Source organism: Pirellulales bacterium, assembly GCA_019694435.1.
Taxonomy (GTDB): Bacteria; Planctomycetota; Planctomycetia; order Pirellulales; family JAEUIK01; genus JAIBBZ01.
This window is the reverse complement of sequence record JAIBBZ010000022.1, coordinates 57,672-99,871: the sequence shown is the minus strand read 5'-3', so window position 1 is coordinate 99,871 and position 42,200 is coordinate 57,672. Positions and strand designations below refer to the sequence as shown.

Annotated in this window: 36 protein-coding genes (1 of these 36 only partly in view); 17 read left to right on the top strand and 19 right to left on the bottom strand. The window is 65.3% G+C overall.

What is annotated here, in order from left to right:
- Positions 1 to 817, top strand: an 817-nt coding sequence (locus K1X74_16125) for a sensor histidine kinase (GenBank protein MBX7167861.1), incomplete at its 5' end; no start/stop codon positions are given.
- 146 nt (positions 818 to 963) lie between these two features.
- Positions 964 to 2,055, top strand: coding sequence for a DUF1559 domain-containing protein (locus K1X74_16120; protein MBX7167860.1), 1,092 nt, complete (start codon positions 964 to 966; stop codon positions 2,053 to 2,055).
- A 6-nt stretch (positions 2,056 to 2,061) separates the two neighbouring features.
- Here K1X74_16120 and K1X74_16115 read toward each other — a convergent pair whose 3' ends face one another.
- The 4 genes from K1X74_16115 to K1X74_16100 form a co-directional block, all read right to left on the bottom strand.
- On the bottom strand, positions 2,062 to 2,796 hold the full coding sequence (locus tag K1X74_16115) for a PEP-CTERM sorting domain-containing protein (GenBank protein ID MBX7167859.1): 735 nt from the start codon (positions 2,794 to 2,796) through the stop codon (positions 2,062 to 2,064).
- Positions 2,797 to 2,835: 39 nt separating this feature from the next.
- The gene (locus tag K1X74_16110) at positions 2,836 to 3,831 is read right to left on the bottom strand and encodes an SMP-30/gluconolactonase/LRE family protein (GenBank protein MBX7167858.1); all 996 of its coding nucleotides are present in this window, start codon (positions 3,829 to 3,831) and stop codon (positions 2,836 to 2,838) included.
- Between the two features lie 436 nt (positions 3,832 to 4,267).
- Positions 4,268 to 5,134 carry a zinc metallopeptidase gene (locus tag K1X74_16105; GenBank protein MBX7167857.1) on the bottom strand — a complete coding sequence of 289 codons (867 nt, stop codon included), beginning with the start codon at positions 5,132 to 5,134 and terminating at the stop codon, positions 4,268 to 4,270.
- Between the two features lie 152 nt (positions 5,135 to 5,286).
- Positions 5,287 to 5,970 (bottom strand): MBL fold metallo-hydrolase, encoded by a 684-nt coding sequence (locus K1X74_16100; protein MBX7167856.1) that lies wholly within the window; start codon positions 5,968 to 5,970, stop codon positions 5,287 to 5,289.
- 423 nt (positions 5,971 to 6,393) lie between these two features.
- Here K1X74_16100 and K1X74_16095 point away from each other — a divergent pair, with 423 nt between their 5' ends.
- Both K1X74_16095 and K1X74_16090 read left to right on the top strand, forming a co-directional pair.
- Positions 6,394 to 7,326 (top strand): DUF1571 domain-containing protein, encoded by a 933-nt coding sequence (locus tag K1X74_16095; protein ID MBX7167855.1) that lies wholly within the window; start codon positions 6,394 to 6,396, stop codon positions 7,324 to 7,326.
- 204 nt (positions 7,327 to 7,530) lie between these two features.
- Positions 7,531 to 8,793 (top strand): dipeptidase, encoded by a 1,263-nt coding sequence (locus K1X74_16090; GenBank protein ID MBX7167854.1) that lies wholly within the window; start codon positions 7,531 to 7,533, stop codon positions 8,791 to 8,793.
- Between the two features lie 7 nt (positions 8,794 to 8,800).
- Here K1X74_16090 and K1X74_16085 read toward each other — a convergent pair whose 3' ends face one another.
- The 4 genes from K1X74_16085 to K1X74_16070 all read right to left on the bottom strand — a co-directional run bounded on the left by K1X74_16085 (position 8,801) and on the right by K1X74_16070 (position 13,468).
- Entirely contained in the window at positions 8,801 to 10,408 is a 1,608-nt protein-coding gene (locus K1X74_16085; protein ID MBX7167853.1) for a LysM peptidoglycan-binding domain-containing protein, read from the bottom strand.
- 60 nt (positions 10,409 to 10,468) lie between these two features.
- Positions 10,469 to 11,326: a 16S rRNA (cytosine(1402)-N(4))-methyltransferase RsmH gene (rsmH, locus tag K1X74_16080; GenBank protein ID MBX7167852.1), complete on the bottom strand. Its 858-nt coding sequence runs from the start codon at positions 11,324 to 11,326 to the stop codon at positions 10,469 to 10,471.
- 336 nt (positions 11,327 to 11,662) lie between these two features.
- Entirely contained in the window at positions 11,663 to 12,148 is a 486-nt protein-coding gene (locus K1X74_16075; protein MBX7167851.1) for a division/cell wall cluster transcriptional repressor MraZ, read from the bottom strand.
- A 153-nt stretch (positions 12,149 to 12,301) separates the two neighbouring features.
- Positions 12,302 to 13,468 (bottom strand): glycosyltransferase, encoded by a 1,167-nt coding sequence (locus tag K1X74_16070; GenBank protein MBX7167850.1) that lies wholly within the window; start codon positions 13,466 to 13,468, stop codon positions 12,302 to 12,304.
- 109 nt (positions 13,469 to 13,577) lie between these two features.
- Here K1X74_16070 and queA point away from each other — a divergent pair, with 109 nt between their 5' ends.
- From queA to K1X74_16050, 4 genes are all read left to right on the top strand, one after another.
- Positions 13,578 to 14,624 (top strand): tRNA preQ1(34) S-adenosylmethionine ribosyltransferase-isomerase QueA, encoded by a 1,047-nt coding sequence (gene queA, locus K1X74_16065; GenBank protein MBX7167849.1) that lies wholly within the window; start codon positions 13,578 to 13,580, stop codon positions 14,622 to 14,624.
- Between the two features lie 86 nt (positions 14,625 to 14,710).
- The gene (locus tag K1X74_16060) at positions 14,711 to 15,340 is read left to right on the top strand and encodes a phosphoesterase (protein MBX7167848.1); all 630 of its coding nucleotides are present in this window, start codon (positions 14,711 to 14,713) and stop codon (positions 15,338 to 15,340) included.
- Positions 15,341 to 15,402: 62 nt separating this feature from the next.
- Positions 15,403 to 16,596, top strand: a complete 1,194-nt coding sequence (locus K1X74_16055; protein ID MBX7167847.1) for an aminotransferase class V-fold PLP-dependent enzyme — start codon at positions 15,403 to 15,405, stop codon at positions 16,594 to 16,596.
- A gap of 130 nt (positions 16,597 to 16,726) precedes the next feature.
- Positions 16,727 to 17,059 carry an iron-sulfur cluster assembly accessory protein gene (locus K1X74_16050; GenBank protein MBX7167846.1) on the top strand — a complete coding sequence of 111 codons (333 nt, stop codon included), beginning with the start codon at positions 16,727 to 16,729 and terminating at the stop codon, positions 17,057 to 17,059.
- A gap of 117 nt (positions 17,060 to 17,176) precedes the next feature.
- Here K1X74_16050 and K1X74_16045 read toward each other — a convergent pair whose 3' ends face one another.
- Positions 17,177 to 18,160, bottom strand: a complete 984-nt coding sequence (locus K1X74_16045; GenBank protein ID MBX7167845.1) for a phosphoglycerate dehydrogenase — start codon at positions 18,158 to 18,160, stop codon at positions 17,177 to 17,179.
- A 173-nt stretch (positions 18,161 to 18,333) separates the two neighbouring features.
- Here K1X74_16045 and cbiE point away from each other — a divergent pair, with 173 nt between their 5' ends.
- Together cbiE and K1X74_16035 are read left to right on the top strand one after the other, a co-directional pair.
- Positions 18,334 to 19,593 carry a precorrin-6y C5,15-methyltransferase (decarboxylating) subunit CbiE gene (gene cbiE / locus K1X74_16040; protein MBX7167844.1) on the top strand — a complete coding sequence of 420 codons (1,260 nt, stop codon included), beginning with the start codon at positions 18,334 to 18,336 and terminating at the stop codon, positions 19,591 to 19,593.
- Positions 19,594 to 19,629: 36 nt separating this feature from the next.
- Complete coding sequence (locus K1X74_16035; GenBank protein MBX7167843.1) at positions 19,630 to 20,394, top strand: PIG-L family deacetylase; 765 nt, start codon at positions 19,630 to 19,632, stop codon at positions 20,392 to 20,394.
- A gap of 6 nt (positions 20,395 to 20,400) precedes the next feature.
- On the opposite strand, the gene K1X74_16030 is transcribed toward K1X74_16035, so the two are convergent.
- Genes K1X74_16030 through K1X74_16020 form a run of 3 tightly spaced genes read right to left on the bottom strand, consistent with a single transcriptional unit; the run spans position 20,401 to position 23,148 of the window.
- A complete protein-coding gene (locus K1X74_16030) occupies positions 20,401 to 21,261 on the bottom strand; it encodes a fumarylacetoacetate hydrolase family protein (protein ID MBX7167842.1) in 861 nt (286 codons plus the stop codon).
- Positions 21,262 to 21,306: 45 nt separating this feature from the next.
- Positions 21,307 to 22,296: an RluA family pseudouridine synthase gene (locus tag K1X74_16025; GenBank protein ID MBX7167841.1), complete on the bottom strand. Its 990-nt coding sequence runs from the start codon at positions 22,294 to 22,296 to the stop codon at positions 21,307 to 21,309.
- Between the two features lie 21 nt (positions 22,297 to 22,317).
- Positions 22,318 to 23,148, bottom strand: a complete 831-nt coding sequence (locus K1X74_16020) for a hypothetical protein (GenBank protein ID MBX7167840.1) — start codon at positions 23,146 to 23,148, stop codon at positions 22,318 to 22,320.
- A gap of 243 nt (positions 23,149 to 23,391) precedes the next feature.
- Here K1X74_16020 and K1X74_16015 point away from each other — a divergent pair, with 243 nt between their 5' ends.
- The 3 genes from K1X74_16015 to K1X74_16005 all read left to right on the top strand — a co-directional run bounded on the left by K1X74_16015 (position 23,392) and on the right by K1X74_16005 (position 30,686).
- Entirely contained in the window at positions 23,392 to 25,473 is a 2,082-nt protein-coding gene (locus tag K1X74_16015) for a UvrD-helicase domain-containing protein (GenBank protein ID MBX7167839.1), read from the top strand.
- Between the two features lie 156 nt (positions 25,474 to 25,629).
- A complete protein-coding gene (locus K1X74_16010) occupies positions 25,630 to 26,856 on the top strand; it encodes a DNA repair exonuclease (protein MBX7167838.1) in 1,227 nt (408 codons plus the stop codon).
- Entirely contained in the window at positions 26,853 to 30,686 is a 3,834-nt protein-coding gene (locus tag K1X74_16005) for an AAA family ATPase (protein MBX7167837.1), read from the top strand. Before K1X74_16010 ends, K1X74_16005 begins: the two co-directional genes overlap by 4 nt.
- Before the next feature lie 47 nt (positions 30,687 to 30,733).
- Here K1X74_16005 and K1X74_16000 read toward each other — a convergent pair whose 3' ends face one another.
- Positions 30,734 to 31,681 carry a hypothetical protein gene (locus tag K1X74_16000; GenBank protein ID MBX7167836.1) on the bottom strand — a complete coding sequence of 316 codons (948 nt, stop codon included), beginning with the start codon at positions 31,679 to 31,681 and terminating at the stop codon, positions 30,734 to 30,736.
- A 105-nt stretch (positions 31,682 to 31,786) separates the two neighbouring features.
- A complete protein-coding gene (locus K1X74_15995) occupies positions 31,787 to 33,214 on the bottom strand; it encodes an AI-2E family transporter (GenBank protein ID MBX7167835.1) in 1,428 nt (475 codons plus the stop codon).
- Positions 33,215 to 33,395: 181 nt separating this feature from the next.
- Here K1X74_15995 and K1X74_15990 point away from each other — a divergent pair, with 181 nt between their 5' ends.
- From K1X74_15990 to K1X74_15975, 4 genes are all read left to right on the top strand, one after another.
- On the top strand, positions 33,396 to 34,358 hold the full coding sequence (locus K1X74_15990; GenBank protein ID MBX7167834.1) for a lysylphosphatidylglycerol synthase domain-containing protein: 963 nt from the start codon (positions 33,396 to 33,398) through the stop codon (positions 34,356 to 34,358).
- A 4-nt stretch (positions 34,359 to 34,362) separates the two neighbouring features.
- Positions 34,363 to 35,343 carry a glycosyltransferase family 2 protein gene (locus K1X74_15985; GenBank protein MBX7167833.1) on the top strand — a complete coding sequence of 327 codons (981 nt, stop codon included), beginning with the start codon at positions 34,363 to 34,365 and terminating at the stop codon, positions 35,341 to 35,343.
- Positions 35,340 to 36,716, top strand: a complete 1,377-nt coding sequence (locus tag K1X74_15980; protein ID MBX7167832.1) for a hypothetical protein — start codon at positions 35,340 to 35,342, stop codon at positions 36,714 to 36,716. The genes K1X74_15985 and K1X74_15980 overlap by 4 nt, the downstream gene beginning before the upstream one ends.
- A gap of 93 nt (positions 36,717 to 36,809) precedes the next feature.
- Positions 36,810 to 37,379 (top strand): DUF2147 domain-containing protein, encoded by a 570-nt coding sequence (locus K1X74_15975; GenBank protein ID MBX7167831.1) that lies wholly within the window; start codon positions 36,810 to 36,812, stop codon positions 37,377 to 37,379.
- Positions 37,380 to 37,408: 29 nt separating this feature from the next.
- Here K1X74_15975 and K1X74_15970 read toward each other — a convergent pair whose 3' ends face one another.
- From K1X74_15970 to hflX, 5 genes are all read right to left on the bottom strand, one after another.
- Complete coding sequence (locus tag K1X74_15970; protein ID MBX7167830.1) at positions 37,409 to 38,113, bottom strand: RNA pseudouridine synthase; 705 nt, start codon at positions 38,111 to 38,113, stop codon at positions 37,409 to 37,411.
- A 93-nt stretch (positions 38,114 to 38,206) separates the two neighbouring features.
- Entirely contained in the window at positions 38,207 to 39,655 is a 1,449-nt protein-coding gene (locus K1X74_15965) for a Gfo/Idh/MocA family oxidoreductase (protein MBX7167829.1), read from the bottom strand.
- A 193-nt stretch (positions 39,656 to 39,848) separates the two neighbouring features.
- On the bottom strand, positions 39,849 to 41,237 hold the full coding sequence (locus K1X74_15960) for a PQQ-like beta-propeller repeat protein (GenBank protein MBX7167828.1): 1,389 nt from the start codon (positions 41,235 to 41,237) through the stop codon (positions 39,849 to 39,851).
- Positions 41,238 to 41,332: 95 nt separating this feature from the next.
- Positions 41,333 to 42,118 carry an SDR family NAD(P)-dependent oxidoreductase gene (locus K1X74_15955; protein ID MBX7167827.1) on the bottom strand — a complete coding sequence of 262 codons (786 nt, stop codon included), beginning with the start codon at positions 42,116 to 42,118 and terminating at the stop codon, positions 41,333 to 41,335.
- A 79-nt stretch (positions 42,119 to 42,197) separates the two neighbouring features.
- Positions 42,198 to 42,200, bottom strand: partial view of a GTPase HflX gene (gene hflX / locus K1X74_15950; protein ID MBX7167826.1) — the 3' end only. It continues 1,452 nt past the right edge of the window; only the last 3 of its 1,455 coding nucleotides appear in the window; its start codon lies off the right edge, out of view; its stop codon occupies positions 42,198 to 42,200.

Here is a 42,200-nt window from a genome sequence, read left to right as displayed (position 1 = left end):
CAGCGGGAACAAATTCACCGATGAACACCTGAAGTTGATGATCGCCATCGCCCATCAGGCGGCCCTGGCGGTCGAGGACACGCGCTATTACTCGGCCATGGTGCAGGCCGAGCGACTGGCGGCCGTCGGCCAGACCATTGCGACCTTGTCGCACCACATCAAGAACATCCTGCAGGGCATCCGCGGTGGCAGCTATTTGATCGAGCACGGGCTCTCGCACCACGACGAGGCCGTAATCCGCAAGGGCTGGGACATCGTCGAGAAGAATCAGAACAAGATTTCGACGCTCGTGCTCGACATGCTCACCTTCAGCAAAGAGCGCGAGCCGGAGCTCGCGCCAGCCGATATCAACGAAGTCGTGACCGACGTCGTCGAGCTGATGACGACGCGGGCGGGCGAGTTGGACGTCGATTTGACGTGCGCGCCGCAGGCCGACATTCCCCGGTTGTCCTTCGATGCCGACGGGCTGCACCGCGCCGTCTTGAACCTGGTGACCAATGCCCTCGACGCGGCCGGCGAATGCGACGATCGCCGGGGACAAGTGCACGTGACCACCGATTACCAGCCAGGTACGGGATTGGTGCGCGTGGTGGTCGAGGACAACGGCGGCGGCATTCCCCCCGAGGATCGCGAGGCCATTTTCAGCTTGTTCGTGTCGCGCAAAGGGGGCCGTGGCACAGGGCTCGGGCTGCCCGTCACGGCCAAAATCGTCCGCGAACACGGCGGCCGGGTGCTGGTGGACAGCGAAGTCGGGCGGGGCAGCCGGTTCACCATCGAAATGCCTGCCGTGTTGGCGACCTCTGCGACCGCACATTAATCCTCGCCCGTTTTCGAGCACCGCGAGGCGGGGCGCACCGGGCCAGCTTGCCTGGAGGCGCCCAGCGGTTAAAAATGGCGTGGCACGAATCCCTCCCGGCGACTGCGAGCGTCGCCACGCCCTCCCGCCCCGGCGACCGGTTGCCCATGATGCCTCTGTCCAGCGGTCGCCCTGACGATTCGCCGACGAGGCGCGGCGGGTTCACGCTGATCGAATTGTTGGTCGTGATCGCGATCATCGGAATCCTGCTGGCGTTGCTGCTGCCGGCGGTGCAATTTGCCCGCGAGGCGGCCCGCCAGACGCAATGCCTGAACAACATCCGACAGATCGGGCTCGGGTGCACGCAGTACGAAAACTCGTGGAAGAGTTTTCCTGCGGCCGCCATCTCCCATCGTTATGACCCCGTCCCCACCCATCCGCACAGCTTCTACCGCTGGTCGGCGCTGGCCCAGGTGCTGCCGTATCTCGAACAGCAGAACCTGCTGAATCTGATCGACACCAACCTGCCGCTGTACATGCCCGGCCCCGGCTATCCGATTGCCGACCGCAATCGCGAGGGAGTCGAAATGATGGTGCCGCTGTTTCTCTGCCCCAGCGACCAGGCGCGGGCGGTCAAGATCGGCATGGGGCCGACGAATTACGTTGCCTGCTCGGGCTCGGGCGCCGGCGGGGGTACGCCGTTCAAGACCGACGGCATCTTCTTCGTCAACTCGGCCACAACCTACGCACACCTCACCGACGGTTCGTCGAACACGATGCTGTTCTCCGAAAGCTTGCTAGGGGCCGATACTCAGCGCGACCAGACGGGAGCCTTCATCGGCTTCTCGCCGGAGCGCAGCTACAAGTTCGTGCTGAGCTTTTTCGGCTCGCCCGACCTGACTGACGCGAAGTGCAACGCGGCGCGCAGCTTCAATTCCGCGTCCGGCACGGGAAACGATCCGCGCGGCTTCGCCTGGTGCAGCGGCGAATACCGCTGTGCCACGTTCAATGCCTACTATGGCCCGAACGCCCAGGAGTACGACTGCGTCACGTCGGTAACCGTCGACCCGACGCCCGGCCCTGACAAGCCGCTGCTCTACTCAGCTTATGGTTGGCGTGCCGCGCGCAGCCTGCACCCTGGCGGGGTCAATGTCGTGTTTGCCGACGGCAGTGCCCGGCTGCTCAGAAATCAGATCGACCTGCTCACGTGGCGCGCCTATTCGACCCGCGACGCCAGCGACATCATCTCGACGCAGTAGCCCACATCAGGCGCATCGTCGCCGGTGAATCAGGGCGAGCGTCGCCAGCCCCGTGCCCAGCAGTACCCACGTGCTCGGCTCGGGCACGGCGCGCACCTGGCCGACCAGAATGTTGTCGAGCAGGATGCCATCGTTGTCGTTCGACTCGATCATCGTCACGCGATTGAACGGATCGGTGTCGGTGACGCCGAAGTAGAACACATTGGTAAACGGCCAATGGTCGCCAATCGGTTGCATGACGTCTTTGCTGGTCCCCAAGAGCGTGTTTTCGAGGCGGAAGGTGAGCGTGTTTGCATTTCCGTCGCCGCCCTGCACGAAATAGCTGCCCCAGGCCGTCACCGGCTCGCTGAACGTCATCACGTCGGAAAACGGCGTTCCACGGTCGTCGGGTCCCTTGTCGAGCAAGGCATTTGCGCCGCTCACCGCAAACGTGGCAAATGTCACCACAAAGTCGAAGTCGCTGGTGCCCGTGATCCCCGTGCCGGGGAACGCCAAGGGTGGATCGACGACGCCGTTGAGCGCCGGATCGTCGAGCGTTTCGACGCCGTAGCTGCTAAGCGTGGCCACGAGGCTGTCGCGCGCGGCGTTCGAATTGGTCAGCGCGGCTTTCGAGTTGTCGAAGCCATTGAAGAACACCGTCGGCGCGGCATCGGCCGTCGAAGCGGCAAACGTCAGCAGCATCAGCGTCAGCGCGCCCTTGCGCCAGGCCGTCGTGGTCAGAACATGCATCGGAAGTCGCATAGGAAGAAGCCTTGGGTGTTAGCTCAGAGTTGCGTCAATTCAGGATCGGCGGCGACGCATCGCAGCCATGGCCAGGGCCGCTACGGCGCTTCCCGCCAGGACAATCGACGAGGGCTCGGGCACGACCAGCAACCCGGTCGGTTCGGTGAAGCCCAACGCCGGGTTGGCTTGGGCCGCCTTGAACAGGCCCAGCGCCGTGCCGTCGAAGCCGAAGCGCGAGATATTGCCGCCGCCGGCCGCGAAGCCCAGGCTGCCCACCAACAGGCCGTTCCCATCGGGGGCCAATGTGATGCTGGCAGGAAACCCCAGGCCCGAAGGCGCCGTGAAGCCGCCGGCCACGGCGCCCGTCGTGGCGTCGTACTTCTTCACCAGGCCGGCGAACCCGGCCGTCACGTACAAGTCATTGCCGTCGACGAGCAGATTCCCGACGCCCCAAAGATTTGCGGCCGGAGCGATGAAATCCGTAAGCGAGCTGAGGCCGGCATTGCTGCGCTCGACACCGCCCAACACGCCCGTCGCGTCGTCGGCAAACGCACCGACGAGCAGTTGCCCGCTGGGTGCGAAAGCCAGGCCCGAGAGCTGGCTCGACGAACCGCCGACCAGCGCGCTTCCGGCGCTGGTGCCGTTGGAGTTGAACTGCGCGACGCCGCCGCCACCGAGTTGCGAGACATAGACCTTGCTGCCATCCGGGCTGAAGATGACCGAATTCGGAAACACTAAACCCGACGCGAACACCTGCGGGTTCGTGGCGGTGGTGCCGTTGTAGTCGTAGGAGATCACCTTGCCGTTCTGCGAGCTGGCAACGTACAGCTTGGTCTTATCGGGCGACAACTGAATGCCGCTGGGTTGATTCAGATTCACGTTGTCTTGCAGCAAGACGCCGAGAAAATCGCCTGCCGCCGAGTAGCGGTAGACCGAATTGCTCAGCCGGTCGGCCACCAACAACTCGGCGGCGCGCGCCGGCGCGATCGCTGCGAACAGCGTGCATGCGGCCGCCAGCAGCAGCCAGGTGCGACGTAAGATCGGGAACGACATAGGGTGAAACTCCGGATGGATGCGGGTGTGGCGTATGGGGCAGGTAAGCACCGCGAAGGCACGTTGGCCTGGCTGTTCTCGTCGAGCGCAAAAGCACGCCGGAACTACCGGTCAAGACGATGCAATTCGTGGCCGCGGCGCGTGGTCGGTTAGCGGCAAGCGCGAAGCACAGCAATCGGGTTGCTGGAATCGCCCGCGGAAGGTCTGACAAGAAGGTCGGCCATTGGCCGAGGTCAGACGCGAGAGAGCTGCATTAGCAAGGCAAAGCAGGGTCGATGAACTTGATCGGTCAGGCGATCGATCGAAGTGATAATAGCTGCTGCGCGGCGGGAGTCAAGCGCGCCCGAACGGGCAAAATGGGCGATTTTCGCCCCGATTTGTCCGGAAAACCCCGCAGAGCCTGGGGCCAGACCGTCAGGCGAGCGAGTCTTGCGCGTTACAGGTCGTCGGCATTGAACGTATCACCCTGCGATAAATCGCCCGTTTGCAGGCCCTTGCGGAACCAGCGGATGCGCTGTTCCGAGCTGCCGTGGGTGAAGGAATCGGGCACGACGTATCCCTGGGTCATTTTCTGGATTTTGTCGTCGCCGATGGCACTGGCAGCCCGGAGCCCCTCCTCGATGTCGCCGGCCTCGAGCAGGCCTTTCATGCGTTGAGCGTGGTGGGCCCAGACACCCGCGTAGAAGTCGGCCTGCAATTCGAGGCGGACCGACATCTGGTTGAACTCGGTCTCGCTCACGCGGCCGCGGAGACGATGAACCTGCTCCATTGTGCCCAAGAGATTCTGGACGTGATGCCCGATCTCGTGGGCGATTACATAGGCCTGCGCAAAATCGCCCGGTGCACGAAAACGGTTCTGCAGTTCTTCGAAGAAGGCCAGGTCGAGGTAGAGCTTTTCGTCGGCCGGGCAGTAGAAGGGCCCGACAGCAGCGCTGGCCAATCCGCAGGCCGATTCCACCTGACCGCGGAACAATACCAACGTAGGTTCGCGATATTGCCGGCCGCCCGCTTGAAACAGCGCCTTCCAAACGTCCTCCGTGTCGGCCAGCACCGTGGCGACAAAATCCTTGAGCTGCTCTTCTTCCGGAGAAGATTCGATGGGGCCCGCTTCGCCATCGGCCTCGGCGCCCGCCTGCGGCTGTTGCGCTTGTTGCATCAGCGGACGCGGATCGACGCCAAACAACATCGCCAGCACGATGATGATGAGCATGATCAAGCCGCCGCCACCGGCCGCGACCGTGCGGGGCCGCATGCCCCGGCGATCCTCGATGTTCTCGCTACGGCGTCCTTCTTGCCAACGCATGGTCAGATGATCCTGTCGGTAAGCGTGACGGCAGGCGTTCTCGGCCGGAGTAAACAGCCGGTTGCCCGCTATCTTCTCCGCGGGCCGCACCGGCGGCAAGCAGGTTGCACGATTCGGCCCCGGCAGAGTTGTACCTGTGCGGGCCGGAGGTCCTAGATATCGTCGATCCCGTAGATCCCCGCGGCTTCGCCGACGAACGGATTGGTGCGCTTCTCGCGGCCGGTGGTCGTGGCAGGTCCATGGCCCGGCCAGACCACCGTGTCGTCGGGCAGGGTGAACAGCCTGTGGTGAATTCCCGCGGCCAGTTGTTCGAAGCTGCCGCCGGGAAAATCGGTCCGGCCAATGCTGCCGGCGAACAACACGTCGCCGCCAAAGACCTGGTAGGGCGAAGCTCCCCGCCACACGAACACGATGTGACCTCGCGAGTGCCCGGGAATCTCGTACACCTGTAGTTCGAACCCGGCCGCCGAAAACGATTCGCCGTCGGCCAACAGGATGTCGGCCGGCGGACTCGTGACGGGTACGCCGAACACCGCCGACATGTTGAGGCGGGCATCAACCAGCATCTGTGCTTCGTTCTTGCCGGTGACGATCGGCACCTCGGGCCAGATCCGCTTGAGGTACTCGTTGCCGCCGATGTGATCAGCGTGCCCATGCGTGCAAAGCAGTGCCGCGGGTCTCAACTTTCGCGCTTCGACGGCGTGCACGATCTTGCGCGGCTCCAGGCCGGCATCGACGATCAGGCAGTCGTCGCGCCCCTCGAGCCAGGCGACGTAGGTGTTTTCTCCGAACGGCAGTGATTCGATGGTCAGGACTTCGATGCGGGGCGAACTCAAAGTGTTTGTGCTCCGGGCAGGCAGCGCCGCGCAGGCGAACTGTGCTGGCAACGACAGGCGCGCGACGCAATCAACTTAAACGACTGGGTAAGACAACGGCTGCCAGCGGAGCATTGTAAAAAGTCGCTTTCAACCGCGACGATAGATACCACCGCGAGCCCCTGCCAGCATCGCGTCCTGCACGTCGGCACGTTCGATAAGGCCAACGCAATCATAAGGTTGCGACAAGCCCCTTGAGCCGGCGGGCAGAAACCGCACCTCTCGGCACACGACTTGCAATTTCGGTTCGGCGCGCGTGGACCGCCCGGACCGTCGCCGGACCCCCCTGTCCCTGACATTACGGCCGTGCCTGCACGAGCGGCGAACCCCGGAGAGTGTGCAATGAGGTTTTTCTCAACGATAGGTCGAAAGGGAATCGCGGCCTTGTTCGCCGCCGGGACCCTGGCTCAAACGGCCGCGGCGCAGCAGCCGCAACCCACGTTGTATCCCCAACCGCAGCAGCCAAGCGTCTACTCGGCGAACGGCGCCGGCCTGCTCTCGCCCCGGTTGGCTCAAAAGCCCGAGCAGCCGCCGCTGCAAGTGGCCACGCCGAACCCGCTGGTTGCAAATCGTCTGAGCCTGCGGAGCGTGATCGAAGCGGGGCCCGCGGCCCCCGGCGAGCATCCGCTGATGCCGGCGTTGCGCTGGGCCGAGTCGAACGTCGAACACATTCGGGCGATCGAAGACTATCAGTGCGAATTCGTGAAGCGCGAGCGGATCGACGGCGAGCTGAAGGACTATCAATACCTGTTCATCAAAGTGCGGCACCGGCCGTTCAGCGTCTACACGTATTTCCGTGCGCCTTCGGCGCTCAAGGGGCAGGAAGCGATCTTCGTGACCGGCCGCAACGAGAACAAGCTCGTGGCCCACGGCACCGGCTACAAGAATCGCGTCCTGGGCACCTTGGAGCTGGACCCCAACGGCTGGGTCGCGATGCGCGACAACCGCTACCCGGTGACCGAGATCGGCATGCTCAACCTGACCGAGAAGCTGATCGCGATCGGCCGGGCCGACACGCAATACGGCGAGTGCGAAGTGGTCTTCCGCCCGAACACGAAAATCAACGGCCGGAGTTGCACGTGCATCGAGGTCAAGCATCCCGTGCCACGTCGCAACTTCCGTTTCCACCTGGCGCAGATCTTCGTCGATGACGAGTTGGTGGTGCCGGTGCGCTATGCGGCCTATGAATGGCCCAAAACGCCCGGCGGCAAGCCGGAGCTGGTCGAGGAATACACCTACCTCAACCTGAAGCTCAACAACGGCTTCACCGACTCGGATTTCGATCCGGCCAACGGCTCCTACGGCTATCCGCAATAAGCTACCGCTCGCGCCCTGCCAGGGGCGCGCGTTCACCCGTTCGGCGTCTACCCCCGCGGCCCGGTCAGGTCTCACGACCTCTCCGGGCCGCGTGCGTTGAACGGCGGCAATGGCTCCTCGGTGACACGTCGGTTACGCTGGGTGCTGCGCGTGGGAACTCCACCTGCCGCTTGGGATGCACTCACCCTGCCGTAGCCCCCTGCCATGCCTTGCTCATCGATTCGGTGTTGGTTTCTGCTGCTCTCCTGCTACTGCACCGCGGCCGCGCCGATCACTGCCGCCGAGCCCGCGCAGCCGGCGACCACGGCGCCCGTGGTCATGACCGACGAAGGCCGGGCAGTGCACGCGGCGGGTTTTGTGTTCGACGGACATAACGATCTGCTGTGGATGATTCGCACCGAAGGCGGCTCGTCCTTCGACAAGCTCGACATCGCCGTCCACCAGCAAAAACTGAATACCGACATTCCCCGGCTCCGCGCCGGCAACGTCGGTGCCCAGTTCTGGTCCGTGTATGTGCCGGCCGAAACGGCCCGGCAAGGTACGGCCCTGCTGCAGACGCTCGAGCAAATCGCCCTGGCGAAGGAGATGATCCGCCGATATCCCGACGTGTTCGAACTCGCCTCGACCGCGGCCGACGTCGAACGGATTCAGGCCGCGGGAAAAATCGCGTCGATGCTGGGCGTCGAGGGCGGGCACTCGATCGAGAACTCGTTGGGCGTGCTGCGGCAGCTCTACGAGCAGGGTGCCCGTTACATGACGCTGACCCATGCCGACACACTCGCCTGGGCCGACGCCGCGACCGACGAACCCCAGCACGATGGGCTCACGGCCTTTGGCGAGGCCGTCGTGGAAGAGATGAACCGCCTGGGCATGCTCGTCGACCTGTCGCACGTGTCCGAGGCGACCATGCGTGACGCCCTACGCGCGAGCCGCGCCCCGGTCATCTTCTCCCACTCTTCGGCGCGGGCCATTGCCGACCATCCGCGCAATGTGCCCGACGACCTGCTGCGCGAAACGGCCGCCCAAGGAGGCATCGTGATGGTCAATTATTACTCCGGCTTCGTCGTACCCGCCTCGGCACGGTTACGCGCGCAGATGTTCGCGGTGGGGCGCGAACTGCGACAAAAATTTCCCGAGCAGGCAGATTTCGACCGCGCGATCGACGCCTGGCGCAAGGCGAATCCGATCGAGCCGGGTACGATTCACGACGTCGTCGCGCACATCGATCACATCGCGCGTGTGGCCGGCGTCGAACACGTCGGCCTCGGTTCCGACTACGACGGCGTCGAAATGCTGCCCAAGCAACTCGAAGACGTTGCAACCTATCCGCTGATCACGCAGGCGCTCTTGGACCGCGGCTATGGTGCCGAGGACATTCACAAGATTCTCAGCGGCAACATCCTGCGCGTGCTCCGCGCGGCCGAGCAGGTCGCCGCGCAGATGCAAACCGGCGAGCCAGCGCCCTGACGAGCAGCTAGCGCAGCCGCCGGCTGGTTCGATTCGTCACGGTCGAGCCTTCGCTGCCCGGGAGCGTCAATTGAGTGCCGGGCTGCAGGCGATCCACGTTGTTGCCCAGCGTCTGACGGTTGAGCTCATAAATCTCGGACCAGCGCCGAGCATCTCCCAACTCATTGCGAGCGATGTCGAACAACGTGTCGCCCTCGGCGACGACATAGGGGCGCGGCCCTGTAGGTGCCACGGCGACGGGCGCACCGCGAATGTCGCGGCTGGCGGCGGCCGGCCGGAGTTCACGCGGCATCAACTGCGGGTAGGTCGCGGCGAGCGTCTCGGCCGGCGGGGTCGAGATGACGTCGCCGACGCGCAGCCGGTTGGCGCGCGGATAGCGGTCGCGATTGTGCTCGAACAAGGCCTTGAAGTAGGCGCCGTTGCCGTAGATTTTTTGCGAGATCACCCAATAGTTGTCCTGCGGCTCGACCGTGTAAGTACCCGCGGTCGCCGAGCGAGTCACGGAGGGCTCGACGTCGGCCGACATGGTCTGGGGAGTCCGCTGATGCGGCCGGGCAAAATCGCCGGCCGGCGGGGTGCGCGGTTCGAGATCGGCGGTCGGTTCGGAGAACTGGCCCGTGTCGGAAGTCATCGCCTCCGGCTCGGCCAGCGGAGCGGCAGCGACCGACGCGCGGCGACGGCTGGAGCGTGGCGCCGGGGCCAATTCGCCCGCATCGGCCGTCGGCGGCGACATCTCGGCAGCAGGCGTCGTCGCGAACGGCGACGCGCTGGGCTCGGGCGGCGCGGTGAATCCTTCGGTCGCCGGGGCTGCTTGGCCACTGTCGGCAAAGGCCGAAGGCTGCTCGGCTTCCGTCGGAAACGCCGACGCGGCAGGGGGCGACTCGGCCGCAGGATGATCGTGGGCTGTTGCCGGCATCTGGCCGGAGGGCTCCACTCCATAGGGCGCGCCGGCCATCTGGGAGGGCTCGGCCGCCGGGAACGACTCCTGGGGAGGCAGCGATTGCGAAGCGTCGAAAGGCGGTTCGTGGGCATTGGTGCGCGACCCGATGCTGGCGCGAGGCGCAAGCGCACTGTCGGCGGCCTGGACCGCCTGCTGGCCGTATTGCGAGGCATCCTGTGCCAGCTGGTCGGCGGCCTGACCGGCGTCCTGGGCGAACTGGTCCACGGCCTGCTGCGCCGGCTGAGTGAAGTCGCCGACCGCCTGTTCGGCCGATTGCTGCACTTGGGCAGCCGCGTTGTCGAACGCCTGGTTGGCATTCTCTGCGAATTGCCCGACTGCCTGCTGGGGATCTTGCAGGACCTCTTGGACCGAGGGCGCTCCCGCGGCCAGTTTTTGCGCCCCCTGCTCGACGGCCGTCTGCGCTTCCTTCAAGTGCTGGAGCGGATTGTCGGACTTGCTGCCCTGGGTGTAGTAGTAGTAACCACCGCCGCCGGCACTGCCACCGATCAAGGTCAACGCTCCGACGGCCGCGCGAAGATAGCGCTTCCACGAGCCTGTGGCTCCCTCGACCGGCACGCGACGCTTCTTCTTTTTCGGTGACGCTTGTTCGTTGTCGTCCTGCTCGTCGGCATAGTCGCGCTCGTCGTCCTGATCCTGATCGTTACGATTCTTCATCGAAGGATGTCCTTCCGTGGACTGCAATGTTTGATCGGGGGGGAGCCGGGCCACCGGGTTTCAGACGGCAGTACGGCGCCGGGCGACGCGCAACCGCGCGCTGCGCGCACGAGGATTCGCCGTCGCTTCCTCGTCCGTGGCGCGGTCCGGTCGCTTCGTGATCACTTCCAGACGCGGGTCGTTGCGGAACGCCTCTTTCACGCGCCGATCCTCGAGCGAATGAAAGCTGATGATCGCCAGCCGTCCGCCGGGTCGCAGGCAGTCGGGCAACCGCCGCAGCGCGATGTCCAGACCGCGCAACTCGTCGTTCACCGCGATCCGCAGTGCTTGAAAGGTCCGCGTGGCCGGGTCGATTTTCTCGCGGCCGCGCGGCACGGCGGCTCGCACCAGGGTGGCCAGCTTCTCGGACGTGTCGATCGGATCGCGGCGGCGCGACTCGACGATGCGCCGCGCGATCCGCCGGCTGTGGCGCTCTTCGCCGTAGGCGTAAATCAGGTCAGCCAGCGTCTTCTCGCTCAAACGCGAGAGCAGACGCCAGGCCGGTTCGCCCTGGGTTGGATCGAAGCGCATGTCGAGCGGCCCGCCGGTCTGAAAGCTGAATCCGCGCTGCGGATCGGCCAATTGATCGCTGGAGAGTCCCAAATCCAGGAGGATGGCGTCAACGGCAGTCAGGCCTTCGGCTGCCAAGATCTCGGGCAAGTCGACATAGCTGCCCACGACCGGCTTCAGGTTGGCCGGTAACTCGCTTGCCAGCAGCGCCGCGATAGCAGCCGGGTCGCGATCGAGCGCCAAGACCTGGCCCGTAGGGGTAACCCGGTCGGCCAGGGCCCGGGCGTGCCCCCCACCGCCTGCCGTCCCATCGACGATCGTCTGGCCAGGCTGCGGTTCCAGGCCGGCAAGGACCTCTGCCAACAGCACGGGTACATGGACCGAGGTCGTCACAGGCCAGTGACTCGTTCGAGAAAAAGCAGGGAAGCGGCAGCGCACCCATGGCACGCGCCCGACATGCTTGAGGTTACCTCCCCGGGGCACATCCGTGCACCCACGCTGGGGCGGCTACCTGCGGAAGGCATGGCGGCAAGGAGGATCACATGCTCCGCTCGAAGCGGCCGAGAGCATCCTGTTCTCCCGACCCATCAACCGCCGTCGGCCCTCTCAGGGCTGAGCCGACTTGCACCGCGCGGACGGTGGCCTCTGTCCTGCGCGGCGTCATGCGGTCGATGTCCAACTTTTCCAGCCTAATCGGCCTGCTGTTCAGTCTTCTCCTGGTGGCGTGATCGGGTTCGAGTGCAAGTTACCTGCGGGTTTGAAGGCCGCCTCGGCGATCTGGTCGTACAACGGACTCTTCTCGGCTAGATAGGATTCCCAGCGAGTCCGGTCCCAAAGCTCCAGATGATCGTTGACGCCCAGCAAGACGACCTCGCGCGATAGCCCGGCCCCGGTCGCGAGGTCGGTGGGCAGGCGAATTCGGCCCTGACCGTCGATGTCCAATCGCTGGGCTCGGGCGTAAAACATGCGACCAAAATCGCGCACGTCTTTGGCCGTTGGCGAGGCCCCCGTGAGTCGGGCCGCCAGCCGCGTGAAGGCATCCTCGCCGTACAGGGCCAGCGATCCGTCGGTGCCAGGAGCCGCGTAGAGAACCTCCTGTTGGGCAGCCTTGAGATCGTCACGCAGGGGCTTCGGGATGGCCAGCCGCAGCTTGTCGTCCAGCGACCGCGAATAGGTGCCGGTCCAAGCCATCGACTCACCATTTTCTCCCACTCAGTCCCACTTCGGCCCAAAGATAGCCATTCGACACAAAGCGTCAAGCAAGTTCTCGAGCGCCTCGAAAAGCCGCTTAAATGGAATTCGCTAAAGCGTGTGGCCGAAGCCACTTAGCGTGGAGACACCAACTCACGTGTGCCGCGGTGCGAGGAGCGCGAAATAGAGATTCAAATACTCGCCAACGATCCGCTCGAACGAAAACTCTTCGCGAGCGTGGCGCTGATTCTCGGCGCCCAATTGGGCCGCGAGTTGGCGATCTTGCGCCAAGGCAACCACCGCGTGGATGAACGATTCTTCATCTTTGCGCGGTACCAACTGGTGCGCCTCGAAGGGTCGCAAGAGTTCGCGCACGCCTTCCACGTCATGCGCCACGACGGGCCGCGCGAGCGCCATGGCTTCGAGCACGACGTTGGGCAATCCCTCCCAGGCCGATGGCAACAGCAGGACCTCAGACAGTGCCAGATAGTCGCTGGCGTTGCTGCGCCAACCCAGGAGATGAATCCGCTCGTGAGCACTGCTGGATTGCACCTTCGCTTCGATCCACGCGCGCAGTGGTCCGTCGCCCACGACGCACAAATCATGCTCGGGCAACGCGGCAAGCAGGCGCGGGGCCAGGTGGATGAGCCAGTCGATGCCCTTCTGGTAGTCGAGCCGGCCAACGAACGCGAGAAACCGCCGGCCGTGCGGCAAACCAAGCTCCTCGGCCGAGCGCGCTGGCAGTGCGGCCAGGCGTGCCACATCGACGCCGTTGGGAATGACCACGAGCTTTTCGGCGGGCAGCCCGGTGATGGTTGCCGAAAACTCGGCGACCGACTCACTCACGCAGGCGAACGCGTCGACGCGACTCTGCGTGACCCGGTCCAACCAGCGATGCCAGGCTACTCCATGTTCGGCGACGCGAATGCCGCAGACAACGTGTGGCACACCGGCCCGGCGCGCCGCAAACCGCGCGCTGAGATTGGCATGGAACAAGAAACTGTGCACGATGTCGGGCCGAGCCTCGCGCCAAGCGCGAGCCAGCCAGCGCAGCGTGGGGACGAGGTGCCCCGCGTGACGGGCGTTGCCGAAATGCACCTCGATGCCGCAATCGATCAGCCGCTGCACCAGTAGATCTCGCGGCGGCGGCGGCCGTCCGGCCAACACGTAGACCGCCGCGCGCACCTGTTCGGGCGCCAGGCGCGTTGCCAACTCGACCAACGAGCGTTCGGCTCCGCCGGGCTCGAGCTCGGTGATGCAGAGCGCCAACCGCAGCGGCCGTCCGAGCAAAGTCGAGATGGTTTCGGGAGCGCTGACCAAGTCCGCCTCGATGAGGTTGCGGCGCGAGAGCGCGCCGAGGCCCGCTGATTGCGTATGATTGCGTAGCTCCAGCTTGCACTGGATGGCCTGGAGGCGCCTAGAGCGGTCTATGTCGGAACTCGATCAATACGACTACGAACTTCCCGAGGCTTTGATTGCCCAGCACCCGCTGGCCAATCGCGCCGACAGCCGGTTGATGGTGGTCGACCGCCGGCGAGGCCGCTGGAGTCATCGGCACATTCGCGACCTGCCCGAGCTGCTCGCGCCCGGCGACACGCTCGTCGTCAACGACACCAAAGTAGTGCCGGCGCGGCTGCTGGGGCGCCGGATGCCCACGGCAGGACGTTGGGAAGGCCTGTTCCTGTCCGTCGACGCGGCAGGCTTTTGGCGCGTTATCGGCAAGTGCCGGGGAAAACTGCGGCCGGGCGAACGGATTCAACTGATCGACCGCCGCGGAGGCGACGACATCGGCCTGTTCTTGGTCGAGCGGCACGACGGCGGCGTCTGGACGGCGCGCCCCGATTCGCATGAAGACGCTTGGACCATTCTGGGCCGTCTGGGGCGCGTGCCGCTGCCCTGCTATATCCGCGGCGGGGAAATGATCGACGCCGACCTGGATCGCTATCAGACGGTCTATGCGGCAACCCCCGGTTCGGCCGCCGCGCCGACCGCCGGACTGCACTTCACGCCGGCCCTGCTCAGCATGCTCGAGGACATCGGCGTCGAGCGCTGTCGCGTGACGCTGCACGTGGGCCTCGATACGTTTCGGCCAATTCAGGTCGACTCGCTCGCCGAACACATGATGCACACCGAATGGGGACACCTCGACGCGGAGGCCACCGAACGCATTCGCCGGCGCCGGCAAGACGGCGGGCGCGTCGTGGCCGTGGGCACGACGACCGTTCGCGTGCTCGAAACGGCCGCGGCCAGCGGCGAGCTGCGCCCCTGGACCGGGCAGACGAACCTGTTCATTCGCCCCGGTTTTCGCTTCCACGTAGTCGACGCGCTGCTGACCAACTTCCACCTGCCGCGATCCACCTTGCTGGTGCTGGTGCGGGCCTTTGGCGGCGACGAACTGATGCGGGACGCCTATCGCGAGGCGGTGCGCGAACAATATCGCTTCTACAGCTACGGCGACGCGATGCTGATCGTCTGACGCCGCGAAGTTGCCGCCAACCGGCTCTGGGGTATGATGCCTCTTTCGCGCGCAGCAAACATCCCGCGCCCAAGAAGGGAGTCGTCATGTCGCTGGTCGATGTCGAGCATGTCCTCGTGGTTCCCACCGAGGTGTTTCACGGCCTGGGCCACTTCCAGGGGTTTCATCGCGACGTCGATCGCTACGTGACGGGGTTGTTGCGCCACGAGCATTTTCGCTTCGTCCCACGGCCCGCCGCCGAGGCCGATCCGAGTTTGAAGCAACTGATTCCCTACGTGATCTTTCGCTATGAAGATCCGGACCGCGGACCCTGCTTGTTCCACTACACCCGGGGATCGGGCCAGGGCGAGCAACGGCTGCACGCCAAGCGGAGCATCGGCGTCGGCGGCCATATCTCGGCCGAGGATCGGACGACGGCAACCGGCGAACTGCCCGACAATCTCTACGACGCGGCGATGCGCCGCGAACTCGCGGAAGAGGTCTATCTCGACGGGCCGCACCGCGCGGCATGTGTCGGTTTGATCAACGACGACCAGACCGAAGTGGGCCGCGTCCACCTGGGCATCGTGCATCTGTTCGATTTGACGGGGCCCCATGTGCGTCCGCGCGAAGCGGACCTGTGCGACGCCGGTTTTGCTCCGGTCGATGCTTTGCTGGCCGATTGCGACCGCTTTGAAACCTGGTCGCAGTACTGCCTGCGGGCATTGTTCGATTGAATGGCCGTAGCGGGCCTATAATTCACCTGGATTCGCTCGCGCCCGCCCGAAGTGCACGCGCCATGGTCAAGCTGCCGATTTACATGGACAACCATGCCACGACTCGGGTCGATCCCCGGGTACTCGAGGCGATGTTGTCCTGGTTCGGTGAAAAGTACGGCAATGCCGGCAGCATCAATCACAGCTTTGGCGACGAGGCGCGGCAGGCGGTCGATGCGGCCCGCGAAAGCGTAGCGGCCGCGCTGGGCACCGGCGCCCGGCAGATCGTCTTCACCAGCGGCGCCACCGAGAGCAACAATCTGGCGATCCGCGGCGTTTGCGAACGCGCCAGGCGGCGCGGCAACCACGTGGTGAGCGTGTCGACCGAGCACAAGTCGGTGCTTGAGCCGTTAGCGCGTCTGGGGCGGCGCGATTTTGAAATCACGCTGCTGAGTCCGGAACAGGTCGGCTCGACCTGCCCGGGGCGGCTTGATCCGCAGCAAGTGGCCGATGCCCTGCGCGACGACACGCTGCTCGTGTCGGTCATGTGGGCCAACAACGAGATCGGCGTCATCCAAGCCATCGCCGAGATCGCCGCGCTCTGCCGGCAGCGGGGCGTGATCGTGCATTGCGACGCGACGCAGGCCGTGGGCAAAGTGCCCGTCAACGTCGAAGCCCTGGACGTCGACCTGCTCAGCTTTTCGGGGCACAAGATCTACGGCCCCAAGGGAGTCGGCGGGCTCTACGTGCGGCGGCGCGCGCCGAGCGTACGGCTGGAACCCCAGATCGAAGGCGGCGGGCAGGAGCACGGTTTGCGCAGCGGCACGTTGAACGTGCCGGGCATCGTAGGCCTTGCGCGTGCGCTGGAGCTCTGCGTCGCCGAGTTGCCGGACGAGACGCAGCGAATTGCGGCCATGCGCGATCGATTGTACCGGGGACTGACCACCGAACTGGACGAGGTGCTGCTGAATGGCCCACCGCTGGAGATGGCTGGCGCGCGGCTGCCGGGCAATCTGAATCTCAGCTTCGCCTATGTCGACGGCGAGGCGCTGATGATGAGTCTGCGCGACCTGGCCGTCAGTTCGGGGGCCGCCTGCACGTCGGCCAATCCCGAGCCGAGCCACGTGCTGCGAGCCCTGGGGATCAGCGACGACCTGACGCGGGCCAGTCTGCGGTTCGGGCTGGGCCGTTTCAACTCGCCGGACGAGGTTGAGTTTGCGATCTCGGCAGTGGCCGAGACGGTCCGCCGGCTCCGGCGGATGAGTAGCATGGCGTAAAAAATGCCGAAGAATCCGGCCGCGCAAGCGATTCCCGCGACCGGTTCGGGCTTTTCTCTGGCCGCGAGATGGTATAATTTAGCCATCTGAATTTGGCAAAAACACCGAGTGCACGGGAGTACCTGCGAAAATGGCAGTCACCCTGACCGAAAAAGCAGCGGCCGAAGTCAAAAAGATCATTCAGGAGCAGAACCTGGGCGCTGAGACTTTGCTGCGCGTGGGCGTTGCGGGCGGCGGCTGCAGCGGCTTCCAATACAGCCTGGGCTTCGACACCCAGTACGACGAAAAGACCGATAGCAAGTTCGATTGCTTCGGCGTGCCGGTCGTCGTCGACAAGAAGAGTGCACTGTACCTCGATGGTACCAAAGTCGACTTCTACGACGGGCTGGAAAAGCGCGGGTTCACGTTCGAAAATCCGAACGCAACCCGTAGCTGCGGTTGCGGCAGCTCGTTCTCGGCCTAAGCCGTAGCTCGCGGCCGGATACGGACGCTCAAAAGAAAACGATCCGCGCCTCGTGCAATGCCTCGGGTGTTGCGCGGGGCGTTTTTCTTTGATCGCCGACGCAGCGACGGCGACCGGCTACCAATGCCAGCCTTCGCGCAGCGAGTGATTGACGACGCAGCCGTCGGGCCAGCGCTTTTGGAACAGCTCGCCGATACACCAGGCCGCCTTGTGACTCATGGCGACGACCGACTCATGATCGAGGCCGCCCATATGCGGGCTGAGCAGAACATTGTCGAGCTTGGTCAACGGGTGGTCAGCCGGCAACGGCTCGACGCGAAACACGTCGAGGCCCGCCCCCAGCAGATGGCGGCTCCGCAGGGCGTCGACCAGGGCCATTTCGTCGACCACTTCGCCGCGTGCGGTGTTGATCAACACGCTGCCGGACTTCATCCGTGCCAGGGCCGCGGCGTTGATCAGATTCTCGGTTTCGGGGGTGCGTGGGCAGTGCAGGCTCACGATGTCGGCCTCGGCCAGCAACTCATCGAGCGAGCAGAGCCGCACCTGGTGCGCCGCGGCAAATGCCGCATCGGCCATCGGATCGCAGGCCATGATCTTCAGGCCCAGTCCCAGGGCCCGCGGTACGAGCGCGCGACCAATTCGTCCGAGGCCGATCAAACCGAGCGTTTTGCCGGCCAGCCGCGGCAGCGTCTGCCGCTTCCAATGGCCGCTACGAGCCTCGTGATCGCGTCCTGGAAAGCCGCGATAGATACCCAGGATCAGCGCCAGCGTCTGTTCGGCAACCGAGGGCTCGTTTGTCCCGGGAGTGATGGTGATCAGGGTCCCGCCCCGAGTTGCCGCGGCGACGTCGATGGCGTCGTAGCCCACGCCCATCCGTGCAATCACGCGCAGCTTCGACGCCGCCAGGACGTCGCGATTGAAGGGCTCCATGCCGGCCAGGACCGCATCGACCCCCCGCAGATCTTCGGTCAGCAACTGGGGATCCATCAACGAGCGGCCACCTGTCGGGTACACCGCTTCGAGCCCCGCACTGGACAGCGCGTCGAGATAGGGGCCAGGCTGGTGATGGAGCATGAACGGGGTGACGAGCACACGGGGCATGTTTCAAGCCGCTTCTAGGAATGCCGGTTTCAGGTTGCAAAGCGTTCGCCCGGGGTTCTAACGCACGCCACGGCGCCCGATCAAGTGGGCAAAGGTTGCATGCCGCGAACCCGGTGGCCTAGAATCCCCGGCGGGACGAGTCGTGGACGCTCGTGAGGAACCTTTCGCCGGGAATGGCGCGAACCTTGGCTGCCGCGGAAAAGATTCACATCATCGGGATTGGCGACGATGGCCTGGAAGGCCTGACCGCCGCGGCGCGCGACCTGCTCGACCGCGCCGAATTGCTCATTGGCACCGACGAACTGCTCCGCCTGGTGCCCACCAGCAAGGCGGAAAAATGGGCCGTCGGGGGCGATATGGACGAGGCGACCAGCCGCCTCAACGCGGCCGGAAAAAAAAGGGCCGTGATCCTAGCTTCGGGCGACCCGCTGTTCTATGGCGTGGCCCGGTATCTCTGCGGCCGGCTGGGCAAGGACCGGTTCGAGATCGTCCCGCACGTGAGCAGCATGCAACTGGCCTTTGCCCGCGTGAAGGAAAGCTGGGAAGAGGCCTACCTGACCAACTTGGCGTCGCGCCCCCTGGAGGCCGTTGTCGAGCGCATCCGTACGGCTGAAAAGGTCGGGCTGTTCACGACCGAGCAGTATCCGCCGAGCGCCGTGGCGCAGGCGATGCTCGAGAATCGCCTCGATTACTTCTACGGTTATGTCTGCGAGAACCTCGGCTCGCCCGACGAACGCGTGACCGTGGGCGAAATGTCCGAATTGGCCCAGCAGGATTTCGCCGCGCCGAACGTCATGGTTCTGGTGCGCAAGCCCGAGCGGCCCGATCGCCCGAGCGAACAACTAGGACGGCGATTGTTCGGCAATCCTGACGAGGCATTCCAGCAATCGAAGCCCAAGCACGGTCTGCTGACGCCGGCCGAGTTGCGGGCCGTCGCCCTGGCCGAACTCGACCTGGGGCCGACGAGCGTCGTCTGGGACATCGGCGCCGGCAGCGGTTCGGTCGCCATCGAAGCCGCACAAATCGCGGCCAGCGGCAAGGTGTATGCCGTCGAGATGGACGCCGACGACCATGCGTTGATGGTCTCGAATGCCGAGCGGTTTGGCGTCAAGAATCTCGTCGCCGTGCATGGCCGCGCTCCGGACGCGTGGGCCGGTCTGCCGGTGCCCGACGCGATCTTTGTCGGCGGCAGCGGGCGCGGCATCAGCCGCGTGGTCGATGCCGCTTACGACCGCTTGCGGCCGGGCGGACGGCTCGTGGCGACCGTCGGTAGCATCGAAAACCTGTCCGAAGTGCATGGCACGCTCCACGCCCGCGGACCCGACGTGAAAGTCTGGCTGTTCAACATCGCCCGGGGCATCTACCAGCTCGAACGCGTCCGGTTCGAAGCGTTGAACCCAAGCTTTCTCATGTCGGTCCGCAAGCCGGACTGAACCCCAGGCGTCGGCGGCGTTCCCCGAGGGTCCCACGTGAGCACAGCGCCTGCCGAGTATCCGAGGCTCGACGTCATCGCCGTCGGAGCCCACCCCGACGACGTCGAGATCGCCTGTGGCGGCACGCTCGCCAAGCTCGTCAAGCAGGGCTACCAGGTCGGCATTATCGACCTGACCGACGGCGAGCCCACGCCGGCCTCTCCGGGCCCGGAGGTGCGCCTGGCCGAGGCAGCACGGGCGGCCGAGACGCTCGGCGTCCAGGTGCGGCGCACCTTGGAGCTGCCCAACCGACGGCTGTTCGACAGCTTCGAGGCCCGTGTCGCCCTGGGCAAGGAATTCCGCAAATACAGGCCGCGCGTGGTGATTGGTTTCGGCGACAAGACCCCTTTGGCCTCGCCCGACCATTGGCAGGCCATGCAGATCACCGATGCGGCCGTGTTCTATTCGCGGCTGACCAAGTGGGACGCCTACTTCGACGGCCTGCCCGTACACAGCATCTCGGCACAGCTCTATTTTTCGCTGTCGTTCGGCTCGCCTGGACACCTGCCCGCGGCAGGGCAGTTCGTCGTCGACGTGACCGACACGATGGAGGCGAAGCTGGCCTCGATCGCCTGCTATGCGACGCAGTTTCCGCCGCACAAGGCGCATGTGCTCGAGCGCATCAAGGCCGTGAACATGGTCGAGGGCATGGCCGCGGGCTGCGCCTTTGGCGAGGCCTTCATCAACACACGGGCCCTCCGCACAGGCGACCTGATGGCAATGCTCTTTGGACCGCGAGCGCACGGGGAGAAGCCCGCCTAGCCGGCGCTATCCCTGTACGACCGGGTTGACCAGGGTACCGATGCCGTCGATGGTGATTTCGACGACGTCGCCGCGCTGGAGCGTGAAATCGTCGCCCGGCACGATGCCGGTGCCGGTCAACAAGATGACCCCCTTGGGAAAGCTGTTGTCGCGGCCCAGGTAATCGATCAAGTCCTGGTAGGTGCGCTTCATCTGCTTGATTTGCGTCTCGCCGTGAAACACCATGCGCTCGCCGCGACGGATCGCCAGGCGGATGCCGATCTCTTCCGGCGGCGGCATCGACGGGCGCAACGTGATCGCGGGCCCCAGTCCGCAGCAGGCGTCATAAACCTTGGCCTGCGGCAGATACAGCGGATTGGCCCCCTCGATGTCGCGCGAACTCATATCGTTACCGATCGTGTAGCCGACCAGCCGCAGCCGCGACGAAAGTACGAGGGCCAGTTCCGGCTCAGGCACATTCCAGCTCGCATCGGAGCGAATGCGTACCGGCTGTCCTGGCCCTGCCACGCGATGCGGCGTGGCCTTGAAGAACAATTCCGGCCGATCGGCCTCGTAGACCTGCGCGTAGAACGAGGCGGCCTGTTGCGATTCCTTCATCCGCTCGCTGCGGCTGCGAATGTAGGTTACGCCCGCGGCCCAAATCTCTTGCTCGTCGAGCGGAGCCAGAAACGTGACGTCGTCGACTTCGCGAGGCCGCTGGCTGCCATCGATCAAGAACTGGGCGATCGCCGCCGGGTCGCCCGACTCGAGAATATCGGTCAGCGAGCGATATTGGCCGCCCTCGAGCGCCAACTGCCGCACAGTGCGGTTTTCGATCAGGGCCACGGCGTTGTTGCCCTGCGGGTCGAGGATGCGAGCAAGTTGCATGAAGGGCCTCTGCAAGCGAAAAGAACAATCGCGGTACACTACCGATTATAGGCTCCGCGATAGCCGCAGAACCTGGAGCACGGCCTCCATGTCGGCCGGCAAAGGAGCCGTAAATTCAAGCGGTCTTCCCGTGACGGGATGCACGATGCACAGGCGCTGCGCATGCAGCGCCTGACGCGCGAGCAGCTCGGTCGTGTCTTCGGGTCGGCCGGTCACGTCGCCGCGCGTCAGGCTGGCCCGGCCGCCGTACAACCGATCGCACAACACCGGGCAGCCGATCGACGTCAGGTGCACGCGAATCTGATGCGTACGGCCCGTCTTGGGCACGATCCGCACCAGTGCGAATCCGCGAAAACGCTCGACCACTTCGTAGAAGCTTTGCGCCTCCTTGCTGGTCGGACTGTCGTGGCGGATTGCCATGCGCTCGCGGTGATAGGGATGCAGGCCAATCGGCAAATCGATGAAGTCGCGGTCGAGCTCGGGCGCGCCGACGACGATCGCCAGATACTGTTTCTGGACCGTGCGATTCTGAAACTGTTCGGCCAGGTGCAGATGGGCCGTATCGGTCTTGGCGACGACGATCACGCCGCTGGTGTCACGATCGAGACGATGGACGATGCCGGGCCGCGTTGGCCCTCCCACGCTGCTCAGCTGATTGAAATGATGCTGCAGCCCGCTGGCCAAGGTGCCCGACCAATGTCCCCGGGCCGGATGGACGACCATCCCTGGCGGTTTGTTGACGGCGGCCAAAGACTCGTCTTCGTAGAGCAGATCGAGCGCCATCGGCTCGGGGCGAGGACCCGTTTTCGGCAACGGGGGCAGCACGATCCGCAGTCGCTGGCCCGGCTTGAGAATGGCGCTGGCCTTTTCGCGGTGCCCGTCGACGGTCACGCCCTTGGCGTTGATGACCTTGCGCAGCATCGTGCGGCTGTAGATTGGCAGCTTATGCGCCAGGTACCAATCGAGCCGCACTCCGGCTTCATGGGGTTCGACCTCCAGTTCGATGGGGTCATCGCGAACGGAAGGATCGAACATACGTAGGAGGACCGGTGCGCCCTAGGGCGTTGCCGGAGCTGTGTCGGCGGGCGCGTTGTCAGTGGGTGGAGCCTCGCCCGCGGGGGTTTCCGTCGCGGGGGTTTCCGTCGGCGAAGTTTCTGTCGTCGGGGGCGGCGTATCGACCGGCGGAGTCCCTTGGCTGGGGACGATATCCGGACCTTCGCCAAGCGTGTTCAAATCGTCCAGACCAGTCTGGCCACCGGCCGGCGCCGTGCCTTCGAGCTGCTGCGTTGCAAACCAGTCGTAAAACTGCTTGGTGCCTTCGCGTTTTAAGTCGTCGGCCCGCAGTCGGGCAATCGACGCAAACGGGCTGTCTTTGATTTCCGCCAGTTGTTCGTAGAGCTTCAGGGCGGTTTCCATATCGGCGCGCGATTCATAGCCCAGCGACTCATAAGCCCGGGCCGCCCCCCAAATCGCCTGCTCGCGCAACAAGGGGATTTGGGCCGTTTCGCGCACCGCGTCGAACCCTTCGACCGCCTTGCGCAGCTCGTCACGGGCCGCCGTGCGATTGCTGAACAGCAGCTCGCCACCGGCTTCGAGCCGTTTGTTCGCGGCCACCAGCTGGGCCCACAGCCCGGCCGGAGCATCAGGAAAGTCCCGTGCCAGATCGTCGAGCTGTTCGAGCTTGTTGTCGTTGGTGGCGTCGTTAAAGCTGTCCCAGGCGGCCCGCTTCTGAGCCTCGCTGGTGTTGGACAAATACACGTAGATGCCGCCCACGACGATCAGCGCGAGTACGCCGCCGAAGATGTAGGTCGAATACGGCTTCACGCCCTCGGCCGTGCGCATCAGCGCGTCGGCGAGTTCATTCTTGGGACGGCGCTCCGTCTTCATCGGCACGATTTCTCAGCGAACAAGGTCGTCGCAACCTGGAGGTTGGAGGAAAACTCGGAGTATAGAGGTGTGGCTCAAACATGGTCAAGGCCATCGACTTGCGCCGTCGCGCGCGTGCCGCACGCCTCGAACCGCGGCCCAAGCGATTTGCGAGCCTTCGGGCCACGCCTTAGGATCGACGGCTCCGCCGCTTGATCCGCCTGTTCAAGCCGGCTGTTCGCCCAGACGCACGCCCCGGTACGGATGCCACCCGACCTCAACCCCCCGCAGCGCGACGCGGTGCAGACCCTGCGAGGTCCGTTGCTGGTGCTGGCCGGTGCCGGCACCGGCAAGACCCGGGTCGTCACGTACCGTATTGCCGCACTGATTGCGCACGGTGTGCGCCCGGCACGCATCCTGGCGGTCACGTTCACGAACAAGGCCGCCCAGGAAATGCAGCAACGGGCTGCCGCGATCCTGGGAAAGCGGCTGCCTGAACGACCGGAAATCTCAACGTTCCATTCGTTGTGCGTGCGGATTCTGCGGCGCCAGATCGCCGCTCTGGGCTATCCCCAGAACTTCACGATCTTCGACCGGGGCGACCAGGAGTCGTTGGCCCGGGAGGTGCTCCGTGAAATCCGCGTGCCCGAGGCCTCGCTGCGCCCAGGCGATTTGCTGCACCACATCAGCCGCTGGAAGTCGGCGGCAGTCCGGCCCGCACAAGCGGTCGAATTCGCGGCGACGGACGTCGAGCACCTGGCGGCCTCGGGCTATCGCCGGTACCAGCAGAAGCTCAAGGACCAGGGCGTGCTCGATTTCGACGACCTGTTGCTGTGCACCGAGGAGTTGTTTGGCATTTCGCCCGAGGCCTGCCGGCAGGAATCGGCGCGGTTCAGCCATCTGCTGATCGACGAGTACCAGGACACCAACGGCAGCCAATACAGGATTGTCAAGGCGTTGGCCCTGCCGCATCGCAATCTCTGCGTCGTGGGCGACGACGACCAGTCGATATACGGTTGGCGCGGCGCCGAAGTGGCGCACATCCTGAACTTCAAGCACGACTGGCCCGACTGCAAGGTCGTGCGTCTGGAAGACAACTACCGCTCGACCGGGCCGATCCTGGCAATGGCCAACCGGCTGATCGCGTTCAATCGCAAGCGGCACCCGAAAGAGTTGCGTGCCTCGCGGGTGGGGGGTGAAAGCCCGCGGATCGTGCAATATGCCGACGAAGAAGCCGAAGCCCGGCACGTCGTCGACGATATTCGCAAAGCGATCGGCCGGGAGAATGCCCGGCCCGGCGAGATCGCCATCCTGTTTCGCACCAACGAACAGCCCCGGCCTTTCGAGCAAGAGCTGCGCCGGTGGCGAATCCCCTACGTGCTGATCGGCGGGATGTCGTTTTTCGACCGCCGCGAAGTGAAGGACATCCTCGCTTACCTGCGACTTTTGGTGCAGCCGCACGACGAGGCGTCGTTGTTGCGGATCATCAACACGCCGGCACGCGGCATCGGACGCGGCGCGCTCGAAAAGATCAAAGACCGGGCCGTCGCACGCGGGGTTTCGGCCTGGGACGTGCTCGGACACGAGGCCGACCTGGCCACGTTGGCTCCGGCCGCGGCGCGCGGCGCGCACGAGCTGCGCCAACTCGTCGAACGCTTCCGCGGGCGGCTTTCTGGCGAATCGCCGGTGACCGTGGTCAACGATTTGATTCGCGCGATCGACTATCAAAAGATTCTCGAAGAGTTGTACGACGACCCCAACGATCGCCAGGCACGGTGGGCCGCGATCGAGCAACTGGTCAACGGCCTGGCCGATCACGTCGATCGTCGCGGCGGCAATCTGGCCGACTATCTCGACGATCTGGTGCTCTCCGGGCGCGACGAGGAACCCGACAAGGAAAAGCAACTCCAGCGCGACGCCGTCGTGCTGATGACCTTGCACAGCGCCAAGGGGTTGGAGTTCCCCCGGGTCTGGATGATCGGCATGGAGGAGGGGCTCCTGCCGCACCATCGCGCCGTGTCGGCCGAAGGCGAAGCGATCGACGAAGAGCGCCGGCTGTGCTACGTGGGCGTCACGCGCGCGCAAACCTACTTGACGCTCACGCTGGCCCAATCGCGGCGCAAATGGGGCAAGCCGCGCCCGTCGATCCCCAGTCGATTCCTGTTCGAGTTGACCGGGCGAACGCCCCAGCCGGAAGGCGAGACGGAGCAGCCTGCGATGGGGGCAAAATCCAGCGCGGCGGCGAATGCCGGCAAGACGCGCGCCGACGGCAAGCCTGCCGCGCGGCCACTCCCGAAGCGTCCCGTGCGTGGTCGCGCGCCGAAGAAGCCCGGCGGCCGCCGCTAGCACCGCAGAGAGGGCCCCGTGCCCCTGGTGCTGTGCTAGCAGTGCGGTAGATCGGCGTAGTGCAATTGCCGCAATTGGACTACACTTCCGCGTCGAAGGGGTCCGCCCCGGATGGGCCCCGCCTACCGAAACGGCCTGCGCGCAGGGAGGCGCCCCATGAGCCGCGATCGGCTGCGTTTCATTCACACCAGCGACTTGCATCTCGAGCAGCCGCTGTATGGTGTGCCCGAGGTGCCCGAGCATCTGCGCGACGTCTTTCTCGAGACGCCGTACCTGGCCGCCGAGCGCGTGTTCGAAGCGGCGCTCTCCGAACAGGTCGATTTCGTGGCGCTGGCGGGCGATGCCTTGCACCCGCGCCGCGGCGGGCCCAGGGCGCTGGAGTTTCTCTGCGAACAATTCACACGGCTCAACGAGCGCGGCATCGCCGTGTTCTGGGCCGGCGGAACCGTCGACACGCCCGCGAGCTGGCCGCACGAGCTGGCTCTCCCGCCCAACGTGACGGTGTTTCCCGCGCAACATTTGACGGCGTTTCCCGTCTACCGCGAGGGCCGCTTGATCGCGCAGGTGGTTGGCGCGAGCCGCGCGGGGCGCGGCACACTGGCGACCGACGATTTGACGCCCGATAACGCCGATCTGCCGCGAATTGCCATCGTGCACGGCGCGCTTGACGGGATCGGTCACACGGGCGGCATCGACTACTGGGCCCTGGGCGGCCGGCACAATGCATCCAAAGCCGGCAGCGACGCATCGCTGGCCCACTACTGCGGCAGCCCGCAGGGCCGGCATCCCAGCGAGACCGAGCCGCACGGCTGCCTGCTGGTCGGCATGAATGACGACGGCCACTGGCAGTCGCGCTTGATCCCCACCGACGTGGTGCGGTGGTACGACGAGCGATTGGCGCTCGACGAGAAGGCCAAGCGTGGCGATCTGGAAAAGCTGATGCAGAAGCGCATCGAATCGCTGAGCGCCGCCGATCCGGGGCTCGATCGCCTGATTGCCTGGCACATCTCGGCCCGTGGCGAGCTGGCCACGCAGTTGCGTCGCGGCAACCTGGCGGCCGACGTCCTGTCGGGCCTGCGGCAGAAATACGGCGTGAAATCGCCTGCCGCGTGGAGCTGGAAACTCGAAGTCGAGCCGCCCGAAACGGTGCCTGTCGGTTGGCAGCAACAGCAGACCATGCTGGGCGACTTCCTGCGGATGGTCGAGCAACTGCGCGTGCAGCCGCGCGAATCGCTGGAGCTGCAACGGTATGCCGGCCCGCACAAGCTGGCCGAAATCGAGCAAGCCGTAGATCTGAGCGACGCAGGGGCGCGACAGCGCGTGCTGCAGCACGTCACGGCGCTGGGCATCGATCTGCTGCGCGGCGAGGAGGGCCGGCCATGATTCTCCACGACCTCGAGGTCGACGGCTTCGGCGTCTGGACCGACTTGCGCGTCGCGAATGTCTCGCCGCGCTTGACCGTCTTCTTCGGCCGCAACGAAGCCGGCAAGACGACGCTCTTGCAGTTCGTGCGGGCCATCTTGTTCGGCTTCACGCCGGACCGGCGGGCGCGCTATCTGCCGCCGGTCGAAGGCGGCGCTCCGGGCGGCAGGTTGGTCGTCTCATGTGGCGAAGGGCGATTCGTGCTGCATCGTCGCGACCTGACGCCGCAGCCGCTCGAAACGGACTTGGGACGCTTGTCGGTCGCCACGTCCGACGGCGCCGAAGTGAGCGACGGTCGCTGGCGGCAACTGCTGGGCGACGTCGACGAGTCGATCTTCCGCAACGTGTACGCGGTCGGCCTGGACGAATTGCAAGAGCTGGCCACGCTTTCCGATTCCGCGGCCGGCGAGTTGCTGTACAAGCTGACGACCGGCGTCGATCGCGTCGCCATGTCGGACGTGATCCGGGAGTTGAATGCCTCGCGGCGACGGCTGCTGGCCGAGGCCGATTCGCAAGGCCACATCGCCGACCTGATCGCCCGGCGCGACGGTTTGCGCGAAGAAGTCGATCGCCTGGCCGCCAGCACCGACGGCTACGTCCGACTCCTCGGTCAGCGCGCCGACGTCGAACGCACGGTCCAAGACCTCGAGGCCCGGCGCCAGGAGCTGGATCGCAAGCTGAGGATCGTCGAAACGGCCATTGCCGTGCGCGAACCGTGGCACAAGCGCGCCGCGCTCGACGCGGAACTCAAGCAATTGGGTGACGTCGCCCCGGTGCCCGAAGGGACGCTGGAGCGCGTGACGGCGCTGAACGAACTGCTGCAGAAGCGGCGCCGCAAACTGCGCCGGATGCGCCGCGACGCAGCGCGCTTGGCTCAGGAACAGCGCGATCTCGGTTTTCGGCCCGACTTGTGGCGCTTCGGTCCGCGGATCGAAGCCCTGGTCGAGCAGCGCGAATGGATCGAGAAACTCGACCAGCAAAACGCCGTGGCCAGTCAGGAAATCTCAGCGCTGACCGGCGAAACCAAGGTCGAACAACAACGGCTGCTCGACAACAGCAAGAAGCTCGACGTCGCCCCTGAGCAACTCACCCGGGGCGCCATGTCCCAGCTCCGGCCTTTGGTTCGCGTGTTGAGCGAAGAGCGCAGCCGTCTGCAATCGGCCGAAGAAGACGCCGCCCGGGCCCAACGTCAGCTCGACCAGGTGAACGCTGAGCTGCAGGGAGCCTTGAAAGACTTTCCCGATGCCGACCTGACGGTGGCCATGGACCAGTCCGGCCAGCACGTCAGCACGCTTCGCCGGCGGGTCCAGCTCGAAGAACGCCTCGATCGGCTGAAACGGCAGTTGCAGGACCTGGCCCAGGACAGCGACGAGCTGGCCGACAACCATTTACTCTCGGGCTGGGCGCTCGGTGGGCTGGGCGTGTTGTTCGTGCTGGGTGTGGCGATGATCCTGGCCGGGTTGTTCTTCGGCCCTTCGGTCACGGGCGGCTACGGCCTGGGACTGTTGTTCTTGGGCATTCTCGGCGCCGCGGCGGCCGTGGTGATCAAGCGCGTCGTCGAGCAATCGGCGGCCGAGCAGCTCGAAGCCTGCGAAAAGCAGATGGACGTGCTGCGGCTGCAATATAAACAAGCCAAGGAAGAGCGCGATCACCTCGACGCCGAACTACCTGGCGTCGGGGGACCGCTAACCGTGCGTCTGCAGTCGGCCGAAAAGCTCCACAGCCGACTGGAAGAGCTGCTGCCCGTACAAACGCGGCGGCAACTGGCCCTCAATGAACTGGCGGCCGCCAAGCAGCGACTCGAACAGGCGCGCCGCGATCATCAGACCGCGCAGCAACGCTGGCAGAGCACGCTCGAGGCCGCGGGCTTGCCGCACGATTTGCAACCCGCACAAGTGCAGACGCTGGCCCAGAGCCGGGTGCGCGTCACCGATCTCGATCGTCGCAAAAACCAGTTGGCCGAGGATCAACTCAGCCGTCGCCGGGCGATGGAGTCCTTACAACAGCGCATCGAACAGCTGCTGGCCGACTTGGGCCTGACGCCGGAATCGACCGACCCCCTGCTCCGTCTGGCCCAGTTGCAACGCGAACATCAGGCACAGCACGCCGCGGTACGTCGTCGCAACGAGTTGCGCCGGCAGCGCCGCGAATTGCGGCGCGATTACGAGCGGCTGCACAGCCGCGGTCGGCAAATCATTCGTCGGCGGTTACAGACGCTGCGCGCGGCCGGCTGCGAAACCGAGGACGAACTGTTGGCGCGGCTGGCCCGGCTCGAACGAGCCCGGCAGCTCACCGCCGAGCGTAACGAGCAGCATCGGCTGGTGATGGCCGGAGTGGGCGAGCCGGCGCGCGAAGAATTGATCGCCGCCGAGTTGGCCACCGTGGGGCCGGGGCGCGAACTGGACCACCGCTGGGAACAGCTATCCTCCGAGGTGCAGCAACTCGAAGCTCGACGCCGGGAATTGTATCAACAGCAAGGGCGGCTCGAGGAACAGCTCAAGCATCTGCTCGAAGATCACCGGCTGCCGGCGGCCCAGCTCGAGCTGGGTGCCGTCGAAAGCCAGTTGCAGACCTCTCTTGCCCAATGGCAGACGCTGGCCGTGACCAGCCGCATCCTGCATGCCATTCGCGCCGATTACGAACGGCAACGCCAGCCCGAGACTCTACTGGCGGCGTCGAAATACTTTGCCCGGCTGACCGCCGGAGCCTACACGCGCGTCTGGACGCCGCTCGATGAGGACGTGCTGCGGGTCGACGACGCCAAGGGACACACGCTGCCCGTCGACGTGCTCAGCCGCGGAACCCGTGAGCAGTTGTTCCTCAGCCTGCGGCTGGCGCTGGTCGAAAGCTATGCGCGTCGCGGCACCGTGATGCCGCTCGTCTTGGACGACCTGTTCGTGAACTTCGATACCGTGCGCACGCAGGCTGCGGCAGTGGTGCTCGACGAATTCGCCAAGGCCGGGCACCAGGTGCTCGTGTTCACTTGTCATGAACACATCGTCAAAATCTTTCGCGAGCTGGGGGCCGACGTGCGTGCCTTGCGAGGCGAGCTGGAGGCCGAGGCTCCACCAGTCCCCCTGGTGCCGCTGCTCGAACTGGCGGCTCCTCCGGTCCCGGCGGTGGTCGTGCCGGCTGCGCCCCCGCCGCGCCCGTTGCCGCTGTGGGACTATCGCTCCGATGTATGCATCAATGAATCCGGCGAATCGTTCGACGAAGAACCCGTTCGCCGGGCCGCGCTGCCGTTGACCGACGTGCTCGACGAATATGGCGATGCCGACGAGTTAGAACCGGCCCGATACGTGCCGAAACGCCCGGCCCGCCGCACGTTGCCCGTGCGCCGCGCGCCGCTGCGTAAGCAGTTCCCCGCACGTGCGAGCGAACCGCGACCGTCGGGCCCCTGGGACCAGGACGCGCCGCTGTGGTTTGCAGCGCAAGCCGCGGTCGAACACTACGAGACCCATTTTCCCTTGGCGGGCGTAGCCAGCATCGGCACTCCGCTGGTGCCCTGGCTATGGGCCAACCGCCATGTCGCCGTGCCGCAAACTCCGGTCGAGCCGCCTCGCGGAGTGGCGCTGCGTCACGACTTGCCCAACGAAGGGACGCCGCGCTGGCACTTCTGGGTGGCGACCAACGAGGGCTCGGCAGACGCCGAGCAGCGTGTCTTGCGCTCGTCGATTCTGCTGCCTCAGGGCGACGCCAATCGGCGCCGACCGCCGACCGTGTGGACCAAGGCCCCGGGCACCGACCACGACGATCTGGACGAAGGCACTTCGCGGCACAAGTTCGCTTGAGCGACGTTGGTTGCCTGACCGGCAGCCTGCCGTTCGCTCGCAGGGGCTTACACGCCCGTCGGGCTGCCGGAGAATCGCAGGCGCCGCAATTCGCCCGCCAGGCGACGGCAGCGCTCGCGGAAGCTCCACGTGAGCCACCCCAAGTAGAGGTTGCTGCCCAACGACGCGAAGAGCACGATGCTTGCCACGACCAGCGGGAACCAGGCTTGATCATCCGCTTTTCGAGACGTGTCGCGTTGTTGATTGAGCCCAATCGAAGCGCGCGGGCTTCCCGCGCCGGCGTTGCCCAACTCGACTTGCGCGGCGCTGGCCGGCGAGATCGGCTGCATCCTCGGAGCCGGGGCGAATGACGCTTGTGAGGAGAACGTCGGGCTCAGCGCCGTGCCCGCGGCCACAGGCGGAATCGGCATCGGCAGCCGTGAGACGTCGGCCGGCCGCAATTGAGTGCGTTCGCGCGGTCGCAATTCCTGTGGCGAGACGCGCCGCTGCGCCAAATCGACGTGCGGCTGCGCAGGCTGGCTCAAATCCGTGGGCCCGTGTGCACCCAGCGTTGGCACCGCCGTTTGAGGGTCGGCTGCCGGTCGTGGGGGCGAATGGAAAGGCTGCCAGTCGCTCGCCGGCTGCACCTCGGTCCGAGGCTCATACGGTAACGGCACCGGCGGCGGTGCGCCCGGCAACGTTTCGACGTTCGGCGCGGCCTGGATCAAGGGCTGCAGCGCGGCAACCTCGACCGGGCCTGAGGCGTCTTCCGCGGAGTCGCGCAAGGGCGCAGGTTCAGCGCGGCCCGGTGGAGTTCCGCGACCAACGGTGATCCGATACCGGCGCACGTCACCCAGATCCGCCGGAATCACGCTGCCGATGTCCTGGCCGGCGCGCAGGGCATCGAGCGCCTGGGGCTCAAGTTGAATGACATACTCGTAGCCACCCTGAGGCAACGGCTGCCATCCGTAATCGACACCCAGGGCTGCCGCCACGATGAGCCACGTCGAGGCCATCGCCTGCACTCCTTTGCTCGCCAGAATCCTCCGCGCAACGCACGGCGCGGTCCCCCCATGCTACCGCGTCGAGACGCGTCGGCAAAGCAAATGGCCCAGCGGGGCTCAATCCGCCGGCACCGGCGGGGGCTCCTCGCCGTCCAAGACGTCAAGTTCCTTGCGGAGCATGTTCAAGGCCGCCTGGAGGAAGGCCACGACCATCGGGCCGACGAAAATGCCGATCGGCCCCAGAGCTTGCACCCCGCCAAGGACGCTCAACAGGGCCAACAGCGGATGCAGATTCGATTGGCCGTGCAGGACGTACGGCTTGATGATGTTGTCGGCCATCGAAATGACCAGCGTGCCATAGGCCGCGAGCGCAGCCGCAGCCACCCAGTCGTCCTGGAACAAGAACAGCCACAGGGCGCACGCACCCCAGACGCTGGCGGCCCCGACGAACGGCACCATGGCCAGCAAAAACGTGATCACCGTTAGCAGGAAGATCGAACCCAGGCCGGCAAAGTAGTAACCGATCGCCGCCAGCACGGCTTGGACCAGGGCTGACAACAACGTGGCGACGACGACCGCGCGACTGATCCGGTCGAACTCGAACAGGATCTGCTGCTCGTAGGTGTGGGCCAGCGGCGAAAGGCGCATGATCGTGTTGACCATGCCCGGCCCGTCGGCCAGGAAGAAGTAGAGCGACACGACCATAATGCAGAAGCCCACGATCAGTCGGCCAACCACACCGCCGACGGCTTGCGTGGTGCTCAGGGCCAGCGGCGTCACCCAGGCCCTCAGACGTTCGCGCAACTGCGGCAGCTCTTCCGGCCCAGGGTTGGCCGTCTTCTTGAGCCACATGACCCAGGAGCTGCCATACAATTCGAGCGTGAAGTCCTGAAACTGGTTGTCGACCTTCTTGCCCTTGTCGACAAACTCGGGCTGCTCGGGATCGAGATGCTCCAATTCCGCGGCCGTCTGGAGCAGTAAATCGTAGGTCGCCTGGATGCTTTCCGCCGGCGCTGCATCGTCTCCGACCGGCGGCTGCGCGGGCCGCTGCCTGGCCACAACCTCGCGAACCACTTTGCGAACGTCGTCCGAGCCGAGTTGGTGCAGGGCGGCCGTGAGCGCCGCCGGCTTGAGGCGTTCCAGGTCGTCGGTGCGCAACGGCAACAGTTGCTCGTCGACCTCATCGAGAATCGGCTTGGCGTCGAGATCGAGCCCGACGCTCTTGAGCAGCTTGGAATAGCGCTCGAGAACTTCACGCTGATCGAAGTTGGTGACGATGCGGGCCGCATCGGCCGCGGCCATGGCCAGCACCGTGACCATCGGCGCCAGGACGACCAGCAGGATCATCAGCGTGGTCAGCAACGCCGCCAGGTGATTGCTCCCCTTCACTTCTTGTACGACCCAGCGATGCAGGGGGCGAAAGATGACCACCAGCACGACGGCCAGGAAAATGGGCAACAGAAACTGCGCCATCACCTGGTAGAACAACAGGCCGCTGACCGCGACCAGGGCCACCAGGATCAAGAACGAAACCAACCGTGACACGTGCGGCAACTTCCTTTCCGTACGTTACAGCGAGACCGGAATTCTATCAGCGCCCCCGGCAGTTCGACGAGCCGGATGTTGTCGCCTCGCGCGCTGGCGCGCACAATCGAGCCGATCGTGCGGCCGGTGCGCACGGTCGTACGTCGTCTTCCCTGTGTTCTTCGTGGCCGAGGACTGGTGCTTGTCGCCCGCCGTGCGAAGCTGGTTGCTGATCCTGGGCAAGCTGGCCATCCTTGCGCTGTTGTTGTGGGCGATCAGCGGCTTTGTCGGCAAGGCCCTGGAGCAATTGCGCGAGCGCCCCCTGCAAATCCGGCCCGGTTGGTTTGCGCTGGCCGGTGCGTTGTATCTGCTGGGGCTGGCCCCGTGCGCCTGGTTCTGGCGCCGTGTGCTCTTGTACTTGGGCCAGCGGCCGGGGCGGTACGAGACCTGGCGCGCGTACTATATCGGGCATCTGGGCAAATACTTGCCGGGCAAGGCGATGGTCGTGGCCCTGCGCACGGGGTTGCTTGCCTCGGCGCGCGTCGACGCGGCCGTGGCGGTGGCCAGCATCTTCTACGAGACGCTATCGATGATGGCCGTCGGTGCGGTCGTGGGGGGCGTGCTGGTTGCCGTGGTTCATCGCCAGCAGACGAGCGTCCTGTACGGCGCCTGTGCGATGGCGGTGGTGGCCGGATTACCGCTGGTGCCGGCCGTGTTTCGCTTCGTGGCCAAGCTGGCCAGGCTCGATCGCCGCTCGCCCCAAGCGGCCGAGGGACTGGGGCGGCTGAACATCGCGGACATCTTGCCCGGCTGGCTGGCAATTGCCGGCGGCTGGTTGGTGCTCGGGGCAAGCATGCTGGCCACGATCTCTGCGCTGGGCGGACAGCACGCGCACCCCTTCGCCGATTGGCTGCTTTGTTCGGCCGTCGTGGCGCTGGCCTCGACCGGTGGGTTTCTATCGCTGGTACCGGGTGGCGCGGGAGTGCGCGAAATGCTGATCATTCCGCTCTTGGCGCCACGGTACGGCGAGGCCGTGGCACTCGGCGCCGCGGTGCTGTGGCGCATGGCGTCGTTGCTGGCCGAGTTGGTCCTTTCGGCTATCCTGTACCCTGTGCGCGGTGCGCCGCGCGAGGCCTCTTCCGCTTCCGCCACGTCCCCCCGCTGAACCGATGTTGTCGGCCGTCATTCCGGTCTTGAACGAGGCCGCCAGCCTGGACGCGCTGTATCTCGAACTGGACCGCGTGTCGCAGCGACATGGCGACGCGTGCGAGTTCGTGTTTGTCGACGATGGCTCGACCGACGGTTCGTGGGACGTCATCTGCCGGCTGGCTGCGCTCGATCCCCGCGTGCGCGGCATTCGCTTTCGCCGCAACTTCGGCAAGGCCGCCGCGCTCAGCGCCGGTTTCGGTGAAGCGCGGGGCGAACTGGTGATGACGCTCGACGCCGATCTGCAAGACGACCCGGCCGAGATACCCCGGTTCGTCGAGGCGGTCGCCGGCGGCGTCGATGTGGTCAGCGGATGGAAACAGGTGCGGCACGACCCCTGGCACAAGGTGCTGCCCAGCCGGGTGTTCAATTGGCTCGTCGGACGGCTGACCGGCGTCAAGCTGCACGATCACAATTGCGGGATGAAATGCTATCGCCGCGAAGTTCTGGCCGAGGTCAAACTGTACGGCGAGCTGCATCGCTTTGTCCCGGTGCTGGCCGCGGCGCGGGGATTTCGCGTTGGTGAGCTGGTGATCAACCATCGCCCCCGACGACACGGCTACTCGAAATACGGCTGGGACCGCATCTTCAAAGGGCTGCTCGACCTGATGACGGTCAAGTTCCTCACCGGCTTCGGGCAGAGTCCTCAACATCTCCTGGGCGGCATCGGGCTGACTTTTTTTGCCCTCGGCGGCGTGGGCATGTTGTGGTTGACGGGCTATTGGATGGCCGCGCAACTCAATCCCGACTGGCACTTGCTGCCATTGCATCAGCGGCCGGCCGTGTTGTATTCGCTCGGAGCGTTGCTGGTCGGCATTCAACTCATGTCGCTCGGCCTCTTGGCCGAGATGGTCATCGCCTACAACGGCCGCCCGAGCGACGGCTATTCGATCGCCGAGCGGACACCCGGCGCAGGGTCGAGCACCGGCACGGCAACGCCATGAACGGGCCGGACACCGATCGCGCCGCCTGGCGCCGGGCCATGTACGGCCTGCTGATCGTCACGAGCCTGGCCGGAGTGGCGGCACGCATCGCGGCGCTCGATACCCCCAACGTGCGCGACCCGGCCAAGCGCCGACCGTTCCTGAGCGCCAACGATCGTTCGCGCTGGTGCACGGTGCGTGCCCTGGTCGAGCACGGTACCTATGCGATCGACGACGTGGTCCGCGAGCCGGGCTGGGACACGATCGACATGGTGTCGCACGATGGACACCTGTATTCGAGCAAGCCGCCGCTGCTGGCAACGCTGGTCGCCGGGGAATACTGGGTCCTGCACCGGCTGACCGGCAGCACGCTGGGCGAGCAGCCCCACGCGCTGGGCCGGTTGATGCTGGCGACCATCAACCTGCCGGCCTTGGCGTTGTATTTCGTCGTGTTGACGTCGCTTGTCGAACGTTATGGAACGACCGATTGGGGCCGCGTGTTCACGATGGCCGCCGCCACCTGGGGCACCTTGCTCACGACGTTCGGCGTGACCTTGAACAATCATTTGCTGGCCGCTGTGGCGGCCGTGGGCGCGGTAGCCTTGGTGCTGCGCATCGTTCGGGGTCAACGCGCCCGCGCGGGAACGTACTTGCTCTGCGGGCTCGCCACGGGGCTGATGGCCGCGCTGGAATTGCCGGCGCTGGCCTTGGCGCTGCCGCTGGCCCTGTGGCTATTTGCCTACGACGCCCGGCGAACGGTCGCCTGGTTCGCACCGGGCGTGTTGCTGGTCACGATCGCCGCCTTGGCCACGAACTATGCAGCCCATGGGACGATTCAACCGGCGTACGCCAGGCAGATGCTCGATCCTGCCAGCGGCGAGAACTGGTACGTCTACTCTTACGAGCACCAAGGGCGCACCATCGAAAGCTACTGGCAACATCCCCAGGGCGTCGACCGGGGCGAGCCCTCGCGCGCCGTGTACGCCTTTCATATCCTGTTCGGACACCACGGCGTGTTTTCGCTCACGCCCGTGTGGCTGGCGAGCGCCGTCGGCCTGGGGCTGTGGTTGCGCGGCCGGGGACAGGCCCCGTGGCTGCTCGGCGCGCTGATTGCGGGCGTGTCGCTGGTCTGCCTGGCGTTTTATCTCTCGCGGCCCATGCTGCAGCGGAACTACGGTGGTACGGCGGCAGGCTTTCGTTGGCTGTTCTGGTTCGCTCCGCTGTGGCTGGTCGCAATGCTCCCGGCGGTCGACACCGCAGCGGGCCATCGCGCCGCACGCGGGTGGTGCCTGGCTCTGTTGGCCGTGTCGGTCTTTTCGGCGTGTTACCCCGTATGGAACCCCTGGACGCATCCCTGGCTTTACAACCTTTGGGTTTGGCTGGCAGCACCTTGAAAAACGCGTCACAATAGTCGGCGCCTGTCCGCCGAATGACTTGATGCCCTCTGGGCCTGCAAACACCGCATATATCTCGGGAGGATTTCGATCATGTCGCGCATCCGCCGCACCCTCGTACTGACGCTGGCCGGTCTGCTGATCTTGCCGGCCGTGGCCCTGGCGGCCGACAAAAAATCGCCCGGCGACACGCTGCTGGGCAAGTGGTGGTTCCCCAAGAAGAACGGCCGCCTCGAAATCGTCAATAAAGATGGCGTCTATTTCGGCAATGTGATCGCTTATTACGAAGACCCCGAGGCGCTCGACAAGAACAACCCGGACGAATCGCTGCGGAAGCGGAAATTCATCGGCATCGAGATGCTGCGTGACTTCACCTACGACGCCGACGCCCAGGAATGGTCGGGCGGCACGATCTACGACGGCGACAGCGGCAAGACCTACAAATCTCGCATGTGGTACAAGGACGGCGACCCGAACACGCTCAACGTGCGCGGGTTCATCGGCATCTCGATCCTGGGCCGAACCGAAATCTTTACCCGGGTGACCAAGGAAGACGAGGCCAAGGACGCTGCCGATGCTGCCGCCAAGGAAAAAGAAAAAGAGCAGGCCAACAAAGACAAGCCGGCGGACGCCGGTGCCGACAAGCCCGAGGGCGACAAGTAATCGCCCGGGGGTCTGGTGCACCGCGAGTGTCAATCGCGCTGGAGTTGCAGCTCGTCCCAGGTGGCCGGCGGCGCGGCGGTGATGTCGATCGGCTCGCCGGTCATCGGATGGCGCAGCGCCAGGCGCTGGCCATGTAGCGCGATCGGCCGCAGTCGGGCATCGTCGACCGGCGGTCCAAACGTCGTTTGCGCGCCATATTGAACGTCGCCCACGACTGGCCAGCCGCGCGACGCGGCCTGCACACGGATCTGGTGCATGCGGCCGGTTTGCAACACGATCTCGAGCCATGAGCCGGAGCGGCTGCGCCCCAACGTGCGATATTCGAGCACGGCCTGCCGCGCCTCGGGATGCTCGGGCGGAACAATTTCGGCCCGAGGTTCGTCGGGCACTTTGCGGACGAAATCTTCCCAGCGACCTTGGGCTGGCTCGACGTGCCCTTCGACACAGGCCCAGTAGATCTTCTCGATCGAGCGTTCTTCGAACTGCCGGCCGATTTTTTTCGCGGCGCGGCTGTGCCGGGCAAAGACCATCACGCCCGAGACCGGTCGGTCGAGGCGATGGGGAATGGCCAGGTAGGGTGCTTTCGGTCGCCCTTCGCGCTGCATCAAGAACTGCTTGATGCGCAGCTCCAGGCTGTCGATGCCCGGCGGTGCCTGGCTGAGCACGCCCGAGGGCTTGAGAACGACAAGGACGGGCCCCTGCTCGAGCAGGATGTCGGGCGGCGGCAGTTCCATGGCGGCGGACGCGATCCTATTCGCAGCGCAAAAAAACCGACGGGTCGGACCCTCCGGCCCGACCCGCCAGAATGTGCATGACGAGCTGGCGCTTTAGATCTGGCTCGCGCTGGGCACCACGAACGGCGCACGGTATTCGCGGGTCAGCATCGCGTCGGCCTGCGAATTGTTGGCGAACTTTTCGTTGGCCGCGTCGAAGGCGAGCTTCGGACCGCACTGGATTTGCGTCTCGCTCAGGTTCACCTTGTCTTCGGTCAGGTGATCGCTGAACCGGGTGAAGCTGTCGAGCAACTCGGGGTTGTCGGACAACTGAGCCTTGACGTCTTCCGGCGACATCTTCTGGCCCAAGCGGTACGAGATGTTGCCCAAGTGGCACAACGCGCTCGAGAGGTGACCCTCGAGAATGTCGGCGTGCAGGTCTTCCTGCTTCCGCGACAAAACGCAGTCGATGAAGTTGCCGAAGTGGTCGCCGCCCCCGTCGAATTTCTCGACGAGCTTGCCGTCGAGATCGAACGCGGCGCCGCTCGAGTAGTCGGTCATCACCAGGTAGCCCTTGGTGCCGTAGAACACGTTGCCGACTTTCGCGCCCTTGAAGTCGGGCGTCTCGAGACCGCGAACCTCGAAGATCAGCAGACGATTGCCATACGTGTGCATGGTGATTTGCGTGTTGGCGGTTTCGCCGTCGTCCTCGTAGCCGAAGCGGCCGCCATACGACATCACGGCTTCGCCGAGGTTATCGACGTTCAGCCCCCACCGGGCCACGTCCATCTGGTGGATGCCCTGGTTACCCAGGTCGCCGTTGCCGTAGTCCCAGTGCCAATGCCAGTTGTAGTGGAAGCGATTGCCCGAGAACGCCCGCTCCGGTGCCGGACCGAGCCAGAGGTTGTAATCGACGCCGGCCGGCGGTTCCTTGTCGGGCTGATGGCCGATGGACGGGCGCCGCTTGTAACACAGGCCGCGGGCCACGGTCACATCGCCCAGCTTGCCGTCGTGCAGATAGGCCATGGCCTTATTCGTGCCTTCGGTCGAACGGATCTGCGTGCCGGTCTGGCAAATGCGCTGGTGCTTGCGGGCCACCTCGACCATCCGGCGGCCTTCGCTCACGTTGTGGCTGACCGGCTTTTCACAATACACGTCCTTGCCGGCCTGCATGGCCCAGATCGACGCGAGCGAGTGCCAGTGGTTGGGCGTGGCGACGCTCACGACATCAATGGTCTTGTCGTCGAACACTTCGCGCATGTCCTGCACGACCTTCGGCTCGTGGCCCGACAGCTCCTTGACCTGGCTGGCACGGCGCTTGGCGACATTCGAGTCGGGATCGACCAGGTAGAGAATCTGGGTGTTGGGACGCTTGGCAAACTGTTCGATGTGCTCGCCGCCGCGGCCGCGTACGCCGAGGATGGCCACCCCGAGCTTCTCATTGGGGCTCGACGGGGCATTGTCGGCCGCCGCGACGACTCGGGTCGAGGCGGTGGCCGCCAGGGCCGTCGCCGTGGCGAACATCGACTTTTCTAAAAAACGGCGACGATTGAAGTCGGTCATCGCAGAGAACTCCAGAATGTTGTTGGTGGGCAGCCCTGGGGGGGCGGCGCGGCGGTCGACGCGCTCGCGAGGTGTCGTGCTGCACAGCACTACCCCGCGAAAGGCGGCCGGGTGTCAGCACCGGGTGTCAGAATAGCACAACTCGGCCCCGGGAAGCCACTTGGGCACCGCGAAGCAGCCTCGGCGGCCAACGTCACTTGGCTTCGGCAGGTGACATATCTGCGGCAGCAGCAGCACTTTGGGCGCGAATGCAATACAGGTGCTCGACTCCACGAACGAGCAAGGCATCACCCGCGACTGCCGGCGTAGCCCAAACTTGTTCGTTCAGGCGGTTGGTGCCGAGGATTTTGAATTCCGGTTCGGCGGCCACGAAAAATGCCGTGCCGTCGCCGTCGATCAAGAGGATTCGGTCCTCCAACACCAGCGGCGAGGCGACAACATCCTTCCCGTCGGGCAACCGCTCGCGATACAGGCGTTCGCCCGTGGCGGCGGCGTAGCAGGCCAAGATCGATTCTTCGGAGACATACAGCCGGGGCCCCGCGACGACGGGCGACGCGAGGCCGGGACCCGACCGCACGCGCCACCAGGCGATGCCGTCGTTGTGAACAAGCTCCTTGCTGGCGGCCTCTTTCTTCGACAGCGAGATGTCGCCTGACTTGCCCGCTTTGACCGAGAACAACGGCGCAGTGCTGAACGGGCCGTTGTTCCCCAAGAACAACGCGTCGCCTTGGGCCGTGGGGCTGCTGGCGAACGACGACGGGAAATTGCCCAGTTCCCAGAAGGCCTGGCCCGTGGCGAGATCGTACGAATACACGCGAGTGTTCCCGCAGGCCACGAGCTCGGTGCGAACCGAGTTGCGCCAAACGAACGGAGTCGCCCACGAGGTGCCTTTGCTGCGCGGCGCGCGCCAGCGTTCCTGGCCGGTCGCCGTCTCGAGGGCCACGAGGAACGAGTCTTCCTCGTTGTACCATTGCACGTAGACCAGATCGCCGACGATCACCGGCGAGCTGCCAGTTCCTAGATTGGCCTGCATCGGATGCACGCCCAGATCAACGCTCCAGGCCAGCTCGCCATCGACGCGGTAGGCGAAGACCTTCCCGATCGAGGCCAGCCAGACGACGACGTGCTTGCCGTCGGTGGCCGGCGTCTCCGTGGCATACGTGTTCGTCACGTGCGCCGGGATCGGCGGCTGTTGTTCGGCGATCTGCTGACGCCATTGCTCCTGGCCTCCGGCGAGATCGAAACAGGCCAGTTCCCAGCGATAGGAATCCTCAGGCGGCTTGGCCGGACCGGTAAAGGCGTTCGTTGCGGCCTTTTTCGGTTCGGGATCGGCCGTCGAGACTGCCGTCAACACAAAGACCTGCTGCCCCCAGACCACCGGCTGCGCCCAACCGGAACCGGGAACACCGACTTTCCAGGCGATGTTTTCCGTCGGCGACCAGGCGTGCGGAAACCGCGCACTCTCGACCGTCCCATCGCCGCGCGGACCGCGAAACTGCGGCCAGTTCTCCTGGCCGCAGGCACTGGCGACGCCAAACACGCAAGATACGGCGACGAGCAACCCGAGTCGTAGGCGTGGCATAATCCGATCCTTTGCAGGGCAAGAGTTAATCCGGCAAGCCGGCGCGGCATTTTAGACGTCCGGCCGAATTCGACGATGCGGCGCCGCCGGCTCGGTCAACCGTACCGCTCCATCCAACGATCGACCACCGCGGGCAGGTGCCGATTGAGCAGGCTCAGCCACCATGCCGGCCAGTCGGGGATCAGGTTTCGACGTCCGCGCTCCATGGCCTGTGCAATCCGGCCCGCACACACCTCGGCCGGCAGTCCCGCGGGCACAGGCCAAGGAACGTCGCCGCGCCGATCGACCAGGTGGCTGTGAAATTCGGTTTGCGTGGTGCCAGGACAGACCAACAGCAGGTCGATACCTAAGGGCCGTAATTCACCCCGCAGCGACGTGCTCAGTCCCTGCAGCGCAAATTTGCTTGCGCAATACTCGCTCATCCGTGGAAGGGCCCGCTGGCCGAGGATCGAGCCGATATTGACCACCAGCGGCCGCGAGCCGTGTCGCAGTAAGGGTACCGCCTCGCGCGTGAGTTCGGCCACCGCGAATAGATTCACTTCCATGACGGCGCGCAGTCTAGACGGCTCGGCCGACAGGAACGGTCCCAGGGCGCCCACTCCGGCGTTGTTGATGAGGATGTCGAGCCCGCCAAAGCCAGCGGTTGCGGCGCGCAGCGCCGCGGCCCGATCGTCGGCCGAGGTGACGTCGCCCGCCACAGCCTCGGCTCGCGCACCCATTCGGCGCAACTCCGCGACGAGTTCTTCCAAGCGATCGCGATTCCGCGCAAAGACGAGCACTTGCGAGCCGCGCTGGGCCAGTTCGATCGCCAGCGCTCGCCCGATGCCGCTCGAGGCGCCGGTGATCAGCACACGGCAATCGCGCAACGACCGACGGGCCATGCCACTTATTTCCTTCCGTGGAGTACTTGCGAGCGATCGTTCCCGCGGTGGCGGCGACCCCGGCCAGCCGCACGTCGCCTCA

Excerpts from the sequence above, each read along its gene's own strand:
- K1X74_16010 (MBX7167838.1), top strand. The coding sequence starts at position 25,630 with ATGAGCCGCGATCGGCTGCGTTTCATTCACACCAGCGACTTGCATCTC.
- K1X74_15955 (MBX7167827.1), bottom strand. The coding sequence starts at position 42,118 with ATGGCCCGTCGGTCGTTGCGCGATTGCCGTGTGCTGATCACCGGCGCC.
- K1X74_16060 (MBX7167848.1), top strand. The coding sequence starts at position 14,711 with ATGTCGCTGGTCGATGTCGAGCATGTCCTCGTGGTTCCCACCGAGGTG.
- K1X74_16030 (MBX7167842.1), bottom strand. The coding sequence starts at position 21,261 with ATGCAACTTGCTCGCATCCTCGACCCGCAGGGCAACAACGCCGTGGCC.
- K1X74_15960 (MBX7167828.1), bottom strand. The coding sequence starts at position 41,237 with ATGCCACGCCTACGACTCGGGTTGCTCGTCGCCGTATCTTGCGTGTTT.
- K1X74_16015 (MBX7167839.1), top strand. The coding sequence starts at position 23,392 with ATGCCACCCGACCTCAACCCCCCGCAGCGCGACGCGGTGCAGACCCTG.
- K1X74_15985 (MBX7167833.1), top strand. The coding sequence starts at position 34,363 with ATGTTGTCGGCCGTCATTCCGGTCTTGAACGAGGCCGCCAGCCTGGAC.
- K1X74_16090 (MBX7167854.1), top strand. The coding sequence starts at position 7,531 with ATGCCTTGCTCATCGATTCGGTGTTGGTTTCTGCTGCTCTCCTGCTAC.
- K1X74_16005 (MBX7167837.1), top strand. The coding sequence starts at position 26,853 with ATGATTCTCCACGACCTCGAGGTCGACGGCTTCGGCGTCTGGACCGAC.
- K1X74_16085 (MBX7167853.1), bottom strand. The coding sequence starts at position 10,408 with ATGAAGAATCGTAACGATCAGGATCAGGACGACGAGCGCGACTATGCC.
- K1X74_16050 (MBX7167846.1), top strand. The coding sequence starts at position 16,727 with ATGGCAGTCACCCTGACCGAAAAAGCAGCGGCCGAAGTCAAAAAGATC.
- K1X74_16120 (MBX7167860.1), top strand. The coding sequence starts at position 964 with ATGATGCCTCTGTCCAGCGGTCGCCCTGACGATTCGCCGACGAGGCGC.
- K1X74_16115 (MBX7167859.1), bottom strand. The coding sequence starts at position 2,796 with ATGCGACTTCCGATGCATGTTCTGACCACGACGGCCTGGCGCAAGGGC.
- K1X74_15975 (MBX7167831.1), top strand. The coding sequence starts at position 36,810 with ATGTCGCGCATCCGCCGCACCCTCGTACTGACGCTGGCCGGTCTGCTG.
- K1X74_16110 (MBX7167858.1), bottom strand. The coding sequence starts at position 3,831 with ATGTCGTTCCCGATCTTACGTCGCACCTGGCTGCTGCTGGCGGCCGCA.
- queA (MBX7167849.1), top strand. The coding sequence starts at position 13,578 with ATGTCGGAACTCGATCAATACGACTACGAACTTCCCGAGGCTTTGATT.
- K1X74_16020 (MBX7167840.1), bottom strand. The coding sequence starts at position 23,148 with ATGAAGACGGAGCGCCGTCCCAAGAATGAACTCGCCGACGCGCTGATG.
- K1X74_16045 (MBX7167845.1), bottom strand. The coding sequence starts at position 18,160 with ATGCCCCGTGTGCTCGTCACCCCGTTCATGCTCCATCACCAGCCTGGC.
- K1X74_15970 (MBX7167830.1), bottom strand. The coding sequence starts at position 38,113 with ATGGAACTGCCGCCGCCCGACATCCTGCTCGAGCAGGGGCCCGTCCTT.
- K1X74_16055 (MBX7167847.1), top strand. The coding sequence starts at position 15,403 with ATGGTCAAGCTGCCGATTTACATGGACAACCATGCCACGACTCGGGTC.
- K1X74_16025 (MBX7167841.1), bottom strand. The coding sequence starts at position 22,296 with ATGTTCGATCCTTCCGTTCGCGATGACCCCATCGAACTGGAGGTCGAA.
- K1X74_16105 (MBX7167857.1), bottom strand. The coding sequence starts at position 5,134 with ATGCGTTGGCAAGAAGGACGCCGTAGCGAGAACATCGAGGATCGCCGG.
- K1X74_16000 (MBX7167836.1), bottom strand. The coding sequence starts at position 31,681 with ATGGCCTCGACGTGGCTCATCGTGGCGGCAGCCCTGGGTGTCGATTAC.
- K1X74_16075 (MBX7167851.1), bottom strand. The coding sequence starts at position 12,148 with ATGGCTTGGACCGGCACCTATTCGCGGTCGCTGGACGACAAGCTGCGG.
- K1X74_15965 (MBX7167829.1), bottom strand. The coding sequence starts at position 39,655 with ATGACCGACTTCAATCGTCGCCGTTTTTTAGAAAAGTCGATGTTCGCC.
- K1X74_15980 (MBX7167832.1), top strand. The coding sequence starts at position 35,340 with ATGAACGGGCCGGACACCGATCGCGCCGCCTGGCGCCGGGCCATGTAC.
- cbiE (MBX7167844.1), top strand. The coding sequence starts at position 18,334 with ATGGCGCGAACCTTGGCTGCCGCGGAAAAGATTCACATCATCGGGATT.